This window comes from Ornatilinea apprima, assembly GCF_001306115.1.
GTDB lineage: Bacteria > Chloroflexota > Anaerolineae > Anaerolineales > Anaerolineaceae > Ornatilinea > Ornatilinea apprima.
The window spans coordinates 1-57,671 of the sequence record NZ_LGCL01000034.1; the positions used below are offsets into that span (position 1 = coordinate 1).

General features: G+C 55.4%; 45 protein-coding genes, 1 tRNA gene and 1 CRISPR repeat array (1 of these 47 running past the window's edge). Of the genes, 22 read left to right on the top strand and 24 right to left on the bottom strand.

Translation table 11 applies throughout. The features are described from left to right. Positions 1–116 precede the first annotated feature (116 nt). Positions 117–4,100: a CRISPR direct-repeat array (repeat unit 36 nt; unit sequence GTCTTAATACCCTGTCGGGTATTGGGGGATTTGGAC). A 255-nt stretch (positions 4,101–4,355) separates the two neighbouring features. The 18 genes from cas2 to ADN00_RS14455 all read right to left on the bottom strand — a co-directional run bounded on the left by cas2 (position 4,356) and on the right by ADN00_RS14455 (position 25,367). Continuing rightward, entirely contained in the window at positions 4,356–4,649 is a 294-nt protein-coding gene (cas2, locus tag ADN00_RS14365) for a CRISPR-associated endonuclease Cas2 (protein WP_075063694.1), read from the bottom strand. Further along, on the bottom strand, positions 4,646–5,668 hold the full coding sequence (cas1, locus tag ADN00_RS14370; RefSeq protein WP_075063695.1) for a CRISPR-associated endonuclease Cas1: 1,023 nt from the start codon (positions 5,666–5,668) through the stop codon (positions 4,646–4,648). The genes cas2 and cas1 overlap by 4 nt, the downstream gene beginning before the upstream one ends. A 15-nt stretch (positions 5,669–5,683) precedes the next feature. Next, positions 5,684–5,956, bottom strand: coding sequence for a hypothetical protein (locus ADN00_RS14375; protein WP_075063696.1), 273 nt, complete (start codon positions 5,954–5,956; stop codon positions 5,684–5,686). A 173-nt stretch (positions 5,957–6,129) separates the two neighbouring features. Then, positions 6,130–6,993, bottom strand: coding sequence for a CRISPR system precrRNA processing endoribonuclease RAMP protein Cas6 (gene cas6 / locus ADN00_RS14380; protein WP_075063697.1), 864 nt, complete (start codon positions 6,991–6,993; stop codon positions 6,130–6,132). Beyond that, positions 6,986–7,372 carry a CRISPR-associated protein Csx15 gene (csx15, locus tag ADN00_RS14385; RefSeq protein ID WP_075063698.1) on the bottom strand — a complete coding sequence of 129 codons (387 nt, stop codon included), beginning with the start codon at positions 7,370–7,372 and terminating at the stop codon, positions 6,986–6,988. Before csx15 ends, cas6 begins: the two co-directional genes overlap by 8 nt. 17 nt (positions 7,373–7,389) lie before the next feature. Beyond that, positions 7,390–8,301 carry a Card1-like endonuclease domain-containing protein gene (locus ADN00_RS14390; protein WP_075063699.1) on the bottom strand — a complete coding sequence of 304 codons (912 nt, stop codon included), beginning with the start codon at positions 8,299–8,301 and terminating at the stop codon, positions 7,390–7,392. Beyond that, on the bottom strand, positions 8,298–9,551 hold the full coding sequence (gene csx2 / locus ADN00_RS14395; protein WP_075063700.1) for a TIGR02221 family CRISPR-associated protein: 1,254 nt from the start codon (positions 9,549–9,551) through the stop codon (positions 8,298–8,300). Before csx2 ends, ADN00_RS14390 begins: the two co-directional genes overlap by 4 nt. 2 nt (positions 9,552–9,553) lie before the next feature. Then, positions 9,554–10,669, bottom strand: a complete 1,116-nt coding sequence (gene csm5, locus ADN00_RS14400; RefSeq protein WP_075063701.1) for a type III-A CRISPR-associated RAMP protein Csm5 — start codon at positions 10,667–10,669, stop codon at positions 9,554–9,556. 7 nt (positions 10,670–10,676) lie between these two features. Next, positions 10,677–11,723 carry a type III-A CRISPR-associated RAMP protein Csm4 gene (csm4, locus tag ADN00_RS14405; RefSeq protein ID WP_075063702.1) on the bottom strand — a complete coding sequence of 349 codons (1,047 nt, stop codon included), beginning with the start codon at positions 11,721–11,723 and terminating at the stop codon, positions 10,677–10,679. A 4-nt stretch (positions 11,724–11,727) separates the two neighbouring features. Further along, entirely contained in the window at positions 11,728–12,519 is a 792-nt protein-coding gene (gene csm3, locus ADN00_RS14410; protein WP_075063703.1) for a type III-A CRISPR-associated RAMP protein Csm3, read from the bottom strand. A gap of 14 nt (positions 12,520–12,533) precedes the next feature. Continuing rightward, entirely contained in the window at positions 12,534–12,917 is a 384-nt protein-coding gene (gene csm2, locus ADN00_RS14415) for a type III-A CRISPR-associated protein Csm2 (RefSeq protein WP_075063704.1), read from the bottom strand. 3 nt (positions 12,918–12,920) lie between these two features. Then, a complete protein-coding gene (locus ADN00_RS14420; RefSeq protein WP_075063705.1) occupies positions 12,921–15,110 on the bottom strand; it encodes an RNA-binding domain-containing protein in 2,190 nt (729 codons plus the stop codon). A 2-nt stretch (positions 15,111–15,112) separates the two neighbouring features. After that, positions 15,113–17,575, bottom strand: coding sequence for a type III-A CRISPR-associated protein Cas10/Csm1 (gene cas10 / locus ADN00_RS14425; RefSeq protein WP_075063706.1), 2,463 nt, complete (start codon positions 17,573–17,575; stop codon positions 15,113–15,115). Between the two features lie 87 nt (positions 17,576–17,662). Further along, entirely contained in the window at positions 17,663–18,574 is a 912-nt protein-coding gene (locus ADN00_RS14430) for a CRISPR-associated ring nuclease (RefSeq protein ID WP_082390161.1), read from the bottom strand. A gap of 129 nt (positions 18,575–18,703) precedes the next feature. After that, a complete protein-coding gene (locus tag ADN00_RS14435; protein WP_075063708.1) occupies positions 18,704–20,722 on the bottom strand; it encodes a UvrD-helicase domain-containing protein in 2,019 nt (672 codons plus the stop codon). 3 nt (positions 20,723–20,725) lie between these two features. Continuing rightward, positions 20,726–22,471 (bottom strand): DEAD/DEAH box helicase, encoded by a 1,746-nt coding sequence (locus tag ADN00_RS14440; RefSeq protein ID WP_075063709.1) that lies wholly within the window; start codon positions 22,469–22,471, stop codon positions 20,726–20,728. A gap of 344 nt (positions 22,472–22,815) precedes the next feature. Beyond that, positions 22,816–23,802: a hypothetical protein gene (locus ADN00_RS14445; RefSeq protein WP_152966370.1), complete on the bottom strand. Its 987-nt coding sequence runs from the start codon at positions 23,800–23,802 to the stop codon at positions 22,816–22,818. 272 nt (positions 23,803–24,074) lie between these two features. After that, positions 24,075–25,367: a TolB family protein gene (locus ADN00_RS14455; protein ID WP_160317535.1), complete on the bottom strand. Its 1,293-nt coding sequence runs from the start codon at positions 25,365–25,367 to the stop codon at positions 24,075–24,077. Positions 25,368–25,621: 254 nt separating this feature from the next. Here ADN00_RS14455 and ADN00_RS14460 point away from each other — a divergent pair. Beyond that, a tRNA-Lys gene (locus ADN00_RS14460) sits at positions 25,622–25,697 on the top strand. An 81-nt stretch (positions 25,698–25,778) separates the two neighbouring features. On the opposite strand, the gene ADN00_RS14465 is transcribed toward ADN00_RS14460, so the two are convergent. From ADN00_RS14465 to ADN00_RS14490, 6 genes are all read right to left on the bottom strand, one after another. Further along, the gene (locus ADN00_RS14465) at positions 25,779–27,326 is read right to left on the bottom strand and encodes a tetratricopeptide repeat protein (protein WP_075063713.1); all 1,548 of its coding nucleotides are present in this window, start codon (positions 27,324–27,326) and stop codon (positions 25,779–25,781) included. Next, complete coding sequence (locus ADN00_RS14470) at positions 27,304–28,815, bottom strand: NB-ARC domain-containing protein (protein ID WP_075063714.1); 1,512 nt, start codon at positions 28,813–28,815, stop codon at positions 27,304–27,306. Before ADN00_RS14470 ends, ADN00_RS14465 begins: the two co-directional genes overlap by 23 nt. A gap of 176 nt (positions 28,816–28,991) precedes the next feature. Then, on the bottom strand, positions 28,992–32,540 hold the full coding sequence (gene nifJ, locus ADN00_RS14475; protein ID WP_075063715.1) for a pyruvate:ferredoxin (flavodoxin) oxidoreductase: 3,549 nt from the start codon (positions 32,538–32,540) through the stop codon (positions 28,992–28,994). A gap of 103 nt (positions 32,541–32,643) precedes the next feature. Next, a complete protein-coding gene (locus ADN00_RS14480; protein WP_082390162.1) occupies positions 32,644–33,063 on the bottom strand; it encodes a cupin domain-containing protein in 420 nt (139 codons plus the stop codon). 29 nt (positions 33,064–33,092) lie between these two features. Next, positions 33,093–34,067, bottom strand: a complete 975-nt coding sequence (locus ADN00_RS14485) for a sugar-binding transcriptional regulator (protein ID WP_075063716.1) — start codon at positions 34,065–34,067, stop codon at positions 33,093–33,095. Beyond that, positions 34,064–35,152 (bottom strand): alcohol dehydrogenase catalytic domain-containing protein, encoded by a 1,089-nt coding sequence (locus ADN00_RS14490; RefSeq protein WP_082390163.1) that lies wholly within the window; start codon positions 35,150–35,152, stop codon positions 34,064–34,066. Before ADN00_RS14490 ends, ADN00_RS14485 begins: the two co-directional genes overlap by 4 nt. Before the next feature lie 390 nt (positions 35,153–35,542). On the opposite strand from ADN00_RS14490, the gene ADN00_RS14495 reads away from it, so the two are divergent. The 21 genes from ADN00_RS14495 to ADN00_RS14595 form a co-directional block, all read left to right on the top strand. Next, positions 35,543–36,487 (top strand): sugar-binding transcriptional regulator, encoded by a 945-nt coding sequence (locus tag ADN00_RS14495; RefSeq protein WP_075063717.1) that lies wholly within the window; start codon positions 35,543–35,545, stop codon positions 36,485–36,487. Between the two features lie 117 nt (positions 36,488–36,604). Next, on the top strand, positions 36,605–37,762 hold the full coding sequence (locus ADN00_RS14500) for an ABC transporter substrate-binding protein (RefSeq protein ID WP_075063718.1): 1,158 nt from the start codon (positions 36,605–36,607) through the stop codon (positions 37,760–37,762). 76 nt (positions 37,763–37,838) lie between these two features. Next, complete coding sequence (locus ADN00_RS14505) at positions 37,839–38,711, top strand: branched-chain amino acid ABC transporter permease (protein WP_075063719.1); 873 nt, start codon at positions 37,839–37,841, stop codon at positions 38,709–38,711. A 34-nt stretch (positions 38,712–38,745) separates the two neighbouring features. After that, the gene (locus ADN00_RS14510; protein WP_075063720.1) at positions 38,746–39,639 is read left to right on the top strand and encodes a branched-chain amino acid ABC transporter permease; all 894 of its coding nucleotides are present in this window, start codon (positions 38,746–38,748) and stop codon (positions 39,637–39,639) included. Continuing rightward, positions 39,636–40,406, top strand: a complete 771-nt coding sequence (locus ADN00_RS14515) for an ABC transporter ATP-binding protein (protein ID WP_075063721.1) — start codon at positions 39,636–39,638, stop codon at positions 40,404–40,406. Before ADN00_RS14510 ends, ADN00_RS14515 begins: the two co-directional genes overlap by 4 nt. 8 nt (positions 40,407–40,414) lie before the next feature. After that, positions 40,415–41,137 carry an ABC transporter ATP-binding protein gene (locus ADN00_RS14520; protein ID WP_075063747.1) on the top strand — a complete coding sequence of 241 codons (723 nt, stop codon included), beginning with the start codon at positions 40,415–40,417 and terminating at the stop codon, positions 41,135–41,137. 27 nt (positions 41,138–41,164) lie between these two features. Next, the gene (locus tag ADN00_RS14525) at positions 41,165–42,139 is read left to right on the top strand and encodes a sugar phosphate isomerase/epimerase family protein (protein WP_075063722.1); all 975 of its coding nucleotides are present in this window, start codon (positions 41,165–41,167) and stop codon (positions 42,137–42,139) included. 13 nt (positions 42,140–42,152) lie between these two features. Continuing rightward, positions 42,153–43,214: a 2,3-butanediol dehydrogenase gene (locus ADN00_RS14530; protein WP_075063723.1), complete on the top strand. Its 1,062-nt coding sequence runs from the start codon at positions 42,153–42,155 to the stop codon at positions 43,212–43,214. 29 nt (positions 43,215–43,243) lie between these two features. After that, the gene (locus ADN00_RS14535) at positions 43,244–44,431 is read left to right on the top strand and encodes a trans-sulfuration enzyme family protein (RefSeq protein ID WP_075063724.1); all 1,188 of its coding nucleotides are present in this window, start codon (positions 43,244–43,246) and stop codon (positions 44,429–44,431) included. Positions 44,432–44,441: 10 nt separating this feature from the next. Beyond that, entirely contained in the window at positions 44,442–45,941 is a 1,500-nt protein-coding gene (locus tag ADN00_RS14540) for an FGGY-family carbohydrate kinase (protein WP_075063725.1), read from the top strand. A gap of 126 nt (positions 45,942–46,067) precedes the next feature. Beyond that, complete coding sequence (locus ADN00_RS14545; RefSeq protein WP_075063748.1) at positions 46,068–46,712, top strand: L-ribulose-5-phosphate 4-epimerase; 645 nt, start codon at positions 46,068–46,070, stop codon at positions 46,710–46,712. 157 nt (positions 46,713–46,869) lie between these two features. Next, complete coding sequence (locus ADN00_RS14550; protein WP_075063726.1) at positions 46,870–47,886, top strand: 2-hydroxyacid dehydrogenase; 1,017 nt, start codon at positions 46,870–46,872, stop codon at positions 47,884–47,886. A 280-nt stretch (positions 47,887–48,166) separates the two neighbouring features. After that, entirely contained in the window at positions 48,167–49,423 is a 1,257-nt protein-coding gene (locus ADN00_RS14555; protein ID WP_075063727.1) for an argininosuccinate synthase, read from the top strand. Positions 49,424–49,431: 8 nt separating this feature from the next. Beyond that, positions 49,432–50,817, top strand: a complete 1,386-nt coding sequence (gene argH, locus ADN00_RS14560) for an argininosuccinate lyase (protein ID WP_201781202.1) — start codon at positions 49,432–49,434, stop codon at positions 50,815–50,817. 249 nt (positions 50,818–51,066) lie between these two features. Next, the gene (locus tag ADN00_RS14565) at positions 51,067–52,059 is read left to right on the top strand and encodes a hypothetical protein (RefSeq protein WP_075063728.1); all 993 of its coding nucleotides are present in this window, start codon (positions 51,067–51,069) and stop codon (positions 52,057–52,059) included. 10 nt (positions 52,060–52,069) lie between these two features. Further along, a complete protein-coding gene (locus tag ADN00_RS14570) occupies positions 52,070–53,029 on the top strand; it encodes a lysylphosphatidylglycerol synthase transmembrane domain-containing protein (protein WP_075063729.1) in 960 nt (319 codons plus the stop codon). A gap of 10 nt (positions 53,030–53,039) precedes the next feature. Beyond that, the gene (locus tag ADN00_RS14575) at positions 53,040–53,804 is read left to right on the top strand and encodes a 4'-phosphopantetheinyl transferase family protein (RefSeq protein ID WP_075063730.1); all 765 of its coding nucleotides are present in this window, start codon (positions 53,040–53,042) and stop codon (positions 53,802–53,804) included. 156 nt (positions 53,805–53,960) lie between these two features. Beyond that, positions 53,961–56,171, top strand: a complete 2,211-nt coding sequence (locus tag ADN00_RS14580; protein ID WP_075063731.1) for a methyl-accepting chemotaxis protein — start codon at positions 53,961–53,963, stop codon at positions 56,169–56,171. Positions 56,172–56,504: 333 nt separating this feature from the next. After that, positions 56,505–56,972, top strand: a complete 468-nt coding sequence (locus tag ADN00_RS14585; RefSeq protein WP_075063732.1) for a TrmO family methyltransferase domain-containing protein — start codon at positions 56,505–56,507, stop codon at positions 56,970–56,972. 76 nt (positions 56,973–57,048) lie between these two features. Continuing rightward, positions 57,049–57,567, top strand: a complete 519-nt coding sequence (locus ADN00_RS14590) for a GyrI-like domain-containing protein (protein ID WP_075063733.1) — start codon at positions 57,049–57,051, stop codon at positions 57,565–57,567. 2 nt (positions 57,568–57,569) lie between these two features. Further along, a protein-coding gene (locus tag ADN00_RS14595) for a helix-turn-helix transcriptional regulator (protein ID WP_075063734.1) crosses the window boundary here: on the top strand, positions 57,570–57,671 show its start. 726 nt of this gene lie beyond the right edge of the window; the window shows 102 of its 828 coding nt (coding positions 1–102); it begins with the start codon at positions 57,570–57,572; the stop codon falls past the right edge of the window.

A 57,671-nucleotide genomic window follows, 5' to 3' on the forward strand; every position in this document is an offset into this window, starting at 1 on the left:
TTCCAGCGCGTTCATTTTGAACTCTGGTGGGTATTCTCGGTAATTTCTCTTTTCCATGCCTGATCTCCATTTCTTTAGTTTTACCCGATCAGGACATTTTTTGTGTCCACTTTTTTGCACCATTCCACTGTCGGGTATTGGGGGATTTGGACGAATTGCGCGTTGCGCGTGCCATAGGGCACTATCTGGGTCTTAATACCCTGTCGGGTATTGGGGGATTTGGACCCTACGGGCATTGTGGCGCTCGGCGGATTCGATTGCCGTCTTAATACCCTGTCGGGTATTGGGGGATTTGGACGATTCTCGGATTCCCCAAGTCTATACCACGTATTAATTTGTCTTAATACCCTGTCGGGTATTGGGGGATTTGGACAAACTGCAAGTGCGGGCGATGAACCACTACGGCCGAGAGTCTTAATACCCTGTCGGGTATTGGGGGATTTGGACCTTTCAGAATCTATGGCAGAGCCTTATAGCCCTCTTGTCTTAATACCCTGTCGGGTATTGGGGGATTTGGACGAAACAATATCATATATGATACCGTCATATAAGACCGTCTTAATACCCTGTCGGGTATTGGGGGATTTGGACGTCATTCGAGCTGGATTAGTTATCTTTATTGCATTAAGTCTTAATACCCTGTCGGGTATTGGGGGATTTGGACGATCCAGATTACACCAGTTTTAAGATAGGCGACGCAAAGATTGATCTTAATACCCTGTCGGGTATTGGGGGATTTGGACGTAACAGTCGGTAAATTTGGTCTATGGTACACTGGTACATCTTAATACCCTGTCGGGTATTGGGGGATTTGGACGCGGTGTCTCTCGCTAATTTGGGAAAACATCGGCCTGAAATCTTAATACCCTGTCGGGTATTGGGGGATTTGGACCGGAACCGTTTTCGGGTTGGGAATCCCGGCGATTGAGTCTTAATACCCTGTCGGGTATTGGGGGATTTGGACATTGGGTCGTTTGGGAATACAAAACCCCCGATTGGTCTTAATACCCTGTCGGGTATTGGGGGATTTGGACGTACCTTGTCATCAAATTTACGCCGAGAAATAAACCGGGTCTTAATACCCTGTCGGGTATTGGGGGATTTGGACAAAGAAGCGTTTGATTTCGACATGGAAAACCGGCGACTGTCTTAATACCCTGTCGGGTATTGGGGGATTTGGACCTGTCTTTTGGGTTCACCGAGTCATCCATTCCTTACGAGGTCTTAATACCCTGTCGGGTATTGGGGGATTTGGACAAATGAACACGCTGGACAAATTTGACATCGGGGACAAGTCTTAATACCCTATCGGGTATTGGGGGATTTGGACCTTTCTATTGAGTGGTACGAACCGATCCATTTAATATGTCATAATACCCTGTCGGGTATTGGGGGATTTGGACTTCCTACTGTTCGTCATTCTAATCTTTAGTATGTTAGTTGGTCTTAATACCCTGTCGGGTATTGGGGGATTTGGACGGTCTTTCACTGAAAATCAGAGAAGGGCGGCTTATGAGTCTTAATACCCTGTCGGGTATTGGGGGATTTGGACTCAACTCGTTCAATACAGTCGTCATCAACGATGACGGTCTTAATACCCTGTCGGGTATTGGGGGATTTGGACTCACCGGGAAGCTGATCAGCGCGCATATCAAATACGTCTTAATACCCTGTCGGGTATTGGGGGATTTGGACTGTCCAGTTTGCGGCGCGCGCGTGATAGAGCCAGAGTTGTCTTAATACCCTGTCGGGTATTGGGGGATTTGGACGTATCATTTTTTTTCGATCTTTGTTGGGCACACAGGGGTCTTAATACCCTGTCGGGTATTGGGGGATTTGGACGTACGAATTGGAAAGCACGTTTGAACTCAAGGCTGAGGTCTTAATACCCTGTCGGGTATTGGGGGATTTGGACGGACTAAAAAGATTTATCTAACAGAGTAATAAAAATAATTGGTCTTAATACCCTGTCGGGTATTGGGGAATTTGGACGGATTTCTTATGTGCCGCTGCACCCAAGACGGCCTGCCAGGAACGTCTTAATACCCTGTCGGGTATTGGGGGATTTGGACTAACTGTAAGACGATAACAAATAAATAATAAATAAATAGTCTTAATACCCTGTCGGGTATTGGGGGATTTGGACTCACGGCGGGTGTATTCTATGTCCCGCCTGAGGAGGTCCGTCTTAATACCCTGTCGGGTATTGGGGGATTTGGACCTTAACAGCGGCATACCGTGTCGGTACATTTTATCGTCTTAATACCCTGTCGGGTATTGGGGGATTTGGACTACGAACAAGCGCCGGCGAATGAGGCGCAAGTCTGTCTTAATACCCTGTCGGGTATTGGGGGATTTGGACCATATTCAGTGGCGTTGGAAATCACATCACCGGGAGTCTTAATACCCTGTCGGGTATTGGGGGATTTGGACCAAGAATACCCCGGTAACAGAACTGGTCGATGAGATGTCTTAATACCCTGTCGGGTATTGGGGGATTTGGACCCGAAAACCAGGCCAGAATCGAGCGAGAATCGGCGTCTTAATACCCTGTCGGGTATTGGGGGATTTGGACGTAGGTTTTCAGCAAGCGTCCAACCTCGCGAGAGGGTCTTAATACCCTGTCGGGTATTGGGGGATTTGGACGCAGATGATGAGAGCAAAGAGGCTGATTTCGTAGAAGGTCTTAATACCCTGTCGGGTATTGGGGGATTTGGACTGAAATGTTGTTCTAACCGAGTATAATATTTTTTAGTCTTAATACCCTGTCGGGTATTGGGGGATTTGGACAGAAATCAAAAATGATTAGTGCCTATTTAGAAAGAAACGTCTTAATACCCTGTCGGGTATTGGGGGATTTGGACGAAGGTCATCGAGGATAGGCACGGCGGGCAGACGCTGTGTCTTAATACCCTGTCGGGTATTGGGGGATTTGGACACTATAAAATTGTTGATAAAGCGGCGATTGACCGCATAAGTCTTAATACCCTGTCGGGTATTGGGGGATTTGGACTGATAGAATCGCCAAGGCGGCACAAAATGATGAGTCTTAATACCCTGTCGGGTATTGGGGGATTTGGACCCATATCCTGTACCACCTATTCTGTGGCCTTGGTCAGTCTTAATACCCTGTCGGGTATTGGGGGATTTGGACTTTTTCGTGGTAGTATGTACGCGAAGGTCGGATATGAGTCTTAATACCCTGTCGGGTATTGGGGGATTTGGACAAGTATTGGAGAATCGCAAGATTAGAACCTTAATAACGTCTTAATACCCTGTCGGGTATTGGGGGATTTGGACCGGATGATGTTATGTGCCACGTCCATGGCGGGTTGAGTCTTAATACCCTGTCGGGTATTGGGGGATTTGGACTCTTGCGGGGTCGTGTGATCCCAAGCCTACTCGATAGGTCTTAATACCCTGTCGGGTATTGGGGGATTTGGACAGTTCAGATCGCTCTTGCGTAGTTTGAGTAGTTTCCGTCTTAATACCCTGTCGGGTATTGGGGGATTTGGACCCCTCTTCATAAAGCGCCCGTTGTACATGACGGCTTAAGTCTTAATACCCTGTCGGGTATTGGGGGATTTGGACCGCGAAGGGAGGTGAAGCGTTTCAAGTAGATTTTAGGTCTTAATACCCTGTCGGGTATTGGGGGATTTGGACAGCCCTATCAGGATTTTATCCACAATCCGCCCCCGCGTCTTAATACCCTGTCGGGTATTGGGGGATTTGGACGTTATCGTATCGCAAGGCAAAACCCGAAGATTACGAAAGTCTTAATACCCTGTCGGGTATTGGGGGATTTGGACAAATCTAACTCAAAGGGAACCAGGGGCGTATTTATTTGTCTTAATACCCTGTCGGGTATTGGGGGATTTGGACCCATCGAGACTGACGCCAAAAACGAAAACGTGATTATGTCTTAATACCCTGTCGGGTATTGGGGGATTTGGACACAAGCTGCTGATACCATTGGCGCCGGGCAACATGGATTTTGTCTTAATACCCTGTCGGGTATTGGGGGATTTGGACGTAAACGGTGCAAATAGCGGCGCGTTGTATGCGTCTTAATACCCTGTCGGGTATTGGGGGATTTGGACTGCTCTTTTGGCTCTCCCACCTGAGGGGTGTTTTTTGGCGCTTTGGGGCATTCTTACGCCAAAAACGCCTGAAAAATGCAAGTGTGGGCTGCTGTATACCCTGCTTTTCGCGTTTTTCTCCCACCCGGTTTGTTTTTGCGCGGCCCCCCTCGAAAATCGGTTCTTTTTCCTGTTTTTAAGAGGGGGGCCGCGCAGAGGGTCCAATTGTGAATGTACGGGTTGTTTTCTATTATATCCGAAAAGCCCGTGGCTCGGCTAAACAATCATCAAATCGGGCGGCGGGGTGGTTTTGGCTTTGCCCTGGGTTTGAATTTTGGCGCGGCAGGCTTCGCAGATCACATAGTAGCGCAGGCTGTCCTCATCTGCTTTGAGCACTTTGGCGGCGCGGGTGGTGAGCTTCTTCAGTTCGGCCGGGGTGAGCCAGGCCTCGAACACGCTGCCCTGCACGCGCGCGCCCAGGGCTTCCATCTCGCGGGCGATTTTGGCGCGGCGTTTGTTATCGGCGATGTCGTAGGCGATGACGTAGAAAGCGCGGCCGTCGTTTTTCATCGGAAGCCCATGCCCTGGTAGCCGGGGCGCTCTTCCACCACGCGCGCGGCGATCTGGCGCGCCTGTTCCAGCATACACTGGCGCAGCGGCAGGCGCAACTGGCGGATGGGGTGCAGAAATTCGCGGTTCATGCGCTCTTCAAAGGCTTTGATGAAGCGTTTTTTGGCGTCGTCGCTCATCACCACCGGGCGTTCGGGCGGGCCGGGGGTGAAGTCGGCCGGGGTGAGCACTTCGGAACGGCAGGCCCACAGCACCACGCCGTCGACCACCGGGCGAAATTCTTCCATCAAATCCAGGCCGAGGGCCGGGCGGTTGTAGACCACCTCGTGGAAGAAGCCGGCGTAGGGGTCCAGTCCGGCGGCTTGCGCCGCTCCGCTGGCGGCGTGCGCCAGCAGGGTGTAACCAAACGAGAGCAGCACGTTCACCGGGTCGCCGGGCGGGCGGCGCTGGCGGGTGTTGAAGTTCCAGGCCGGGTCAAACAGGCGGCGAAAGCCGCTGAAGTAGGCGGCCGAGGCTGCGCCTTCCAGCCCGCGCAGGCTGCTTAAGGAAGTTTTGCGTTCCACCGTTTGCATGGATTCACTTAACCGTTCGGCGGCAGAGGTGATTTCGGGGTTGTTCAGCTCGCGCCCGCGGCGCTGCAGCAGGGCGCGCTGGTGCTGCAGTTTGGCGCTGACGATGCCCTGCGCGGTGTGCAGGCTGAACTGCGGGTCGGCCAGAGATTTGTATTGGGCGCGGCGGATGGGCACGTGCGGGGTAAGCCCGCCGCTCAACTGGCCGCGGTACTCCCCGTTTTGGGTGAGGAAGATCACGTCGATGCCTGATTCTAAAAAGGTGGCGATGGCCGGGGTGGTGAGGCCGATGTTGCCAAAGAGGATGACCTGTGAGACCTGGCCAATGGGCACCTGCAGCAGCAGTTCGGGCTGGCTGCCATCGGCTTCAGACGGGTCCATTTCCACGCGCACGCGGCGGTTGTTGATGCGGATTTTGGCGCCTTGCTGCACCAGGTAAAGCGGCGGCATGTCTTTCCCCTTTCTTTAGAAGAACAAATCGTCCAGAAAATCATCAAAGCCTTCTTCGTCCGACGGGAACATGATCCGGTCAATGAGGGCGAAGCCAAACAGGCTGGCCAGGCAGCCGGGGCTGCTTTGGGGCGGCGGGGCGGACGGCTTTCGCGTCGTGGGGTTGTTGTCGAAGGCCTTTGACGGTGGGTGGTAAGGCGGTTGATTGTCCCAGCCGGGAGGGTAGTCGTTTGACTGATCATCGTACAGCGGTTCATCATCCCAGCCAGGGTCGTTGATGTAGTCCATCAGACGTCTCCGTTGAAGAAAGGTTGGCAGGCAGGCGGGGAATCTCACTTCCGAGATTCCCCGCCTGTTTGTGATTAAAAAATAACTTCTCGTCCGTCTGCTTGGGTTAGGGAAGGTGTGTTACTTTTTGCGTATGCGGTTGTTAAGGTGCGCTTCGGCCGGGCGGGGAGGGGTCAGTCCTCGCGGCCAGGGGTGGGCAGGCGGCGCGCCTGTCCCATGCCTTGTGATACGGCCGCGCCCACGCCGGCAAAGCGGGCAAATTCGCCCAGGGCGTGGATGAGGCTCATCCAGTAGCGGTCGTAGTTGAGGGTGGCGTAGGTGATCTCACCGGCGGCGCCCACGCGCAGGCCGTTGTCTTTGGCGCCCACGCCGTGGCTGCGCAGGTGAAAACGCGAGATGGCCAGGCATTCGCTGGCGTAGCGGCGCAGCTCCGCGGGCAGGGACAGGGGGGCGAAGGCGTTCCACTTCTGCAGCAGGCTGCCGAAGACCAGGTCGGGCAGGGGCAGGGGCATGGTGCGGTCTTTGGACTTGAAGGCCACCGGGCTGGTGAAACTGAGGGTGATGCGCCGCTCGGGGGCGCTGCCGGCCAGCAGGCGGCGCGCGCCCAGGTCTTGATAGGTGGTGGCGCCGGGCCAGCCGGTTTCGTCTTCGGCGCTGGCGGCGGCCAGGATTTCAAAGGGCAGGTAGTCCAGTTCCACGCGCGCGCCGGGGGCCAGCGGTCCGCTGTGGACGGCGGCCAGCAGGGCGGCGCTCAACTCGGCGGTGAGGGCGGTGAAGCGCAGGCGGTAGGTCTGGTCGGGCAGGGGTTGGCCGCGCAGAAAGCGCCCCATGAGGGTGGACGCGGTAAAGGGTTTAAGGCCTTCGTCATCGTGCAGGCGGGCGGCCAGAGCGGGGTCGGCGGCGCTGACGGTGGCGAGCAGCAAGGTATGCGCCGCGCGCCCCCACCAGTTGGGCAGCGGCCGGTCGGGCTGGGGCGCGGCCAGGGGGCGCAGGGTGAGCACCAGCGAAAGCAGTTCGGGGGTGGGGGTCTCATTCATAGCGGGTCTCGCGGGCGCGCTCGCGCACTTTTTGCAGGTTGAGGATTTCGGCGATCTCGAAGCGCGGGGGCAGGCTGTCGGGCACCGGGCGGGTGCGCAAAATGGGTGGGAAGTATCCCATGCGGCCGTGCAGGCTGGCCAGCAGCAGCCCGGCGATGAAGTTGAGCGAGGGCAGGTTGACCAGGATGGCGGCAGTTTGCCATTCTTGCGCGTTGAGCGGGATGGCGGCCAGCAGCGCGTCCAGTTGGGGCTGGAAGGGCTGGTTGTTGTCGAACTGGGTGGGCAGGTCAAGCACGCGCTCGAGGGGCTGCCCGCTGAGGCCTTCAACCTGGCGAATCTGCTCGGCAGAGATGGGGTGAGAGAAGTTGAGTAAGATCATAAGGCAATTTCCTGTTTTCAGCGCAGAACCCGCAGCAGCACGTCGGCAATTTGCTGGATGTGTTCGCCGTACACCAGATGCACATTCTGGTTGCGGGCGCGGTCGCGGATGGCCTGGGGCAGTTCTTCTTGCGCGCAAACCAGCACTTTGGCGCAGTAGATGCCGGTGTCTTCGCGGCTGAAGATCGAGTCTAATTCGTAGATCATTTCTTTGGTAATTTTAACGCCAGATTTGCAGGAACAGACTGCCAGGCGGCCGTTGCGAGTAACCAGCAGGTCCAATTCGTTGCGCGATTCCTGCTTTTTGGCACGCTTGCGAATGAATAATCCGCGCTGAACATCGTCAAAGTAACCGGAATCACGGGCCAGGCGCTCCACCTGATTTTCGAGGGGGTCGCCCTCCTTGGGTGGAGCAAAAGACCGCAATTGGGGAAGGTGAAAATTGGGGTTGAGGCTGGTCTCAAAGCCGTGCGCGCCGAGGTACTGGCTGACGCTGACGCGCACGCGAATCGGCTCGCGGCGCGCCTGCGAGCCGTCGAGGTCCAGATGGATAATTTCGCCGCTCTGGGTGCTGACGTACAGCATGGGGGCAAGTGTGTCTTGCGCGGCCTGCAGGGCGGCCAGGCTCATCAACTTGGTGCCGCCCGTCAGGTTGACGCACACCTCTTCCCCGCGCTCCTGCAGCGTTTGAATGGCCTGCACCAGCGCGCGCCGGTCGCCGTCAATATCGTAGGCGTCCAGCAGCAGCGGGTCGAGAACCGCCAGGTGTTTGAGGGCGGCGTCTCGCGCCAGGGCCTCGCGCAACGATTGGGCGACACGCATGGTCTGTTGAGTGACGGCGAAGCGCGTGCCGGTGTACACCGCGCCGGACTGCCAGAGCGGCAGCAGGTTGGGGATGGGTTGTTCGCCGATCAAGGAAAGCAGAATCATGCGCCGTGCTCCAGGGGCAAGCGGTTGATGCGTTCGATGATTTTTTGAAGCTGTTTGATCAGATCGTCGGGCGCGCCTGGGTCGCGGCGCATGCCGGCATGGTTGATGTCGTTGCGCGTGTCGGCCAGAATATTCCACAATTCCAGGGCTTCTTCCACCTGGGGCACCTGGCGCAGGAACAGCGAGCGGAAGGGTTCTTTCTTCTGGCAGGCGGTTTTATATTGGTGCGATTCACTGTTGATGACTTCTTCGATGCGGCGGCGGTCATCCCGTTCGCAAATGTCGAAGAGCTGCATCTGGAACATGATCCAATTGACCATCCATTCGCGCGCCAGGGTGGCGGCCTGCACCCACTGCTCGCGCTCGGCGTACCACTGGATGATCTCGCGCTGCTTGCCAATCGACTGCTGCGCCTGGGCCGGATCGAGCGGATCGGACATGCCCAGCGGGGTGTAAGTGTTCTGAATGCTCTCCAGCAGCATTAAGAATGGCTGCGAGGCGGCGCTGCCCTGCAGGGCGGGCATGGCAGCCTGAACCCGTTCGGACAGCCCACTGGTGGAGCGCATGGTCTGAAACGGGCGGATGAGGCGCAGCGAATGGGAAACGTCTTCCAATGCACCGGCCAGGTTGCCTAATCTTCCGGCTTCATTCTTTCGCTGCGGGTCATTTTTGGCGGCGATACCCAAAGCTCTGCGCTGCTGGCGGATGAGCGAGGCCAGGTAGCGGGCGTCTCCGGTGCGGTTGAAGCGGTCGGCAGCCGAAGACCATTCCAGCAGGGTGAGCATGGGGGTCAGGTCGATCATGGGCGTCTCGTCGGGTGAGACCAGGCGGCTGGCGTCAAACGCGCCATACAGCACCGCGCGCAGGTTCACGTTGAATCCGGAGCGTAAAAAGGCGGCCGCCAGCAGGCCCAGCAGGGGGAAGGAGCGGAATCCGTTGGTGATGTCGAAGGCCACTTCTTCGCCGGGAGAGACACTGCCCGCCAGCGCGTCAAAGATTTGCCAGAGCTGCTGCTCGTCCGCGCCGATGGGAATCTCGCGGGTTATCACTTCGGTGCCTGCCGGAACTTCTTTGAGAAATTCCGGCAGGGTTTTGGTTTTGACTTCATCGGTCACAAACACGATGACCTGAGTGGGACGAAGGAAAGCGCAGGACGCGATGGGTGAAAAACTGGTCAGGCAATCCTGGCCCTGATAGATATATCGAGTGGGCTGGTACTTCCCCGCGCCCAAAAAGGTCAGCAACTTCATGATTAATCTTCCTCCAGTTCTATGATCATCCAGCCAAAGGGCGCAGAAAGCCGGCTTACCTGGCGGCCTTGCGCATCGGTCTTGGTTGACATGGCTGTGCGCCGCGATTTGGGGAAAGCGTCGCCGCGCTGGCGGCGGCTGTTTCCGGCGCGGTTGAGGCGATATTGGCTGACGATGGCTTCAAAGAAACCTTCATCCCTTTTGAGATGGGTCCAGAAAGTTTTTCCGTCCCAGCCGCTGCCCCAGCCCACCTGCACCAGGGCCTGGTTGGCGCCCAGGTTGGCGTTTTGCAGCTGGCGGTAGAAGGCGGCAATTTTATCGGCGCCTTCCAAATCCACATGGGTAAACCATTCCTGCAGCTCCGCGATGCGTGCCAGGCTGTGTTTTTGCGCGCGGGGGAGCAGTTCTTCCAGCCAGCGTTTGCGGTTGTTGAAGCCCAAAACGCGGTTGGCCGCTTCGCTGAAGAGGGTATCATCCACGCGCAGGCTGCCAGTGAACACCTGGTTGGGGCGAATGGCTTCCAATTCGATGGGCGATCCGCTGGCTCGCGGGGTAACCACCTGGGCGTTGACCACAATCAGGCAGTCGTCCGGGCGCGCTTCGGTAAAGCTGTCGCTGACCTGCAGGGCGCGCAGCAGGTCTTTGTTGGGGTTGGGCCCAAACAGGTTGTGCTCCAGGTTTTGCCCGGCCCACTGGCGGGAATTGTTGAGCGCAGAGCGGTCGAGGCGCGGTTTAACCTCGTCCCAGCCGGTCCAGGCCAGGGCGGTGCGCAGGGCGCCTTTGAGCGAGGAACCGGGAATGAAAGGCCGGTCGAAGGGGTCTTTGATGCAGGCTTGCAGGCGGGCATCGGTTTTGCTGGAGCGCGGCGTGCCGCGCAGAACGTAACGGAAGAAGCGCGGGTTGTCAAAATCGGCTTCGTTCAGCATCTGACCGGGCAAAGGGTAGCGTCCGTCGCGCACCACTTGCAGTTGTTTTTCCTTGGCGGCCAGGATGGCGTCTTCGTTCAACCGCCAGGTGAGTTTTTCGTAGAGCATGAAGTCGAAGCCCATGCGCAGTTCCTGGCCTGCGCCGATATGCACCGGCGAGAGGGTGGAAAGTTTTAATCGGTAGTTAGCCATATTCGCATTATCTCCCTTCGCCGTTCAGGCTGACGGCCAGGGCCAGCCCGCTGCGCCACACGGGGTGGCCAAGCGGCTGGCTGCCGTTGTAATCGGGCTGGGTGTCGACAACGCGGCCGGGCGCCAGGCGCGGCAGCCCGCCAAAGACGGAGCCTTCGGCCAGCAGGTTGACCGCGCGGCGGCGTTCGGCTTTTTTGCCGGGAGACTGCGCCCAGCCGCCCACGTTCTCAAGGGTATAGGCGGCCTGCTCAGACTGCAGGGCGCTGATCTCGTCTGCGCGGGGCAGGTAGCGGCTGAGGGTTACCCACGGCTGGCCGGGGGTGTGGGGCAGCTCCACCTGCCCGGCAGGCTGGATGCTGGCGGCGCCAAACCCGCTGCTGCGCTCGCCGCCCAGGCCGGAATCGCCCAGGTCGGCCAGCAGCGCGGCCAAGTCGGCGCGCAGGGCGGGGTCTTCGCTTAACCAGCGCAGGCCAAACCACAGGCCGCAGCCTTCAGCGAAGAGCGTCTGGCCGGTGAAATACAGGGTCGACTGGTTGGTGTCGCGCTGGATGGTGACGCGCGGGCGCTGCTCCACGGTCCATAATTCCGCGCCGTCTTTGCGCAGGGCGGCGGGCAGGCGCGGGGCGTCTTCCGCGGCGCACAGCAGGCGGCCTTCGTTTAATTTGAGGCAGTTCTCATAGAGCGTTTGGCTGAGCGCCTCGCCGTTTATCACGCGGCGAAACAGCGCTTCGGAGAGGAAACGCACTTTTTTGATGGATTTAACATCCACCCTGTCCGGTTTCGCGGCGCTGTTCTTGAGCGAGAGCGGCGCGGGGTAAAAGCGCACTTCTCCCGCGCGCGGAAAGGCCGAAGACAGGGCGAAGGACGGCTGCTCCCCCAGGAAGGGCCGCACCCAGGCGTCCACGGCCGCGCCGCCGCGCAAGGCAGCCAGGCGCGAGACCAGCGCGGCGAAGAGGCTGTCGGAGGTTAAGGTTTCGGCGGATTCTTCCTGTCCCATGCCGTGGCGGCCAAAATGGAAGCTCCTGCCGGAAATGTTCCAGAGTTCAATTTGCATGCCATCACTCCTGGATGGTTTCGCGGATCCACCCTTGCAGATCGTCGAATTGGTCGGCCAGCTCCTGCACAGAAGCGACCGTTTTGTATTCCTTCTTCAGGCTGTAATTGCGGCTGCCGCGCGCCGAGACTTTGACGTTTTTGAATTTGACTTTGCCGCTGCCACGCGAGCCGGAACCGCCCAGATAATCGTCTTCGACCAGCAGCAAGCCGTCCAGCACGGTTTTGAGGCGCTGCACATCGGCGTCTTCGTAGATGCTGAAGACCAGTTCGGCCGGGCCAAATTCCGCGCCGGCGGGCACGCGCTCAATGTTGCGCGGTGAGGCGGCGCTGGTTACGCGGTCGATGGCGACTTCGGTTTTAAGTTCACTGTAGGCCGCGTCTGTGTGGGCTTTTTCCAGCTTTTCGGCGGAGTCCTCGGACAGGAAGGTGTCGCGCACAACCAGCAGGGTAGGGCCTGTGGCTTCGACTTCGCCCGGCACACCAAAGATGTGGCAGACCAAGCAACCACCATCTTTGTTATATTCTTGAGCGGTTTTACAAGTGTGAATGCTCACCTGGCCAATGCGGTTATTCTGCTGCAGGCCGAGCGATTTTTCAAGCTGGGAGCGCATCTTACCGCGCAGGCTGGAGCCGGGAATGTAAGGCTTTTGGGTCAACACATCGCGGATGACCGGGTTATCCACGCCGCCAATCTCCATCCCTTCCGAAGAACCGCCAATATGCAAACCGGTTACCGCTTCAATGGTTGCTTCAATGAAAACACGTCCGCAGAGTTGTACTTTTTTATCCGACATAGTTTCCTCCCAGTTTAGTTACGTCCGCCCTTGGCGCGGTGGTAAGCGAGAATGGCTTCAAACAGGTCCATGAAGCGCTCAAAACGCTGGTCCTTTTCTTCATCGCTGGCAGCGTTGGAGACCAGGGTTATGGCCTCGGAAAGCACAGATTGTAAATCCTTCATTTGTGGGGTGCGCGCGGTCTGGTAAGCCAGCTTGGGTTTCAGCATATTCAGGCGGCGCAGCGCATCGGCGCGGTTCATTCCCCACAGCGATTCGATCTGGCGCACTTCGGTGAAGATGTTGCGAATCTGCGCGCGGGTCAAGCTGGCTTTGACCAGCTTGTCGGCGGTCTCGCTGGCAAACTGGACCAGTTTTTCTCCGGTTTCATCGGCTGTCATGATTTGTTGTACGCTCATTGGTTACCCTCCAAAGTTTATGTTTAATTTCTCTCTACCATTGGCGTTCAATAGCCCATTGAGTATCGAGATCAGTTTATGGATTACCGTCTCATTTTTGATTCTGCTTTTTTGATTACCAACCATTGATATGATGTCCTCGTTATTCAATCTGCTTTCAAATGCGTACTCGGCTGCAAAGTAAATCCTTATCAATGAATCAATGAATTTGTAGAAAATATAATTGGGGTTGTGTTGTATATAGCCAACATTCTCTCCCCAATACAATTGGTCATCATCAATCCATTTCTCCTTTACTTTGTATGTTTCACAGTTAAATTCGATATTATCCCAGTTGTCATTCCAAGCTATTCTGCATAATGAGTTTCGTGTGTTTCTGGCGAATTGTGGCGTGTTTGTATTAATTCCTTGCATCCTATGGATCTCATCTTTTTCTAATGAGTCTATGATTCTTTTTAATACAATGGAAATATCTTGAATCACGAATTCATCTCTCGGATCTTCAACTTCATTGTTTTCAGTTTCTACAGATTCTGCATCAAGGCCTATTTTCTGTTCATCTAATGAGATTTGATTCTCATACGTAAGTTCACTGATATTAAAGGATAAGCCGTTGATAGCTGGTTCAATAATCTCAACCACCTTTTCTTTGGCATTGCTTATTTCTTCACTCTTAATGTTGACGACTGGTAACATATCGTCCATATCGGGTTTGGCTTGATTGTTTGATGGAATAATTTGTTCTATAAAATACTCCAGTGCTCGGAAATTTGTTAATAGATTTTGTATATCAGGGTTAGAAATAATCCAATCCTTTATAGTTTGAAATGGATTGGAATCAGCAAATTTATAGACATCAAAAAAGACGCTATTTTCATTTATTCTTGTTTGCAAAAGTTGATCTATCTGTGTTGTCGTGAGAGGTTTAATTATCATTGGATAATACTCATCGATACCAGTTACGGATAATGGTCTGGATGTCATTATTACATTTACGTTTTCGGGAAGATATCTTAGCCATTTTTGTAATTCTTGCCCAGCAACGTCTTTATTCCTTAATTCATCAACACCATCCAATAATATTAGCCAGCGAGTACCAGGCATATCGGTAAATGCAGAAAGATTTGTAAATGTGTTTTTACTTTTAGCGAGAAATGAATTTATCAAACCGCAGATCTGATTTTCGAAATCCGAAATAGAAGAAAAACTTGTTCTCAAGCTAAAGTAAATTGGAATAGGGCTCTTTGCTTCTATCTCTATTTCCTTTTCAATAGATTTAACGATGTAATCATCATTTTCCTTATTTTTATCAATGCTTTGTCCGTATTCATTTACTTGTGTAATCCAATTTGATGCTTGCTCAGCTAATTTATATGCGATTCGATGGAGCAAGATCGATTTTCCTTCTCCCCTTCCACCAATTATTACCTGGACTTTATGCCTTTTTATGTTATCCAAAATAGCTTGAATCGAATCAACTTTTTCTTCATGCTTTTCAAATCCCGGATTAATATATGGCTGAATATCCATGAACCTTTGGAAGTCTCCAGTAAGATGATGCTTGACGATTTTCCCCCAATCGTCTTTTGAAAAATATTCAATTTTTGATCTCGATAGTAAATACCTTTCTTGATCTTTTGCTACCAAGACGGTTGAAGAATTTTTGCGAATAAAGGAATCACCGACTTTGTATTTTCCGGATTGAGGACTCTTCTTTAAGCAGAAATGAGTTTCGGTAGGAGTAGGTTCTATAGTCAGATAACTAACAAATTTTCTATTATTGTCCTTTGGATCGATTACATACCCATACTCGAATGTAAAATCTGGAATATCGGGAGATATCCAAGTAGTAAAGCAATTTCGAAATTCATCTTCAAAGCCTTGAGTCATCATTGATCCAAAATCCACCTTTGGATTATTCCAACCCTTTGGTTGCTTGCTTGGAAATTTATCCCGAATATCCAATATTTCCTTTGTGTCATCTTTGACACCAAATAATATCCAACATACTTTGCCGATTCTTCTCGCAACATTTGAAAATGCAATGACATGCTTAATGAACTTAGCAAGTTGTTCCTCGTCTTTAAGGTTGTAATAAACTTCCTTGAAATCCAGACGTGGTCCTTCCGTCCATCTGTTTACCTTGTCCAGGAAGAAATTTGAGTCAAAATTGCGAGAAGAATCTTCAGGCATTTTTACTCCTTTGTTTTTCTTAATTCTAATTGCGCCCAACGGGCGGCTTTGCCCCATTGCAAGATATTGGCATACAGGTCGCTGCTGGCTTGCTGGTGGATGTGCTTCAGTTTCTCCTCCAGCTCGCCGGAAGACCGTTCGATCATGCGGGTAAGCTGGTAATCGCCGATCCACATCCAGGGTCCCCAGACGCGTTTGTCGTTGGGCCGTTCCTGGCGCCGCTTTTGCTCCTGGCTGGCCAATCCCTGCAAGACCTGCAGCAAGGCCCGGGGAGCCTGCTGGTTGTTTTGGGGGTCAGAGACTTCGACCAGCAGCTTTTGTTTGGCGGCCAGTTCTTTGAACTGCGGCCACTTCCAGTTTTCGCCGAGGAAGTGGAAGGCGTTTTTGCCATCCACGCGCTTGGCGCCGTCGTCCAGAGCGCGGCCGGCGTCCTGCGCGGCCTGGTGAATAGGGTATTTGCCGTGGATGAAGGCCATGCCGCCGGAGATGTGCAGGTCGGGGTTGCCGCCGGTGTACTTGCCAAAATCTTCGACAATGCGCAGGGCCAGACCCGGCACCTGGTCCCAGGGCGCGATGAGGAACACGTCGTCGCCGCCAGCGTAAACGGCGTAAATATCATCGGACTCTTGCTCGCAAATTTGCTTAATCCAGCCTTCAAAGAAGAGCGAGAGCTGGAACGACAGGGTGGAGACGCGCGCCAGGCTGGCGATGCTCTGACCGCCTTCGCCAAAGCCATTTTTGAAAATATTGCCGAGACCATCCACGTCCATGCGCAGCACGCCCAGGCGTTTAATTCCATTGGATCGCTTCTGTAATTCATCGAAGGCGACGGCGTCTCCCTGCTGGTCCACCGGCACACGGTTGACGGTGTAGCGCAGTCCGCGCGCCGCCGGCAGGTTCTGAAGGCGCGGCCAGGGTTGGGCGGGCTGCGGATCGTTGAGCGCCCAGATCATGGCGTAATCGGCGTCTTTGAGGCGCTGCATATTCCCGTTGGGAAATGCCAGACTGAGGCCGAAGGCGGCCAGGGCGTCCAGCGCGGACCCGCTGCGGGTGTCTTTGGGCTGGCCGATTCCCAGGATCACGTATGGGGCGTTGGGCAGCTTTTTGCCCAATTCATCGTAGAAGGAGGCGCACAATTTGCAAATGCGGTTGGATGAATTCGGTTCCACCTCATCTGTAATCGGTTGTAGATCGTTGCGCTCCACGCCACATACACTGCAGGTGTCTTCTTGATTGCCGCCGTGCGCCTGTGGCTCAAAGATTTTGTGGTAGAAATCCTCGCCCAGTTCGCTGTAGCGCCGCTGCTTGGCAGATGCCAGCTTGCGGTGCATCGCGTCCCAATGCTGGGGGAACTGCCCCACCTTGAAGCCGGTGAAAGGTACGCTCACTGCTTCCAGGGCCAGATATAAGGATGTGCCGTGATGCTCCAGCAGGCGGGTGGTCACGTCGCGGCGTAGCTCGGACAGCTTCTCCAGCGCAGAAACGGGGGCCAGCAGATAGAAATGCCCGCCGCCGGAGTAAATCACGTTGGTGTAAGGCATGCCCAGCGCGTTCAACACGTAGCGCAGCACCGCTTCGGTGAGCAGCTGCAGGTAAAAAGACCGTCCGCGCAGGGTTTTGGCGGCGCGCTGCGCTGAGAGGGTGTAGATGAAGTCTTGAATCCCGGAGATGTCTCCGCCTACCAGCAGCGCGGCCGGTTGCTCGAGCAGGGGATTGTCCTTTTTATCGCGGAAATTGCGTGTGACCGCGTCCAATTGCTGGTTGATGAGGGCGGGTTCCCAATCGGCCAGGCAGGCGGCCAGGGCGGCCGTCATGCGCGAATGGTCATACAGCGACACGTCTGGCAGTGAATAGTAATACGCAGACGGAACGCTCCAGGCGCAGCGCTGCAGGCTGGAAAGCAGATGCTCGAGGTACGCCCACCTGGAGCCGGAAAGGGATTCCTGCGCGTATTTAACTTCTTCCTTAATCAAATCCGCCAGCTGCTTGTACCCATTGCGCTGCAGGCTCTCGGCCTGGGGCGCAGCGGCGAAGAGCGTATTTTCTTCCAGGGCCAACGCTTTGAGTGGAAGGAAATGTGCAGCCTGTTTTTTCCGATTTTTGTCGAGGGAGACACGGTCGAAAATGGAAACCAGCTGCATGGGGTATTTCTTCTGTGCTTCCTCATCAATGTCGCTGCGCTCACCAGCAGAGAGCTTATCCGCCAGGGCAATGAGCTGGCTCAACGCCTGGTCTGCTTGCGCGGCTTGGGGATTATGGTGATAGGCGGCAGGTAAGACTGCCTCACGCCAGTTTTCGGGCAGGTTTTCCCAGATAAAATCCGCGGAGAAGGCGGCGTGCGTCTTCAGAGCATCGGTTCTAAAACGCTCCGGTTTCTTCCAGGGATCTGGTTGAGAGCGCTGAATCAGTTTGCCGATATCATGCAGCAAACCACCCAGCGCGGCAAAAAAGACTCTATCTTGCATGAACCCTCCTGTTCGATAAAAATGGCTGGCAGCCGGCGCACCCCCTTCAGTCCCCCTGGCTGTGCCCCGACGGCCAGCAGTTTCAGTTTACAATGACCGCATGGGTTTGTCATGCGGGTTTTCCCCTATTTGCGTGGAGAAAAAGTATTGCAATAACGCGATCAGTTGTGTGCGGGTGATCTTCTCCACCTGCCAGTGCTCTTCGGCTTTGGCATACGCGGCGCGAAGCTGCTGTTCCACAGTGCGTGGAGAAACCACCAGGCGCTCAGCGATTTCCTGATCGCTTAACCCTTCCAAAGCCAGCAGGCGCACTACACGCTGCTCCGCGGGGGTGAGCAGGCTGAGCACAAAGATACGCGCTTCGTCGTAGCGCTCGCGCAAGCGCAGGTGGGCGACCTGGTCGAGGGCGGCGTAAGGATCTTGTATGCCGGATAAGTTAGTTAAAACGGGTGAAAGGCTGCTCCAAGGGATCACGGGAATGGGCACCAGACGCACGTCGTCACCCGGTTGAGGGTGCAGGCGTTTGCTTTCTAAGAACTTACCCGCTGAAAAGAGGTGCCACAGTCGGTCGCGCTCGTCGAAAAGCAATTGGGCGGCAGACATGCCATACACGGCCATGGTTTTGCGCCCACCAGCGATGCAGACATGCACGATATGGTTGGCTTGCTTTTCCTGCCAGATGAGCAGGTAGAGCAGACGGAAGAAAGCTTCCACTGATTCGGATGAGTCGATGTCCGGATAGGGATGCCCCTGCAGGTTAGCAATTGCGTGAAAATGGATTTTGTAGATGCTTGAAGAATTGGCGAATTCTTCCCTGAGCGTTTCTGTGGCCTGATCGATGCGCTTATCCCCGCCAATGGTGTGAAGGATATGGAGGGAATCGATAGAAATTCCCTGGCGGGTGATCAGGTCTACAAAAGCCGTAACGACTTGCGGCTCAGTCCCTAAGGTGGAGAAAAGTGTGGCGTTGCTCTGGTGCATCCCCCTGAGATTAGGCATTTGTTCTCTCCCTTTTTTTTCTACGCCAAGTAATTATAGCGTTCTGGGGAAAGAATTGTAAATATTTTCAGATCGATTCATCTGAAATTAATGAATTTTTTATAGTTTAGTTCATCTTTTGGAATTGATCTACGGATGATTGGCCTGCTCCCCAAATAGCGGACGGAGCATCTCCGGAAGATCGCCAACGTAGGTGAAAACCAGGCGCTGACCGGCGCGGGTGACGGCCATGTAGATTTTGCGGGTATTTTCCCGGATGAGGGATTCGCGTTCTTCATCGGACAGTCGCAGGGATTGCTCTTCTTCAAAAAGATCGCGCAACCCTACCAGAAATACAATTGGGCTTTCGAGGCCCGCACCGGCATTGAGGGTGGTAACGCGCACGTAATTTCCGGGGTAAGTTTGCTTTGCGTCCATGGCGGCGTCTTTTCCTACACGGCGGTTGATAGCCTCAATGAGCGATTTGGCTCCCTGCCCGTTGGCGTGCAGCAAGAGCAGGTGCTGGCGCTGACAACCATTTTTCAACAGCGCATGCACTTCATTGACTACCCTGGCGATTTCATCCTGGGCACTTTGAAGGGGAATGATGATCGGTGTGGCGCCGTTGGGCATATTCAGCAGGTCGGGGGTGAGAATGTCTTCATCATGGTCATCCGGCAGGCGCGTTCGGTAGAACAGGGTGGCAAAGCGCATGATCTCGTAGGTGGTGCGGTAGCTGCGCTGTAAAGCATGGGTATGCCCACGTGCTTGCAGGCCCAAGGATCGCCACGAGGCTTTGCGCCCCAGAAACCCTTGGGTGGGGTCGGCGACCAGGAAAAGGTGTGGGTTTTGCGGATGGAGTGATTTTTGGATGAGGCGCATCCATAAGGGAGCAAAGAATTGGGTCTCATCCACCAGAACAACATCGTATTGAGGCAGTGTAACCTTCCCTTCTTCACTCCATTTCCATAATAATTGGGGAACATCACCCCAGTCCAGCTTGTCTTCACGCGAAAGCATTTGCTGGTAGGTTTCCATAGCAGACCACACGCGCTGGCGCATTTCAACAGACAGGCCAAATCCGCGCCCGCGGCGATCAGCAGCGAGGAATTCTTCGCGGCTCATGGGCAACTGATCTTTGAGCCAGTCGATCTCGCTTTGCAGCATGGCAACGCTCACACTGGTGTTTTTCAAATGAGTCTCTTGCGCCTGCGCGATTATTCTTTTGCGTGTTTGCATGGAGATGGGAGTATTCCATTCCAAGTCTTTTGGCCAGTAACGGCGGCACCAGGCTAGAAATGTGCTCCATTCAATTCTGTGGTTGGTAGCGCCTTCCAGACGGGTGAAGCGGCTTTCCAAATCATTGGCCAGCGGGCGGTTGTGGGTCAGCACCAGGTAGCGCTTCTCCGGGTAGAGATGGTAGAGTAGGCGCAGGCGGTAAAGCAGGATTAACGTTTTGCCGCTGCCCGCCACACCGTTTATGATGTTGAGGCGTAAATCTTTACTCAGTTCCTGTCCGCCAGACTCGATTTCCAAATCCATTTTCACCGCAGTTTCCTGGCTGTAATCCAGCAGGTAATCGGTGAGACCAGCTTCCAGGCGGCGCTGGTCGAGAGTCCGTACGGTGCTGGCGGCAGGCACGACAATCTCTGGGGAGAACTGCTGGCGGATTTTCTCCAGGCAGGTTCTATCCAGTGGTTGAGGAGGCAAAAAGCTCTCCCATTTTAGCCCGCTATCGGCTTGCAGAATCTCTCGTCCAGCCCACTGCGGCTCGCCTGGCAGGCGTTTTAGGCGGCTTTCCAGGACCAGCTTGCGAGGAATGTTGGGGAAAACCACCAGGGTTTCAATCGGCGAATTTTCTGGAAGACCGATGGGACGAAGAAACTGTTCGAGAACCTGCGCTTCAACGGCGCCCAAAGCCGGACGGTCTTCGTCTGCCAGCAGGAGCATTTGAGCGGCATTGCTGGTTTGCGCCGCGGAAGCGGAGCTGACCTTGACGAGCAAGGCGCGGTCTGCATTGAGGATGAAAAAATCGGGCGCTTCGGGCTGCCAGGGAGCCAAATGGGACCAGATGGTGTAATCATCGGGTAGCGATTCTAACGCACGAAAGGTTTTTACCACCACATAAGGCAGCGTATTGGAAATATTATTGGGCAGGATGTAGGCCATACCTTAAACCAACGAACCTTCCGGCAAAGAGATTTGCAGGCAGCTATCGATCAGACTTCGCATCAAGGCCAGGGTCTCGGCCTGCTGCGGATCGTATTGATCGGCTGCGAGCATGTGGTGGCTGCCCACCAGAATCAGCTTGGTGCGTGGGCGGGTGGCAGCCACGTTCAGGCGTTGTGGTTGGAAAAGAAAGTCGGCCATTTGGGCGGCAAACACCGGGCTGGCCGTTGTAAAGGAAACCAGCACCACCTCCCGTTCCTGCCCCTGCATGCGTTCAACCGTATCCACGGCAAGGCGCTTCCAGGGCCTGGATTCCTGACCCATGATGCGCCGTAGGATACTGCGGATTAAGCGGCTCTGCGCGCGGTAGGGCACCACAACGCCAATCTCGTCTGCAGAAACACCGTGTTCCAGCAAGGCGAGGATCAATTCCACCACGACCTCGGCCTCTTGCCGGCTGCGGGTGGTGGTATTTTTGTGGCCCAGGTCGAGAAAAACGGCAGGAGCGGAGGGATCGAGGACAAAGTCCCAACGGGATGCCTGGCTGGAAAGCCGCAAGCGCCGTTTGGCCGCCTCCGCGCTGGGTTGGAGCTGCGCGCTGTAAAACGTGCGACTGGGCCATTCGGTTAGCACATCATTGAGACGGTAGGTGATATTGAGCATGCTGTCGTTGCCCCTGCCGGAAAGGTAGGCAAAGATGGAGGTTTGCTGTGCTTCTTTGACGGAGAAAATATTGACCGGAGGGAGCTGGTTTTCATCACCGATAAAGATGTACTTATCCCCCGCCAGCATGCCCATGATGGCCAGCGGCAGAGTAACTTGAGAAGCTTCATCGAACAAAACGACATCAAATTCAACATTGGAAAGCCGGTTGGTTCGCAGCGCGAAGGGGGTGGCGCCGATGACGTAGCCGCCAGTCAGATCACCGAAATGAGACTGGTCAAAGTTTTTGAAGTTGGGGACATCGAGATCGCCCGCGACGGTTTCCTGACCGATTTTGCACACCGGGATGGAATCGTCCACTTGGGGAATTTTGTTCAGCGCATTGTGAATGGCGCGGTGGGTGAGGGCGGTGACCAACACACGCTGGCCGTCGGCGACCAGCAGCCTGGCCAGGTGCGCCAGCATGAGGGTTTTGCCAGTTCCGGGCGGTCCTTGAATGAGATGCAGTAAATCAGTGGCATAGGCCTGCGCGACCGCGTCTACCTGACTATCGTTTAACCCGGCCTGGGCGGCTTCTTGCATGGCACGCTCGTAGCGGGCGTAATCAATTTTGGGCATCAGCGATCCCTTAAGCAGGGCGAGAATGACGCTGCGGCCGCGGTTGGAATCGGAAACCGTGTCCAGCGCCTCGAGATAGAAGTGGCTGGCGTCGAACCAATCCTGGTCGGCGATCCAATTGTAGGGATTGGCGGAGAGGAAGTAATGATTGCCATGAATAATGCTGACATCCAGTTCAGTCTCATCGTCGTACTGCAATTCAACGTGCAGGGCGTTTGGGTCTTTGGGGTTACCCTGGTGCAAGACCAACAGATCTCCCTCGCGGAAGCGCGAATCGTTGGTGACACAGCTCAGGCGCACCATATTTCCTTCGATGCGCTCGATGTTCAGGCCTTCAATGGCCCACCCTTTGGCTACCCGTTCTGAAAGCGGGTGTGACCACTGCTGGTCGAGGGCGGCAAACTGCTTTTGCGCTTCGGCCTGCACAAGGGATCGTAATCGAAAGATCAGGTCTTCGGTGGAGGGCATTGGGTTCCTAAAAAATGATCACTTTCTGCTGTAATCCACGAGATTTTTATCTCAGGAGGATGTACCCCATTTCAGAATAGGTGTTTCGTGTGAGTTATTGAATAACCTGTTTTCAGCGAACTGAATAAGACCAGCGGATGGACAATGGCCATATATTGTTGATGCCATTTTGAAAAGGCCTTTGGCGGAAGAGTTCTTGATGCGTTGGGGTGTGAACAAAATAGTTTCATATTCTTACAATAATCAGAGCAAAAATTATTCAGAAAATAAAACGGTCATTGACTGGTTTATCTGACGAAAAAGTGGTCAACAAGGATGCTGCTGGTTATAGAAAAAGAAACTGATTAAGAGAGTTTGAATTTCAAAGCCTTTTTGGGGATTACGGAATAATGATAAATCTTGTCTCTTTGATAGCTTAGTGACTTTACCACATTCGGAAAGGTTTCATAAAAATCTCGTTTACTCATCGCAAAAGAACCTTCTGGAGTAATAACGCAAAATTCATCATCCCAATTCAGCGGCTCAATTATCTCGGCTTTAAAACATAATCTATAATACGGGTAAATTTCTTTGTATCCAAAAGAACTTCTAGATTCTTGGTTGGGTCTATTTTGCATGGTGTCCGATTTCTTTACCTGTCGGCTATATGCAGTTTCCTTTATATCTTTTGGGAATGAATAGTGAAAGGTTTGCGGATTGCGGCTTTGTTTTAATGGTTGACCATTAACTAGATTTAGAAATTCATCCCAAATTGGTTCGTATAATTGTTGAAATATCTCGTAAAAAAAAGCAATTACGGTTGGATCACCGCCGTACGACTGCCAATCAATTTTTGGAATATAGAAGTAGTTACATGGGTGGATATTGCGTGCTGTTCGCCAGAGCAGTTCTTTACGATCCCAATATTCATAATCCGTTCGTCGGTCTTTTACGTCAAAGATATGGGCTACATGCCACCCAGACTGGCTGATGTTCGTTGGTAATTGAACTTGAAACATATGACAGGGAATTCTATTGATGAGGGCTGAGAATGATGGGTTCTCATGGAGTTTATTTGTAAATAATTGATAATGTATCCACCATGCGGGCGCATTGTCTGTGGCGCGAAGTTGATACCCTTTACTGTTTTGGACAGTAACTCCACGTTCCAAGCCCCGGACCATTCGAATAAGAAAGACTGGATTTTCAGAGCCAAGATAATAATCACAAAAGGCACGATGAAAATCTTTAATTGCTTGATAATTTATATGAACCTGTTGAGCCCATTGCTCATAGAATTCTTGCAATGAGCCATTGAAGCGTGTTGGAGCCTGGAGTATTGATTTTGTCATTGAAAAATTTACCCCTCTTATTGCTATAGGAAAAATCTGCGTTAAACGAAGTTGTAACTATTGCTTTTGATATAGTGAACTTCTGCTTGGCCGAAGTGGTAACTTTTTTTTGAGATACGGCCTCCTCAGTTTTTCATCACCAATTCTGTCTACGCTTTTATTATACTGATCAAATCACGTTTTCCTCACAAACGTGGGGGTGAACCTTTATTCATTAAAATAATCGCTGCTCAATTCGACGACTACTCCGTTTATTTGAATGAAAAGAGCAATCATGGATTTTCTACCCATCCAACAGGAGACAGGTTCTTCGCAATAATAAAAGCCGATTTCTCTGCAAGATTAACCAGAACCACATCATTTCCAGGTGGATCTTTCTGGTAATTAGCCGCTATAACGAGACTCTTTCCATCTTTTGACCAGATGGGGTAAGGGAAGGTTGTGTAATAATCCGGTTCAAAGCCCGCGAGGATGCAGGTATTCGTGATCATACCTGTTTTTGTATCAAGAAACGCAAGCGAGAACTCTTCTGTTTCATATGATAGCAACCGGAAAGCAACGGTTTTATTATCTGGTGACCACGAATAAAATTCAGCAGTGTAATTCCTTTTTCCTTCGAGCGGATTCATCTGCGTAATGACTTCCGGTATTCCGTCCGGACTTACGATATAAAACTCTCGATTGACCAAGAGCAACAAGTGTGAGCCATCTAACGACCAGTATGGCCCCTCGCCACTCCAATATGGATTGTCAAACTCGGCTAACACTGCTTTTTCTGGAATTCCATAAAGGATAAACCCTTGATAACCCCCTGATGGTGAATTTTCCAGGCTACCAGGATATACCACCCGTGATAGCGATGGATTATATACAGTGGTACCCATATAAGGCCAGTTCACGTTGGTGTTACCAATATCAATGTTCGGGTAATTGGGTTCTAAAATTTTCTCTTTATTTTCAAGTGGGTTTAAGATAGTAATCGCTCTTGGGTACTTTACAAATCCAGGCACATCGATCACCGCCATCACAATTATGAGATGCTGGTTATCGATCCAACCGTCGATTGATCCCCAATTCTGTTTCCATGGCAGTTTTCTAATTATTTTCCCGTCGGACCCATAAACCTCTAATTGGTTTTCATCCCAATTTTTGTAAGCATACATGCTTCGATCTGGGGATACAGATAGATACGAGTAATTTCTTCCAGGAATTTCTGTTGCCTTTCCAGATGAAAGGTCAAAGAAAGAGTAAACCCTCTCGTCTTGGGGCGGAAGCGTTTCAAACACAATTTTTCCTGTGTATGGATGTTGTTTTGGAAGCTCGGGCTTCACGCTGATGCAGTTTTGAATAACACCAGTATTGAAGTCAGGTGTAAGAGTTGGAGATAAGTAAGGTGTTATTGCGGTTGATCTTGTTTCTGAAAAAGAGCCTGAATTTTCACTTGATTTTGGTATCTCGGTTGGCAGATTGGTTGGTCTGGGCGCTGGCGTGTTTTGTGGAGCGAGTGGAACGCATCCGCTGACGAGGAGAAGGATAATGGTGATGAGGGTGAATTTGCGATTCATGTTGAGATTTACTGAACATTCCCCCATAAATGATGATATGAATTAATAATATAGCAAAATTATAAATAGATGGCTCACAGATGAGATTAGCCTTACATTGCCCTTCAGGGATTCTTGCATCCCTGTCACGTGCGCACGGCGATGAGGGGCTGAGCTTCTTGACCATTGTATCCGGGCTGTTTACGGCCAGATTTTTCACGCCTTTATTGACATCCCCTCAATGTGGGGTATAATTATTTCCGCTACGATGGCGTGGCTCACTAGCTCAACTGGCAGAGCAACTGACTCTTAATCAGTGGGTTCAGGGTTCGAGTCCCTGGTGAGTCACCATTTTTATTTAATGGGTTCAGGGTCCCCTGCGGGGATGATATCCGAGTCCCTGGTGAGTCACCATTTTCTTTTAACTTCCCATCACACAAACATCGGTATAAACGGCGGGTTATCCATCCCGCGACCGTGCAGCCAGCGTTCTGCGCCGATTTCGCACAAGATCTGGCATCCTTGCTGCCAGTGTTGCTCATCCCCTGTCGCGTTGGCCAGGGCGAGCAGGACGGCGGCTTTTTCCAGTTTGCGCTCGCTGTGATTGACCAGGTCCAGGCTTTGGCGCAGCAGGGTTTCTTTTTCTCCGGGGGGAGATAAGAAGGCCAGGCAGCGCAGGTTGAGCTGCAGGAGCAGTTGGGTGTCCATTTGTTGGCACCAGGCGATCATGCCTTTGGCCATGTCCAGCGCTTTATCGTGATCTCCGAGGGCGTGATGGCACAGCGCCAGCCACAGAAAGTCCAGGCCGTAGCCGTCGCGCGAGCCGTGGTTTTCGTAGTAAATGTTGCTGGAGGTCAGCGCTTCAATGGCTTGTTGGTATTCCCCAAAATAATACAAAATGGTACCCAGGTTTCTACGGCCGCGGTGGCCCTCTGAGATGAAGTTAATTTTTTGGGCGTGGGTGATGTGCTGGCGGGTGAGACGCAGGGCTTCGTCCAGGCTGCCGCGGGCGAAATGCACCAGTCCCAGGTTGCCGATATCGTAGGTGATGAGCTGCTGGGAGCCCGTTTTTTTGTAGTAGTCAATGGTGGCTTGCAGGGTTTCTTCGGCCAAGGGCAGCTCGCCCATGCTCCAATACACCAGTCCCAGGTTGCTTTTTAAGGATTCGGCGTTGAAGTGGTCTTCGGCTTCTCGGTAAAGCTGCATGGCCTGCTTCAGGTCGGCGACAGCGGCGGGGTAGCGCGCTTTGGCCCACAGTAAGGTGGAGCGATGGGTCACCAGATCGGCGGTTAGGGTTTTATCGCGGCTGCCTTCTTGCTGGTCGAGCCAGACCATATCTTCCAACAGGCTTAGGGCCTGGTCCCATTTCCCGCGCTCGCGCAGGCGGTCTATCTGGCATTGGTTCATCAGCAGCCAGGCCTGGGTCATGTGGGGGGGAATGGATACGGCAGGATCGCCGGCCAGGTAAGCGGAGCTTGCGTGTTCAAAGTGTTCATCCGCTTTGTCTGGTTGGCCAGTGGAGCGCAAGCAGTAAAAAAATACCCGGCTGGCGCGCGCTGAGAGCCTGGGCGGCGCGGCGGGTGTGGCCAGGACTTCCTGGCAGAGGGCGATTGCCGGTTCAAAATGACCGCTGAAAAATTCAACATCCGCGAGGGCGCATTGGTACTCACAGCGCTGTTCGGTGTGTCCGGCGGGGGTGTTTTTGAGGGCAAAGCGCAGGTGGGGTTCCCACAGGTAGCCCATTCCCCAGCGCAGCGGCAGGGGGTGCAGCGTTGAGATGAATTCCAGGGCGCGCTGGGTGAGGGCGGGGTAGCGGTGCGTCTCTTTGAGGAGGGTCAGAAAGCTGGCCAGGTGGGCGCGCACATCGGCCAGCGGCGCGCTTTGAAGGTACTGGATCGACCGTTCCAATCGCTGCGCCAGCAAGTTTGGGTAATTGGCCTGCCAGTATTGGGATTCGCTAGCCGGATTGCGTGCGCTCATCGGTGCTATCCCCCGACCACAGGTTAAGGATGTCGGTTTGCAGGAAGGTGACGGTCAGGCGGTGCAGGCGGTAGAGCGTAGGCTCGTGATCGGTGTTGGTTTCCAGCAGCGAGAAGGCATCCAGTTCTTGCATGGCGGTGTAGAAGTCCTGCTGGCTTTGCCCGCTCATGATCGATAGGAATTCCAGGTCTTCCCCTTCGGGGTTGGCGGCTAAAAAAGAGAGCAAGAGCTGTTTGGCAGGTTCGCGCAGCGACTGCCAGGTTTTCCAGTAGAGGAAACGGTACAGGCCGTCGGTGCCAGCCTGGGCGCTGCGAAAGCCGGCCAATATTTCATTAAGGGAGTGCAGTTTGAGCTGCGCAGCGACCAGTTTGATCGCCAGCGGCAGGCCGCCGATCACCCGGTAGAGTTCCGCAAAGTCGCGGCTGGCCAGGCTGCCCGGCTGGCCGCGGCGGGTCATTTCCGCGCTGATCAGTTCATACGCCGATTGCACCGGAAGCTCTTGAATGGGCAGGGTGTGAACGAAGGGATATTGGCGCAGGGTCTGGCGAGTGGTGATGAGAAAGCGGCTGCTGCCGGCCATGCGGGCCAGGGCGGGGATGAGCTGCTGGTATTCTTCGATGGTTTCCAGGTTGTCCACCACCACCAGGCAGCGATTCTGGAAGAGGGCGGCGCGTAGTCCTTCCAGGCGCTCTTGCACGGGCTTGCCGGCCAGGGCTGCCAGGCCCATCTGCTCGGCCAGGCGTGCGCTGATATCTTCCAGTGTGGCGCTGGCATCCGGCGAGCGGGTGAGCTGCCCGTCTTCAGCCAGCAGCGTCTGGCGCGCGCTGACCCACAACACTTTTTGCCATAAGGCGACATTTTCGGGCAGGGACACAAAGGCGCGCGCCACGGCAGTTTTTCCGATGCCGCCCATGCCCTCCAGGCTGACCATGCGCGGGCCTTCCGGGTCTTTGAACAGGCGCAGCAGCAGGCTGGTGTAACTTTGCACGCCCACCAGTTGGGTGTATTCCGGGGTGGGCAGGTGTTGGGTAACGGCAGCTACCTGGCTGTGGTTTTGCAGGGCGCGGCGGCGCAGGGTTTGGGTGAGCAGGGCCAGGCCCTGGTTGATACGCCGGCGCAGATGCTGGGGAACCACGCAGGCTGCCTGTGAGATCTCTTCCACGCTCAGGTCAATGGGGCTGAGGTAACGGTAATACAGGCAGCACCAGGCCTGCAGGTCGGAATTTTTGGTTGAAAAATCTTCAAAAATTTGTGCCAGTGTCTGCTGGCGGTTGGCGGGCAGGGCGCTTTTCAGACCTTCCACTTTTCGCATTTGAAGGTAGGTATCGGTGATGGTGTTGATGAGCAGATCTTCAATCACCAGGCGTTTTTCCTCTGGCGAGCGGATCCCTTCGACCAGCGCAAACAGCCCGCCGTGAGGCGGGTTTCCGCTGCGCAGGGCTTTGAGACTGGCTTCAATACTGGATGGCGATATCTCTGCGAGATCCATGTGTGATTTCTGTTCAGTTCCGCTTGAATTTTGGATATTTTATCCTCATTCATTATAGCTGAAAAGTGATGAAAAGCATGCAGCGCGGGCGCACTATGGCCAGTGATAACAGTGACAGAAAAGAACCGCCCAAAACGGGCGGCTCTTTTAAGAGTGTGCTTCAGGAAAGGCGCGGCTTATTCAACGCCGGCCGAGCGTTTGAGCAGCTTCCACTTCTCTTCCACCTGATGCTGCGCCGATTGCATCAGCATCTGGGCGCGTTCTTCGTCGCGGTTGACCAGCATGCGGTAGCGGGTCTCGTTGTAGGCGTATTCCGATACGGGGATGGACGGCTCTTTTGAGTCGATCTGCAGCGGATTCTTGCCTTCGGCGGCCAGGCGCGGATCAAAGCGGTACAGCGGCCATACGCCCGATTCGACGGCCAGTTTTTGTTGTTCGAGGCCTTTGTGCATGGGAATGCCGTGGGCGATACAGTGGCTGTAGGCGATGATCAGCGAGGGGCCGTTGTAGGATTCGGCTTCCTGGAAGACCTTGAGGGTGTGGCGGTCGTTGGCGCCCAGGGCGACGCGCGCCACATACACATAACCGTAGGTCATGGCGATCATGGCCAAGTCTTTCTTGGAGATCGGCTTGCCGTTGGCGGCGAACTTGGCCACCGCGCCGGTGGGGGTGGCTTTGGAGGACTGACCGCCGGTGTTGGAGTAGACTTCCGTATCCAGTACCAGCACGTTGACGTTGCGGCCAGAGGCGAGCACATGGTCGAGACCGCCGTAGCCGATGTCGTACGCCCAGCCGTCACCGCCCATGATCCATACCGATTTCTTGATCAGGTAGTCGGCGATAGAACCGAGCAGCGTCAGGCGGCGATTTCCGTCGGCAGCGCAGAGGGCTTTCAACTCGGCCACGCGGGCGCGCTGGGCCTGAATGCCGCTCTCACTGCTCTGGTCGGCGTCCAGAATGGCGTCGGCCAGCTGCGCGCCGATGGTCTCGCGCAGTTCTTTCACCAGCTCGCGGGCCTGTTCGGCCTGTTTTTCGGCGGTGAGCATAAAGCCAAAGCCAAATTCGGCGTTATCTTCAAACAGGGAGTTGGACCAGGCCGGGCCACGGCCGTCGGCGTTGATCGCCCACGGGGTGGTGGGCAGTGAGCCGCCGTAGACCGAGGAGCAGCCGGTGGCGTTGGCGATAAGGGCGCGGTCGCCAAAGAGCTGAGAGAGTAGCTTGACGTAGGGCGTCTCGCCGCAGCCGGCGCAGGCACCGGAGAACTCGAACAGCGGGCGCATGAACTGCGAGTCGCGCACCAGATTCAGGTTGAGCTTGCCGCGGTCGATCTCAGGCAGGCTGAGGAAGAAGTTCCAGTTGGCGGCTTCCTGCTCGCGAATTTCGGGCTGCGACACCATCTCCAGGGCTTTGCGCGCCGGGTTGGTTTTGTCTTTGGCCGGGCAGGCTTCCACGCACAGGCCGCAGCCGGTGCAGTCTTCGGGGGCGACCTGGATGGTGAACTCGCCACCCTCGATCAGCTTGAATTTGGCCGGGGTGTGCTTGAAGGTCACCGGGGCGTTTTGCAGGGCATCAGCGGCGTAGACCTTCTGGCGGATGGCGGCGTGCGGGCAAACCAGCGAGCATTTGCCGCACTGGATGCACAGGTCGCTGTCCCAGGCGGGGATGGTGAGGGCGATGTTGCGTTTTTCGTACTGGCTGGTGGCCGAGGGGTAAGTGCCGTCCACGCTCATGGCCGAGACGGGCAGGTCGTCGCCCTGGCGGGCGGCAATTTTGCCCAGCACGTCGGTTACATAGGCGGGGGCGTTGGCGCTCATCGCCGGGCGCAGGTGAATCTGACTGGTGACCTGGGCGGGAACCTTGACCTCGTACAGGTTTTCCAGGGCGCGGTCAACGGCGTTGAAGTTCTGTTCCACCACGGCGCGCCCGCGCTTGCCGTAAGTCTTTTCGATGCTGGTTTTAATGCGTTGGATGGCCTCTTCACGCGGCAGCACGTTGCTGATGCCGAAGAAACAGGTTTGCAGGATGGTGTTCATGCGCTGGCCCATGCCGGTTTCCTGAGCCACTTTGTAAGCGTCAATCACATAAAACTTGAGACGCTTGTCGATGATGGTCTGCTGCACTTCCTGGGGCAGGTGATCCCACACTTCTTCCGGGCCGTAGTAACTGTTGAGCAGGAAGGTGGCGCCGGGTTGGGCGTATTTGAGCACGTCATAGGTCTCAAGGAAGAAGAACTGGTGGCAGGCCACAAAGTCGGCAGTGTTCTTTTCGATCAGGTAGGGCGCGCGGATGGGGTCGGGACCAAAGCGCAGGTGCGAAACGGTGATCGAGCCGGATTTCTTGGAGTCGTACTCAAAGTAGCCCTGGGCGTAGTTGTCGGTGCCTTCACCGATGATCTTAATTGAGTTTTTGTTGGCGCCCACGGTGCCGTCGGCACCCAGGCCAAAGAAGATGCAGCGATGTGTTTTCTCGGATTGGATGTTGAAGGTTGGGTCGTAGGGCAGGCTGGTGAAGGTAACGTCGTCTTCAATGCCGATGGTGAAAGAGTTTTTGAGGGTTTCAGCGTTGAGGGCATCCAGCACGCCTTTGACCATGGCGGGGGTGAACTCTTTGCTGGAGAGGCCGAAGCGCCCGCCAACCACCAGCGGCATGCTGTCGATTTCGCCGTTGGTGAGGGCGTTGGTCAGGCCGGCGACCACATCCTGGTAGAGCGGTTCGCCCATCGCGCCGGATTCTTTGGTGCGGTCGAGGACAGCGATGCGCTGCACGCTGGCAGGCAGCACGGCCAGCAGGTGTTTCATGGAGAAGGGACGGTAAAGGGTAACCTGCACCGCGCCGACCTTTTCGCCGCGCGCTGCCAGGTATTTCACCGTCTCGGCGGCCGTTTCAGCGCCGCTGCCCATTAAAATTACCACACGCTCGGCGTCGGGGGCGCCGAAATAAGTGAAGGGCTGGTAAACGCGGCCGGTGAGTTGGGCAAATTCAGCCATCACCTCGGCTACCACGCCCGGGCAGGCAGCGTAATAGCGATTGGCGGCTTCGCGCCCCTGGAAGTAAACGTCGTAGTTTTGCAGGGTGCCGCGGATGAAAGGTTTTTCGGGGTTCAGGCCGCGCGCACGGTGGGCGATTACGTCTTCATCGCGGATCAGGGCGCGCAGGGTGTCATCGTCCAGGTATTCGATCTTGTTGACTTCATGCGAGGTGCGGAAGCCGTCAAAGAAATGCACAAAGGGAATGCGGCTGCGCAGCGCCGCGGCGGTGGAGATGAGCGCCAGGTCGTGAGACTCTTGCACCGAACTGGAAGCCATCAGGCCAAAGCCGGTAGCGCGGGTGGCCATCACGTCTGAATGGTCGCCGTAAATGGAAATAGCCTGATAAGAGAGCGCGCGCGCCGAAACGTGCATAACCATTGAAGAAAGCTCGGCGGCAATTTTGTACATATTGGGGATCATCAATAGCAGACCCTGCGAAGCGGTGAAGGTGGTGGTGAGCGCGCCGGTTTGCACCGCGCCATGCACCGCGCCAGCCGCGCCGCCTTCGGCCTGCATTTCGGCTACCGAGGGCACCGTGCCGTAGATGTTCTTACGGCCTTCTGCCGACCAGGCATCTGAAAGCTCGCCCATGCCTGAGGAGGGAGTGATAGGGTAGATGGCGATGACCTCGCTGATGCGGTACGCGGTATGGGCAGTCGCCTCGTTGGCATCCATTACTTTAATCGTCTTAGCCATTAAATTGCTCCTGAGAGGGGGGTTGGGTACAGCCAGATGGAGCGATGCGGGGGAACGCGCTCGCTCCATCTGGAAAGAAATGTCGGTGGATGAGAAGCTGCGCTTAAGCTGATTTTCCGGTCAGTTTAAGGTATTCTTGCAGGCGCTCTTTGGCGGGAATAACGCAGATGAATCCCAGGGGTTCGTCGCCGGTGTTGATAATGCCGTGCACGTCATTGGGGGCGATGTAAACCATATCGCGCGCCTGCACCGGGTATACCACGCCATTGAGGGTTACTTCGCCTTTCCCGTGCAGGAAGTAAATGCCGTGGTCGTGAACGTGCTGGTCGGGCATGGTGGAATTGCCGCCCGGCTGCACGCAGAAATAGCGGAAGACAAAGTTTTCGGCGCCGTCTTGCCCGCCAATCACTACCTTGCCGGTGGCATATTTGGCGGTATCATCGGCGGGAATTTGTTTGGGAACCGCGCCTTCCCAATTGAACTCGGTGTCGGTGCCATTAAAGTGGTGGACTGCTGAACTCATTTTCACTCTCCTTATGCGAGATAAGATGATTAACTCTGTGCGAGTAATTTCTGTGCGGTGGTTACATCGGTGATTAATACGTTGACATAATTGCCCAACAGGGCGGCTTTCATCGCCTGAATCTTGTTTTGCCCGCCGGAGACCAGTACGCTGTACGGGATGCGTTTCAGATCTTCCAGTTGCACGGCCATCAGGCGGCCATCCAAAGGGCTGGGTACGGGGCGGCCTTTCTGGTCGATGAAGTGCCCTAACAGGTCTCCGACCGCTTTTTGTTTTTGGAGCTGTTGGAGAATTTCTTCGGAAATATAGCCAATCTGGTGCAGCAGGGCGTCTTCATCCACGGTGCCCACGCTGGTCATGAGAATGTCGCAGGAGCGCGCAATCTCAAAGCGTTCGGCAATTTGTTTTTCGCCCATGAGCAGGTCACGGATAGATTGATTGGAGACGAAGGTGGGCACATCCAGCAGGCGCGCCTGGCCGCCGTAGAGCTGGGCCATGCGGCTGATGACGGCATACGAGCTGAATCCGCTGTTGACCGAATCGGACGCGCCCATGACTTCGATGAAGGTGGTGCCGGTTTTTTGGCCAGGCTCAATCATCTCGGGGAAGTGGGCCAGGGTGCGGCCCATTGAAATTCCCACCACGCGCTCGCCGTTCAAGTTGGGGGTTAGCCATTCCACCGCGGCGCGCGCCAGCGCGCGACGCAGCGGCTCGCCGTTGGGCACATCCAGGGTTACTACCGCGTCGCGCAGATTGTACTGAGAAATTAACTGGTGCTCCAGGTCTACAAAGAAACCGGGGGGCTGGTTGATGCGAATGTCGACAATGCCCAGACTTTTGGCGCGCGAAATGAGCCGGGTTACCTTGATGCGCGAGCAGTTCAGCTCGTCGGCAACTTCGGTCTGCGTCAGGCCTTGGATGTAATACAGCCAGGCCGCGCGGGTAATGAGGCGCAATTCTTCGAGGGGAATGTTCCCGGTTGAAGAATTCTTCGGCAGGTTCATGAATCAGTCCCTATTTTTTTGGAGACGGGTTGAATTTCCTGGTCAATACCGTGCGGGTAGACAACAGTCTTCAGCGATTCGCCGGCATCCAACATCATGCGGAAGGCGGAGAAGGTGTCGTCCAGTTCGCAGCGGTGGGTGATGGCTGCCTTGGCATCGATGCGCCCGGCGGCCAGCCACTTCATGATCTGGCTGGTGTCGTTGTGGTCGGCGGAGTATTTGGCCGAGACTTTCATCTCGGTGAAGTACTGGCGCTGCGGGTTGATCGTCCAGAGCGGTTCGGGCATGGTGGGCGCGCCGAGGTGCAAAAAGCCGCCGCGTTCCACCAGGTTGTGGCCCTGCGAATAGAGCTGCACGGTGGGAACGGTGACGATGACCACATCGGCCAGGTAGCCGCCGTTGATGTCGCGCAGTTTCTCTTCGGGGTTTTCGGTTTTGGGGTTGATGGTGTGGGTGGCGCCCATGCTGAGCGACTTGTTCAACCGCCAATCGGAGAGATCCATTGAAATCACTTTGCCCGCGCCGAAGAGGGGAGCCATGTGCAGGAAACCCATGCCCATAAAGCCCGCGCCGATGACAAGCACGGTGTCGCCGGGCAGGATTTCGGTTACTTTCAGGCCGCCCAGCACGCAGCCCCACGGCTCGCAGACGGTGGCTTCGGCAAAAGTAACGTTATCGGGAATGATCAGGGTGTCGCGATTGAGCTGGCGGCTGGGCACGCGGAAGTACTCGCAGGTGGTGCCGGGGAACAGTTTGGATTCTTTGAGGTGCTCGCAGAGGGTGAATCGTCCGCGCAGACACTGGCGGCAGGTGCCGCATGAAACATAGTGGTTGACGAATACGCGGTCACCAACGTTAAAGTTCTTCACCTGCGAACCCTTGTCAACAATAATTCCAGCGGGTTCGTGGCCCATCACTTTGGGGGCGCGGGGAGCGTGATACCACTCCATCAATTCGCCGCCGCAAATGCCACTGGCGATGGTTTTGACCAGCACTTCGTCGGGGCCAATCTCAGGGATCGGCATTTCTTCGATCCGAATATCTGAGTTGTTATAATATACTGCCGCTCGCATCATCTCTTTCATCAGCTCTTGTCCTGTTTGGTTATTGATAAGGTGTGATCAATTGTTCATTATTCTGTACAATTGTTCTTTTCAAAAAACATTATAAATCGATGTTAACAGTTTGTCAATTTTCTTTAAGTTTTCAATTTTGAGCAGGCAGGGGTAACGATCGGGTTGAATGGTGAAAAAAACCACGAAATCCTGGGTGATTTGAGCATTATTGTGGGTATAATGAGATAATAAAGGTAAAAATTATGTAAAAAATCCACATCTGAACAAAATTGCGGATTTCGTTAAAAGGATATGAGAATCAGAAATTGTTATTGACTGGTTAACAACTTGTTGCTATAATGTTATAAATGTGCAGTACTGAACAACTGTTCACGCCCTGTTTGTGAGTCATTGAGGTTTATGAACGCCATCCTTCTCGAAAAAGTTGCCAAACTCTATTATGAAGACGGAATGACGCAAGAAAAAATTGCGCAAAAAATGCGCATTTCGCGTCCGAAAGTTTCGCGTTTATTAACTGAAGCGCGGGCCGAAGGTGTGGTGCAGATCATTGTCAGCTCGCTGCCCAATGGCTTTGAAGACCTGGAGCGCGAACTGGAGATGAAAGCCGGCTTGCTGGACAGCGTGGTTGTGCGGGTGAGCCGCCCGGATGATTCCATGATGGTCAGCCAGGAGTTGGGCGCGGCGGCAGCGCAGTATTTTGAGCGGATTGTTCAGGACGGCGATATTGTGGGCTTTACCTGGGGAAACACCCTCTCGGTAATGGCTGACCAGATTTCTCCGATTAAACTGCGGCAGATGTTGATTGTACAAATGGTGGGTGGGATGGGCGATCCGTTTTCGGACGCGCATGCCGGCGATATTGCCCGCCGCGTAGCGCAGACCTTAAATGCCAAGCTGGCGGTGATGCCCGCGCCCGGCATTGTGGACACCGTGGAAATGTGCGAGGCCATGCGCAAGAACAAGCATGTCAGCTCCGCGCTTTCACTGGGCGCCGAGGTAAAGGTGGCCTTTGTGGGGATCGGTTCTTTCCGCAAAGACGCGCTGCTGATGCGCAATGAAGATATCATTTCCTGGCAGGAGGTTGATCCGTTGATTAAACGGGGCGCGGTGGGCGATATTGGCCTGCGCTTCTTCGATATTCAAGGACGCCGCCTTCTGTCAGAAATTGACCAGCGGATTATTGGTGTAGAACTGGATGTCATCCGCAAGCTGGAGCGGGTGGTAGGCGTAGCAGGGGGTACACAGAAGTATGATGCCATCTTGGGGGCTGTGCGCGGAAAATATATCAATTCTCTTGTAACCGATGAAGAAACCGCGCGCCGGTTAGTATTGGACCTAGCATGATCCATTCCTCGAAGCGACCTGTGAAAGGAGGCGCAGAATTATCTGAGGCGATTGAAAATTAGCTGATTGCAAGTTTCATTCAGAAACCCAATGTGTACCCATGATTAGAGGAGAAATATGAAAAAGACTAAGCTTGTTTCCGTGTTGTTTGTTGTGATGTTGGTGTCTTCCATGTTGTTGGGCGCCTGCGCCCCCAAGGCCGATGAAGACGTGATCAAAATCGGTTATGTCGGCGCCCTGTCTGGCGAGACCGCTGTGTGGGGTCAGGCTGGCTTGAATGGTATGCTGCTGACCGCTAAAGAAATCAACGAAGCTGGCGGCATCCTGGGCAAGAAAGTGGAAGTTGTTGGTTTGGACGGCCGCGGCGACCCCACCGACTCGGTGAACGCTTTCCGCCGCCTGGTAACCGAAGAGAAGGTGTTGGCTGTGATCGGCACCAACTTCTCGAGCTGCAACATTGCCATGGCCCCCATTGCCGATGAACTGAAAGTTCCGCTCATCGCCACCGCTGCTTCGAACCCCAAAGTAACCGTTGATGAGAACGGCAACCTGCATCCTTACAGCTTCCGCATCGGCTTCATCGATCCCTTCCAGGGTCAGGTTCTGGCCAATCTGGCTTCCAATGAACTGGGCGCCAAGACCGCTGGCGTGATCTATGACATCGGATCGGACTACTCGACCGGTCTTGCTCAATACTTTGAAGAACAATTTGTGAAGAATGGCGGCACCGTGGTCGCGAAAGTGGAAGCCCACTCTGGTGACAATGACTTCCGCTCACAGCTCTCTGTGATTGCCGAAGCCAAACCCGACGTGATCATGGTCCCGTGGATCTACAAAGACGTGGCTCTGATTGCCAACCAGGCTCGCGAATTGGGCATCACCGCCCCGATGCTGGGTGGCGACGGCTGGGACTCTCCTGAGCTGATCACCATGGCCGGCCCCGCGATCGAAGGCAGCTTCTACACCTCGCAGCCTTCCTTTGCCAACCCCGTAACCAAACCCTACTACGATGCCTACATGGCTGAGTACGACAACCTGGTTCCTGAGACCGAAGCTCTGTTCGGCCACGACGGTCTGTACTGGATCAAAGACGCTCTGGAGCGCGCTGGTGAAGTTTCCCCCGAAGCGCTGCGAGCCGCTCTGGAAAACACCACCCAGTTCGACGGCCTGATGGGCTCGATGGCTGTGGATCCGGCGACCCACAACCCCGCCAAACCCGCCTCTGTGTACACCTTCACGAACGGCGAGCGCGTCTGGTACGGCGACTTCAAATAGCCAACGATTGTTAAGCTAATCGGTTCGGGGGGGCTGTGCTGCCCCCCCGACCTAATTTCCACGGAGTAACCAACTTATGATCTGGCAACAAATAGTCAATGGCATCTCAGTCGGCAGTATTTATGCGCTGATGGCGACCGGCTACGCGCTGATTTACTCCCTGCTCGGCTTTTCCAACTGGGCGCATGGCGATATCGCCATGGTCGGCGCATACCTGGGTTTTTTCTTCGTCGCTTCTCTGCACCTGCCGTGGTGGGCCGCATTAATTCTGGCGTTGCTTGGGGCTGGTCTGCTCTCGGTGATTAGCGAGCGGGTAGCGTACCGGAAAATTCGCAAGAATAATTCGCCAACCATGTTCCTGATGATCGCGGCCATGGGTCTTTCGGTGGCGTTACAGAATTTTGTTTTGGTGACGATTGGTTCTAAATTCAAGACGTATCCGCAAATTTTACCGGTCAAAGCAATTGAAATTGGCGGCGTGTATGTTGGACTGTTGGACTTGATCTCATTCTTGGGCGCGGTTATCGTCATTATCATTCTGTATTATTTGATTGAACGGACCAAGTTCGGTTTGGCAGTCAAAGCGGCCGCGGCTAATATGCAGGTGGCCTCCTTGTTGGGTATTAATGTAGACAAATACATCAGCCTGGTATTCCTGCTGGCCGGTTCGCTGGCGGGTCTTTCGGGCGTGTTTCTGGGCATGAAATATACGGTTTACCCCCAGTTGGGTAACTTTGCTTTGAAAGCCTTTATTGCCTCGGTGTTCGGCGGTTTGGGGAGCGTCCCCGGCGCAATTGTTGGCGCTTTGTTTATTGGTCTGATGGAAGTGTTTGTGGCAGGGTATGTGAGCGCTGGTTTGAGAGACCTGTTCACCTTTACGCTGCTGGTTGCTGTGCTTGTCATTCGCCCGACCGGGTTGTTTGGCAAAGATATTCAGGATAAGGCCTAAGCAGGCCAATACCACGGAAGAATGGGGTTCTGTTATGGCTGGATATTATGAAGGATTGATCATTTTAGTTGGGATCAACATTATCGCCGTAATTGGTGTGTCGATCCTGACTGGTTTCACGCGGCTGTTCTCGTTTGGGAACGGCGGCTTTATGGCGATTGGCGCTTATACCGGCGCGATCCTTTCCACCAAGCTGCACACACCGCTGGTTGTCTCCATTTTAGGCGGCATGCTGGTGGCGGGGTTCATCGCCTTTTTATTGGGAAAGATCACCTTGGGGTTGAAAGGCGACTACTTCTTGATTGCCACTCTGGGGTTCGGTGAAAGCGTGCGCGTAATTATTGAAAACTTGCAGAGCGTTACCGGCGGCGCGCGTGGTTATTCGGGCATTCCGTATAAAACCGACCTGTTGGTGATTTTGGTTTCGGTCGCAGTGGCCATTTTCATCGCCTGGAACCTGCTGCACTCGAAAATGGGACGCAATTTTATGGCCATCCGCGAGCAGGAAATCGCGGCAGACGCGATTGGAATTGACACGGCCAAGTACAAGAACATGGCCTTTGTGATCAGCGCCATGTTCGCGGCCTGGGCGGGTGTACTCTTCGCGCATTACTTCACCTTTATCGTGCCGGTAATGTTCAACATGGTCAAGTCCACAGAGATGACCATCACGGTGGTGATCGGTGGCCTGGGCTCGCTGACGGGTTCCATCGTTGCGACCACGCTGCTGACCCTGCTGCCCGAGCTGGCGCGCGCCGCGGCAGAATACCGCATGCTGGCCTACGGTCTGGCGGTAGTGCTGATCATCACCCTGCGGCCGAGCGGCCTGATGGGTTACAAAGAATTTTCCGCGCGCGGCATCTATTACTGGCTGAAAGACCGCTTTACCCGTAAGGCGGTTCATTCCAGCGAGGAGGCTTCCTCATGACAGAAACGATTTTGAAAATCACAGACCTTCAGAAGAATTTCGGTGGTGTGGTTGCCACGCGCGATTTCAGTCTGGATATTGAGAAAAATAAAATTGTGGGCCTGATTGGCCCCAACGGCGCCGGAAAGACCACCATCTTCAATATCATTACCGGTATTTACCAGCCCTCTGGCGGGTCGGTGGAGTTTATGGGAAACAATATTGTGGGTAAAAAACCCTACCAGATTGCCCTGGCCGGAATTGCCCGCACATTCCAGAATATCCGCCTGTTTACCAACCTGTCTGTGTTGGATAATGTGATCATTGCCAGCCACCAAGACTGCAACTACTCGATTTTCAGCGAGATGACCCACCTGGGCAGCTTCAAAAAGACGGAAAAAGCGGTGCGCGAGCATGCCATGCAGCTTTTGGAGATGGTAGGCCTGCAGGATATTACCAACCGCATCGCGGGTGGGTTGCCTTACGGGCACCAGCGCCGTCTGGAGATTGCGCGCGCTTTGGCCATCCACCCTAAACTGTTGCTGTTGGATGAACCGGCTGCTGGTATGAACGCGGACGAGTCGGAAGATTTGTGCAATTTTATTTTTGATCTGCACCGCAAATTTGACCTGACCATCTTCTTGATTGAACATCACATGGATGTGGTGGTAAAGCTGTGCGACTCGATCACTGTGCTTAATTTTGGACAAACCATTTGCCAGGGAACGCCAGAACAGGTGATCGCTGAACCGTGCGTGATCGAAGCCTACCTGGGCGAGGAGGAATAAGCATGAGCATGCTCACGATCAATCAACTCGAGGCCAGTTACGGTGGTATTCGCGCTTTGCGCGGCGTTTCTCTGCGTGTGGAGCAGGGCGAAATTGTGGCCGTGCTGGGGTCTAACGGCGCAGGTAAATCGACATTACTTAAGGCTATTTCGGCGGTGGTGAAACCTACAGCCGGAGAAATTTTGCTGGAAGGCGTGCCCACCCCGCGCGTGCCGTACCGCGTGGTGGAAGCCGGGATTGTGCATGTGCCCGAAGGCCGGCAGATCATTCCCAACCTGACGGTGTATGAAAACCTGATGATTGGCTGTTTCTTACGCAACGATCATCAGCAAATTCAAAAAGATCTCGAAATGGTATATCACTATTTCCCACGTCTGGAAGAGCGCAAGAAGCAGTATGGCGGTTTGCTCTCGGGCGGCGAACAGCAGATGCTGGCGCTGGGGCGCGGCCTGATGGCCAAGCCGAAAATTATGATGCTGGATGAGCCTTCTCTGGGCCTGGCGCCGATCATTGTCAACCAGATTTTTGAGATCTTAACCACCATCAACCGCGAGCAGGGCGCAACAATTTTAATTGTGGAGCAAAACGCTTACAAAGCCCTTTCGATTGCCCACCGCGGTTATATGATGACCACCGGCCTGGTTGAGGCGGAAGGCAACGCCCAAGAACTGCTGGAACGCGAAAACCTGGAAGAAATTTATCTGGGACAGGCGGGCGGAAATCGCAATTAAGGGTTGGTTAGCATAAAAAGGAGATTTATGATGAAGGGTTTGGGAGTTGGTGTTTGGACGTTTGGAATGGGCAGCGAGCGCTATGTGAGCGATGGTTATAAACCGTATTTAACCCTGGAAGAGCGCATTGCAAAAGTTTCGACCCTGAAAGGGATTTCGGGGATCGAAGTTACCTTTCCGAATGATGTGAATGCAGACACAGCGCACAAATTTCGAGCATTGATCAACCAATACGGTCTGTCGCTGTGCGGCATGGGTGTGGAGCTGGTATGCGACAAAGAGTGGCAGAGCGGCTCATTTGCCTCACCCGATCCGCGGCGGCGCGAAAAGGCCATCAGCCTGACGCGCGCGGCGATGGATATGGCGGCAGAGTTTGGGGTATCCAACGTGAGCCTGTGGTTGGGGCAAGATGGTTTTGATTATGTGTTTCAAGATGATTACGCGGCCGCCTGGCAGCGGCTGGTGGAAGGCGTGCGCGAGGCTGCCAATCACCGCTCCGATGTAACCCTGGGCCTGGAATATAAAACCAGCGAACCGAAGATGGCTTGCTACATCAACTCGGGCGGTAAGGCCCTGGCGCTGGCGCAGGCGACCGGCAAGGCCAATGTGGGTATTACTCTGGACGTGGGCCACGCCATCAACGCGCGCGAGAATCCGGCGGAAATTGCTGCCGTGCTGCTGGCCGAAAAGCGCCTCTTCCACATCCATCTTAACGACAATTACTCCTGGTCGGATGATGATATGCCGGTGGGCAGCGTGCACTTTTTGCAGTATGTGGAACTGCTTTACTGGTTGAAGAAACTGAACTATGCCGGGTGGCTGTCGCTGGACCTTTACCCGTACCGTGATGATCCCATTGAAGCCTGCCAGACGTCCATTCATTTTGTTTCCAAAATGCAAAATCTGGTCAACCAGCCGAATTTTGACCGCCTGATTGAAGAGAACCGCGCTTCTGGCAGCCGTTCGGTGCGGGCAGTGTACGAGCTCTTATTGGGTGAATGAGGAGTAAACAGCGATGAAAGCAGCGCGTTATTACGGATTTAAGGATGTTCGCGTGGAAGAGATTCCCGTGCCAGAGGTGCCCGCCGGTTTTGTGCGCGTGCGGGTGGCCTGGGCGGGCATTTGCGGCACCGACCGGCACGAATACACCGGCCCGGTGTGGATTCCGATGGAAAAGCCGCACCGCATCACCGGGCAGATGGCGCCGATTACCCTGGGGCATGAGCTTTCGGGTGTGATTGTGGCCCTGGGCGAAGGCGTTAGCGGCTGGCAGGTGGGTGACCGCATCACGGCCAGCGGTAATATCTACTGCGGGGAGTGCGATCTGTGCAAGAGCGGGCGCGTGAACCTGTGCGAGAATCTGGCGTTCAACGGTATTGGCCGCGATGGTGCGTTTGCCGAGTACATGGTGCTGCCGGCTTACCAACTTTTCCGCGTGCCGGATAGTGTGAGCCTGGAGCAGGCCGTTTTGGCCGAGCCGTTGGCCTGCGGCTGGCACGCCACGCGCTTGCTGGGCGATGTTAAAGGAAAGAATGTGGCTGTGGTTGGCCCGGGCATTATTGGGCTGGCCTGCGTTTTTGCCGCCAAACAGGCCGGCGCGGAGCAGATTATGGTGGTTGGCCTGGGGCGAGACAATGAAGAGCTTGCCCGCCTGGTGGGGGCCACCCATTACGTTGACAGCCGCGACATGAACCCTGTGGAAGAAGGCCGCAAGCTGACCGGCAAACCCGGTTTTGATGTGGTGTATGAATGCGTGGGCGTGCAGTCTTCTTTGAATACGGCTTCCGAGTTGCTGCGCAAATCGGCCAAGCTGATGGTGATGGGTGTGTTTGAGAAGATGCCACAATTCAACATGAATATTTTCCAGGAAGGCGAGCGGGTTTTGTATACCTCGCAGGCCTATACGGATGAACTTCGTGACATATTGGAAGTGATGGAGAAGCAAACCATTCCGGTTGAAAAACTGATCACCGCCCGCATTCCTCTGGAGCGGATCGTGGAAGATGGTTTTGAGGAGCTGCTGCGCAACCCCTCCAAGCATGTCAAAATCGCCGTGCAAATCAAAGCGGTCGATTAATACTTTATATTATTAAATGAAGGAATCTCATGGAAACGAAAGATAAGAAGTTCGCAACCCGCGTGGTGCATGCTGGTCAGCACCCCGATCACGAAACCGGCGCGCTGGTTTCTCCTATGTATTTGACCAGTACGTTTGTGTTCACCCCCGAAAAAATGGAACGCTACATGGCCGGCGACAAAGAAGGTATTTACACCTACGGCCGCTCGCGCAACCCAACCCAGAACATGTTCCAGGAAAAAATTGCCTCTCTGGAAGGCGGAGAAATGGCGCTGGCCACCGCTTCGGGTATGGCGGCGATCTCCACCGCGTTGCTGGGCACCGTTCATGCTGGCGATCATATTATCGCCTGCAAAACCGTCTACGGCGGCACGCACGCGCTCTTCACCAGCATTTTCCCTGAGCTGAATATTGAAGTTACCTTCCTGCCTGAAATGACCCCGGCGGCATTGGACGCGGCCAAACGCCCCAACACCAAAGCGGTCTATGTGGAAACCGTGCTTAACCCCACTCTTGAGGTGCTGGATCTGCAGCCGGTCTTCGATTGGGCGCGCGCCAACAAGGTTCGCTCCTTTGTGGATAACACCTTCACCACCCCGTACCTGTACCGCCCGATTGAGCACGGCGCGGATGTGGTGCTGCACTCGACTACCAAGTACATCAACGGCCACGGCGACCATATTGGCGGTGCGATTGTCTGCGATGCGGTTTACCACGAAAAACTGCGCAGCTCAGTCTACCAGGAGTTCGGCCCGGTTCCCAGCCCGTTTGCCTGCTGGCTGGGCCTGCGTGGTCTGAAGACCCTGCACCTGCGCATGCGCGCGCACTGCGAAAACGCCATGAAGCTGGCCGAGTGGTTGGAACAGCACCCCAAAGTGGTCTCGGTTTCGTACCCCGGCCTCAAGAGCCACCCGCAGCACGATGTGGCCGCCCGCCAGTTTGAGAACGGCTTCGGCGGTATGGTGGGCTTCTGCGTGGAGGGCGGCATCCGCGAGGCGCAGAAGGTGATCAACGCCATGCAAATGGCCTACTACGCGGTTTCCCTGGGCGACCTGGATACCCTGGTTGAGCAGCCTGCCACCATGACACACGGCAAGATGGGCCCTGAGGCGCGCAAGGCCATGGGCATTGAAGATTCCTACATTCGCCTCTCGGTGGGTGTGGAAGACGTGGACGATATCATCGCCGATATCGATAACGCGCTGAAACAGATCTAACCATCACGATATGACACCCAGGACCATTCTGACGGTTGACGCGGGCACATCCCGGTTGAAAGCCGCGTTGTACAGCACAAGCGGTGAGATGCTGGCGTTTGCCGGCCGGCCGATGACGGTTCTGCATCCCTTTGACGGCGCGTGTGAAATGGACATGCGCGCCGTCTGGGATGGATTGGTGGAAGTTTGCCAGGAGCTGTCCGAACGCGCCCCGCGCGAATGGCAGGCGCTGGCAGGTGTGGCGATCACCGGCCAGGGTGACGGAATGTGGCCGCTGGACGAGAACGGTGAACCGGTGGGCAACGCCATTTTGTGGAATGACAGCCGCTGCAAGCGGCTGGAACTGCAGAATGAGGCCGAAATCACTGCCTATGGTGTGGCACACTCGCTGTCGCCGCTGTTTGTGGGCGCGGTCCCCTCGATTTTGCGATGGCTGATGGAGCTTGAGCCGCAGCGCTTCGCAAAAATCCGCCATGCCCTGCACTGCAAAGACTGGCTGGTTTACCGCCTGACCGGGCGGATAATGACCGACCGCAGCGACGCCTCCACCGCGCTGATGAATATTCTGCAAGACCGCTATGAGTTCGATCAATTGGAGCTGATGGGCCTGCCGCGCGAAACCCGCCAGGTTTTCCCTGAGATTGTGGACTCGCTGGAAATTGTGGGCCAAACCAGCCCGGCCGCCGAGGCGGCCTGCCGCCTGCCCGCCGGTCTGCCGGTGATGGCCGGGTCGCTGGATGTGGCCGCCACCACCTTTGGCGCGGGCGCGCGCCAGCCCGGAGACGCGGTTACCATTCTGGGAACCACCTTTTCCAATCAGGTGATTCTGGATGCCAGCCAGGTTTCGCACACGGATGTGGCCGGCAGCACACTGTGTTACCTGTACCCCGGAACATTCATGCGCGTGATGGCTACCACCAACGGCGCGTCCGCGATTGAATGGGCGCGCCGCACGCTGCTGCCACAGGCTTCGCTGGAGGAGATGGAGCAGGGCATCGCTGCCGCCCCCGAAGGCTGCGAAGGGGTGTTCTTCCAGCCGTATTTGAATGGAGAGCGCGCGCCGTTTCGCGAGTCGCGGGCGGCCGGGGCGTTTCATGGCATTACCCCGCGCCACACGCCGCAGCACCTGATGCGCGCTGTGTTTGAAGGCCTGGCCTACAGCCTGCGCCACTGCTATGATCACCTGCCCAAAGGCGATCCACCGGTGATTCTGGCGGGTGGCGCTTCGGCCAGCCGCGCGATGTGCCAGATCTGCGCCAATGTGTTGAACCGCCCCATGCTGCGCGTACCCGACCAGGAGTTTGGCCTGTATGGCATGGCCTCTGCCCTGCTGGAAAAACTGGGTTACGTCTCCGCGCGGGGCGCGGCGGTGCAGGAAGGTGAATTTTTCAGCCCGCAGGCCGCCAGCGTGCGGCGGTACGCAGACGGCTTTGGCATCTACCGTCAGCTGCGTGATTCGGAACTTGAATTTTGGAAGGCACGTGATCGCTTTTTAGAGCGGGCCGTTTGACAGAGAATGAAGAAATGCGCTCGCAGCCGGGCTTCGCGGTAAATTTTTCCCGCTTTCTGGCTGGGCGCTGACAGAACTTCTTATTGGTTTCAGGCCGATGAGGCTTGAATTGGGAGATGCAAAATGATGTTACAGGCTTTACGCGAAGAAGTATACAAATGCAATATGCTGCTGCCCGAAAATGACCTGGTGAAAATGACCAGCGGCAACGTCAGCGGGCGCGACCCGCAGACCAACCTGGTGGTGATCAAACCCAGCGGTGTGGCGTATGAAAAGCTCAGCCCGGAGAATATGGTGATTGTCGACCTGGATGGCAACGTGGTGGAAGGCGACCTGACCCCCTCGATTGACACGGAGACCCACCTGGTGGTTTACCGCGCCCGCCCGGATGTTTTTGGCATGGTGCACACCCATTCCACTTACGCCACCAGCTTTGCAGTTTTGGGCCAGCCCATCCCGCCGGTAACCACCACCTGCGGACTAATCGGCGGCGGCGTGCCGCTGGGCCGCTTTGCCTGCTTTGGCGGCGAAACGATTGGTCATGAAGTTGTCAATGTGATTGGCGACTCGTATGCCGTGATTATGCAGAGCCACGGCGTCTTCACCATTGGGCACAGCGCCTCGCATGCCACCCGTGTGGCCGTGGAAGTGGAAGAAATGGCCAAAATTGCCCATTTAGCCATGCTGCGCGGGAAGCCGATCATTTTAACCCCTGAGCAGATTCGTGAAGTCTCCAGCGGGTATGTGAATGATTACGGGCAGAAGAAATAAATCCCTCCTCCTTTTATGGTTCCCCATATTATCTGGTAGGTTTGGTGAGTAAAGAACATTAGCGGTAAAAGAGGATGCGGGGCTGCCCAGACCATAGTTTGGGCAGCCCCTGTCCATTAGAGCGGATGGCATAGATTGTTTCGATGAGGATAAAAACATGAAAGCATTCATAGGAGCGCGCATTACCGACCGGTGGCTGCATGAATTGAAAGAACGTTACAACGTGGAGCAGTCGTTTCACTTCAGCCAGGGCAACCTGAACCCGGCTCAATTGATTGAGAAGATGCACGAATGCCATGTGGCCGTGATTGAGAATGACGATGTGCCTGCTGAAGTATTGAAAGCCTGCCCCGACCTGTTCGCTGTAGTGGACTTTCGCGGCACGCCATCCAATGTGGATATGGAAGAAGCCACCCGCCAGGGTGTGGTGGTGTTCAACACACCGGGACGCAACGCAGACGCGGTGGCCGATTTCGCGGTGGGGATGATGATCGCCTGCGCGCGCCAGGTGCTGCCCGGCGTGGATACCATTCGCAAGAACTGGTGGGTGGAAAAAGGCACGCGCTGGGCGTATGTTACTCACCAGGGCTACGACCTGCCAGGCAAAACCATCGGCCTGGTGGGGTTGGGCGCGATTGGCCGCTTGGTGGCCAAACGCCTTTCCGGTTTTGATGTGCGCCTGGTGGGTTATGACCCGTTTGTAACCGCCGAGGCAGCCGCCGCCTTTGGCGTGGAACGGCTGGCGCTGGAAGACGTGCTAGCCCAGGCGGATATCGTCTCGCTGCACGTGCCGCTCAATGACGCCACGCGCGGTATGATCGGCGCGCGGGAGCTGGCCTGCATGAAGCCTGGCGCTTACCTGGTGAACACCGCCCGCGCCGATGTGGTGGACGGGACCGCGCTGCTGGAGGTTTTACGTGCCGGGAGAATTGGCGGCGCGGCGCTGGATGTGTTCAGTGAAGAGCCAATTGGCCCGGATGACCCGCTGGCGCAGCTGCCCAATGTGGTTTGCACACCTCATTTGGGCGGGGCCACCCGCGACGTGGTAGAGAATCAATCGCGCATTGGGGTGAGCGCCCTGCTGGCGTTTATGAACGGTGAAAGCCCGGCCGTGTGTGTCAATCCACAGGCGCTGCCGGCCGCGCGAGAAAAAATGGCGCGCGCCCGTGGGTAGCGCAAAAATTTGTTAATCAAACGATAATCTTAACCCTATTGACATCCATTTTTTCCTTGCTATGATAGTACCAATGAATATGATTCTGGACGTAACGCAGCGCATGCGAGCTCGACGAAGCTTGTATCCCCACCCGCTCATGGAGGTGGGCTTTTCGCGATGAGTTGAGTCCCTCGATCATTGGTTAAAAGCCTGTAAGCAGTATTTGAAACCCTCCCGAGCGGAGGGTTTTTTATTTTTCTGGTCTTAAACACCCATCTATTTTCAGGAGAAAAAGGAAATGGCAGCAGATAAGAAAGCAAATAAAGTGGTTTTGGCGTATTCGGGCGGGTTGGATACTTCGGTGATTATTCCGTGGTTGATTGAAAACTATGGCTGCGAGGTGATTTGCTTCGCCGCCGACGTGGGGCAGGCCGAAGAGCTGGATAACCTGGAAGCGCGCGCCCTGCAAAGCGGGGCCAGCAAGCTGATTATTGGCGATTTGAAAGAAGAGTTCGCCAAAGATTATCTCTTCCCGATGATTCATTCCGGCGCGCTCTATGAACGCAAGTACTTCCTGGGCACCTCCATTGCCCGCCCGGTGATTGCCAAGCACCTGGTACAGGTGGCCGAGCAGGAAGGCGCGGACGCGATTGCCCACGGCTGCACCGGCAAGGGCAACGACCAGGTGCGTTTTGAGCTGGCGATTATGGCGCTCAACCCCACCCTGAAGGTGATTGCCCCCTGGCGCGAATGGGACATCACCTCGCGGGAAGACGCCCTGGCATACCTGGAAGCGCACAATATTCCCTTCCCCAACAATAACCCCGGCCTTTACAGCCGCGACCGCAACTTGTGGCATATCTCGCATGAGGGCGGAAAACTGGAAAATCTGGCTAACGCGCCGGATGATTCGATGTTTATGCTCAGCAATTCCCCCAAGTCCGCGCCCGATGAGCCGGAAACGGTGGAGATTGCCTTTGAAAACGGCAACCCGGTGGCGATTGACGGCGTTTCTTATTCCCCGGCGCAGATCGTGATGAAGCTCAACGCGCTGGGCGGCAAGCACGGCATTGGGCGGGTGGATATGGTGGAAAACCGCCTGGTGGGCATGAAGTCGCGCGGGGTGTACGAGACTCCCGGCGGCACCATTCTCTACGCGGCGCACCAGGAGCTGGAGTCGATCACCCTTGACCGCGAAACAATGCACATGAAAGACACCCTGTCGCTGCAGTACGCCAAACTGGTTTATTTTGGCCAGTGGTTTACCCCCCTGCGCGAGGCCTTTGACGCATTTTTCAGTGTTACACAGAAAGCCGTTACCGGCAAGATTACCCTGCAGCTTTACAAGGGCAACGTCATCGTCATCAAGCGCAGCAGCCCCTACAGCCTCTACCGCGAAGAGTATGCCACGTTTGGGCCGTCGCCGGTCTATGACCAGTCGGACGCGGCCGGCTTTATCCGCCTGTTTGGGCTTTCGTCCAAGGTGCAGGCCTTGATCCAGATGGATGATGTGAAAGTGCCACAGGTTCCAATTGAAGAAATTGTGCGCGATTAAGAGGCCCTATGAAATTGTGGAAAGGGAGACTGAGCGGATCGCTGAACGCGGCCGCGGCGGCGCTGAACAGTTCGCTGGCCGTGGACGTAAACATGGCCCAGCAGGATGTGCGCGGCAGCCAGGCCTGGGCGCGCGCCCTGGCGCGCAGCGGGTTGATCACGAAAGAGGATTTGTACGCCATTTTGGGCGGGCTGGAGACCATCTCGAAAGAGCTGGCCAGCGAGACCTTTTTGTTTGCCGAAAGCGATGAGGATATTCACACCGCGGTGGAACGCCGTCTGACCGAATTGATCGGCGCGCCAGCTGGCAAGCTGCACACGGGCCGCAGCCGCAACGATCAGGTGGTAACCGACTTCCGGTTGTGGATGCTGGATGCCATTCAGGCGGCCGACTCTGGGCTGGCGGGTGTGCAGTCCGCGCTGCTGGAACGCGCCGAAGCGGATTGGGGCGTGATTCTGCCGGGTTACACCCACTTTCAGCAGGCTCAGCCGCTGCTGTTGAGTCACTGGTGGATGGCGCATTTCTGGGCGCTGCAGCGCGACCGCGAGCGGCTGGTTGATTTGAAGCAAGAAACGGGCGTGCTGCCGCTGGGCTGCGGCGCGCTGGCCGGCAGTGGATTTGTGATCGACCGTTTCGCGCTGGCCGCCGACCTGGGCTTTGCCGCGCCCGCGCCCAACAGCGTGGACGCCGTCTCTGACCGCGATTTCGCCCTGGACTTTTTACACTGCGCGTCAATGATCGGGCTGCACCTCAGCCGCCTGGCCGAAGCGCTGATTTTATACTCCACACGGGAGTTCGGGTTTATCACTTTCGCGGATGAATATTCCACCGGCTCCAGCCTGATGCCGCAGAAAAAGAACCCCGACCCGATGGAACTGGTGCGCGGCAAAAGCGGCGTGCTGATTGGTTTGCAAACCGGGCTGATGGCGGTAGTTAAAGCCACTCCCTCGGCCTACGATAAGGACTTGCAGGAAGACAAGGCCCCGGTGATGGAAGCCGCCAGTCTGCTGGAAATGCTGCTTCCGGTAACGGCCGGAGCTCTGCGCACGCTGCAAGTGAACCGCGAGAAGATCGCCGCCGCGCTGGACCCGGCCATGCTGGCAACCGACCTGGCCGACTACCTGGTAGAGAAAGGCGTGCCCTTCCGCGAGGCTTACCAGGCGGTGGGGGCAGCGGTGCGCTGGAGCGTGGAGCAGGGCGTGTCGGTTTGCGATCTTCCGCTGGAGACCTGGCGCGGACTGCACCCGGCCTTCGCCGCGGATGTGAAAGAAGTTTTTCAGTTTCCACGCGCGGTTGCCCGCCGGGCGAGCTGGGGCGGCACCGCCCCTGAGGCCGTGCGCCTGCAAATGGAGCGCGCCCGAAAGATGTTGGCATTGGGGGGCGGCCAGCCGTAACCCTGCCGCCCCAAAAAGATGGAAACATCCGTTGGCGTCCAAACAACGGTTTCGTTTCAGACATGGTTTCCGTAAGGCACGGCGCCTCCCCGCGCCGTGCCGCCCTTTAACAACACGGTTACCTTTAAATTTTTTCCTGATTTGGCTGGAATGTGATAAGATCATTTTTGCTGCGAGGCGTGCTAACGCGGCTATTTTGCTGAGTGGAGCAAGACCCTGGATCCGTTAATTTTTAATTTCTATCAGCTGGTGCGCCTGGAAGTATGGAGCGCGGATGAACGCGCGCTTGGCTTTTACCGCGCGGAATACAGCCATCATTTGCAGCAAGGCGAGCAGCCTTACCAGGTGGTGGTGCGCCTGCGGATCAACCTGCCAGAACAGACGGCCCGGCTTATATTTCATACCCACAAGCTGCTGGCGCGCTGGCGTTATTCGATTGAGTTTGGCACGGATGAAATCAACATCGAGGCGCGCGGAAATTATTTCTCCATTCCCATGATCCATCACATGCTGGTGCACCCGGCCCTGCGCTTCCTGGCTTCGACCAGGGGCGTTTTGATGCTGCATGCCGGCGGCGTGAGCCGTGACGGGAAGAGCGTGCTCTTCAGCGGTAAGGGGGGCACTGGAAAAACAACTACCACGGCCATCCTGCTCTCTGACCGGCAGACCGGCTGGCAGGTGCACGCCGATGATTATGTTTTTCTCACTCCGCAGCCCAAAAGCTTGGCTTATATGACCCGCCAGCACATTTACCTGCCGCTGCTCAAATGGGCTCCGCAGGTGGGTGCGGTGATGAACACCTGGGAACGATCGGGTCTGTTTGTGTTTGGGCATCTGCGCCGCTGGAGCCATGAAGGGCTGAAGTGGCCAGTGCGGATTGAGCCGGAACGCGCCTGGCCTAAAAATGACCTGTGCTTTGAGGCCAGCCCGGCGGGGTTGGTGCTGCTGCGCCGTGATCAGCGCGAAAAAGCCGAGCTGCGTCCCCTGGCAGACCGCGCGGCGGCGCTGGATGAACTGCTGGAGATGAATTTTGAAGAGGGGCGCCATTTCATCGATCTGGCCTCAGCTGTTCACCCCGATTTTGATCAGCGGTTGGCGGCCTGGCGGCACCGCGAGCGCGAGCTGCTGGCAGCGGTGATTGAAAAAGTGCCCCTTTACGAACTGGTGCTGCCCTATACCACCCAAGATTTTCGATCAGCGCAAATGCGCATTTCCGCTTTGTTGCTGTCGATTATGGAATAACGTTGATCTAATGGAAGAAAACCGACACCGTACTGGAAACCAATGGCTGCGCATCACCGGCACGCTGCTGTCTTTGGCGCTGCTGGCTTATTTATTGTGGCAGCAAGACTGGCAGGAATTGTGGCGACAGGTGCGCGGGGTAAGCCTGTGGGTTTGGTTGGGTTGTTTTGGCCTGTACTTCAGCGGGCAGGTCTTCAACGCTTTGCGCTGGTACATCCTGCTGCGCTCCAAGCAGGTGGAAATCACCTTTCTGGAATGTCTTAAATTGATTCTTTCCGGGGCGTTCGCGTCCAACTTTCTGCCGTCAACGGTGGGGGGAGACGTCTTGCGGGTGGTGGGCTCGCAGCCTTTCACCGGCAGCTACACGCTCAGCCTGGCTTCCGTGCTGCTCGACCGTGGGTTGAATGTGTTCGCCATGCTGGCCACCCTGCCGTTTTCCTTTTTTACCTTCACCGCCCCGAATGTCCACCTCGATTTGAAGCAGCAGCTTTCTTCCGCGCTCGCCCTGGGGCTGCCCGCCCTGCGCCAAAAGCTGGGGAAGGCGTTGAAGAAATTCAAAGACGCGCTGCTGTTGTGGTTTAACCAACCGCGCGTATTGGCGGCGGCGCTGATCATCTCGTGGCTTTCGGTGCTGGTCATTTTCGTGGGCAACATCATTCTGGCCCATCACCTGGGAATGCCGGTTAAGTTTTATCAGGTGGTTGGTGTGAATGCCATCACGTATCTCTTAACCCTGCTGCCAATCACTTTGAACGGCTACGGTGTGCGCGAGGTGCTGATCACCACCCTGTATGTGGCTCTGGGCGGAAGCCTGGAGCAGGCCGCCTCGCTGGCGGTGATTACCCGCTTTTTCATGCTGCTGGAAACCCTGCCCGGCTCGCTGTGGATAGGGAGCTACCTTTCCCTTATTCGCCTGTCAAAAGAGGATAAGGCCAGCGAGCCGCGTTTGGATGGGGAAAACGGGAACTGAAAATAAACGAATGTACGATTCGCCCCCCATTATCTATTGGACCCTGTATGAAGCCGGAGATTATCGCTCTGGTCTGGTTCCGATGACGCCAGCCTCCTTTTTGCACCCGCTGGAACTACAACGCATGGAAGAGGTTCGCCTGCGCCTGCGCCGCGACGCGTTTTTGATTGGGCGGTGGGCGGCCAAGGCTTTGCTGAAACGTACCCAGCCGGCCATGCAACATCTACCGCTCTGCCGTGTTTTTCTGGGTGGAGATGTGAACGGCCTTATGGATCTGACGACGGACCGCCAGACGGTGTCGGGCTGTTTGGCGATCAGCACCAGCGGCCGGCAGGCGTTTTGCGCGGTAACTTACCGGGATGACCTGCCACTGGGCGCGTCGCTGGAGCATATCCACCCGCGCGCCGACAGCTTTCTGGTGGATTATTTTACTCGCCTGGAAATTCAGGAACTGCGCGGCTACCCGGCCGCCGTCCAGAATGCCTGGATGGCGCTTGGCTGGAGTGTGAAAGCCGCCGTTCTCACCGCGTTGGGCACGGAACTGCGCGTAGAAGCGCGCGAGATTGTGGTGAGCATCCCTAACCTGCTGGCGGCCAAAAATCCCATGCAGGCCTGGCTGCCTGTTGAACTCATCTCTGCGCCGGGCGGAGGCGACGGCTGGAAAGTGATGTGGCAGCTGCGCGGCGAATATATATTTACGATTGCGGTCTGGATGGGAAAATCGGCTATCTTTCAGCCGGTGATTAAAGAAGTAACACTGCCCGAAGAAGCTTGAGCTGGCAAGAGCTGCGTTTGTCGATCTGAGTGAATCCCCCATTTTTATGACAATTTTATAGTAATTTGGTCAGAATCGGACTATTCTCGAAGCGGAGGCGAAAGCCTTGGCAATTTCTACATCTCAGTTTCATCCTGGCGGGGACAAGGGGACTCAATGGAAAAAGATTTGCTCTTTCTTTCAGGCGTTATTGTTCTTGTGTGTGGAGTGAGTTTTGGAGTTGCTCTAAAGATATTCCGAAAAGAAGTAGCCATACCGATCAGCCTATTACTTTTGGTTTGGTCGCTGCTGGCGATTGGCGGGGGTTATGCGATTGCCAAATTGGGCGTGAACGTGCTTAACGGGGTGGTTTTGGGGGCCATCCTGTTTTTGTTGTCTGGCGCGGCGTTGTATGCCATTCGTTCTTTCTTGCAGCCTTTGAAAGCGCTGACCGAGGCCTTGCAGCGCATGTCGACTGGCGACATTCAATTCGTCTCGGAGATGGAAGGCGGCCGTCTGGGGGAACTGCTGGAGAGTTTGCAGGGTGTGATGCGCTATTACCAGGAATACGCCCAAAAAATTGAAACGATTGCCACCGGTAATTTGACCGATGAGATTGTTCTGAAAGGCGATAAAGACGAGTTTGGCCGTTCTTTGGGTAAGATGACCGGCGGTTTGCGTACCATTGTCAGCCAGGTAACGGCCTCGGCAGATACCATGAGCCAGACCGCGCACCAGGTTTCCAACGCGGCGCAGCGCGCGCAGGGCGCGGTCAACCAGATTGGCGAAACCATCGAGATTGTCGCAGGCGGCACGCATCACCAGCTTGAGCAGGTAACCCAGACCACCGCGGCAGTAGAAACCCTGGACCAGACCGTTTCAGAAATTTCACGCGGCGCGGATGAGCAAACCCAGGCCATTCAGCAGGCCAACCAGTTCACCGAGCAAATGAAAACCGCTATCGACCAGGTGGCTGAGCGCGCGCACACCGGCGCGCAAGGCTCCGCCCAGGCGGCGCGCGCGGCGCAAACCGCCGCCTCGGTGATTCACCAGAGCCTGGACGGCATGGCACAAATCAACCAGTCGGCGATGAAGGTCAACCAGAGTGTGAGTCTGATGGGCAAGCACTCTGAGAAAATTGGCAGTATTGTGGAAGTGATCAACGAAATCTCGTCGCAGACCAATCTGCTGGCGCTGAACGCGGCCATCGAAGCGGCACGGGCAGGCGAGCACGGCAAGGGGTTTGCCGTAGTGGCGGATGAAGTGCGCAAACTGGCCGAAAAATCGGCATTGGCCACCAAGGAAATCTCCACATTGGTTAAGGACATTCAAAGTACAGTGGCGGATACGGAACAGGCGATTGAGGACGAAGCCCACCTGGTGGAAGAAGGTGTGCGCTTCAGCCATGAAGCCGAGCAGGCGTTGAACAATATTTTAGAGGTGGTGAGTTCCATCGAACTGCAGGTGGGAGAAATTGCCGCCGCATCCGATGAGATCAGCGCCACCTCCAATTCGCTGGTCGAAGTGATGGATTCGGTTTCGGTGGTGGCCGAGCAGAACCGCCAGGCCACACACCAGATCGCCAGGCAGTCGGGCGCGGTGCGCGGCACGGTGGAAGCGATTATGGAATTGAGCCGCGAGAACGACCGCGCGGTGAAGAATATGAAGACTGCCGCTGAGGAAATGCAAACCCAGGTAACGGCTGTTACCGACTCGATGCTGGCGCTTGACCAGGTATCGGTGGATTTACAGCAGCATGTGTTGAAGTTCACCACCCAGAAGATCTCCGGCAAGGTGTCGCGCGGCTCGGCTTTGCTTGGGCGGCTGGATTTTGTGCGTGAAGTCCACGGCAAAGACGCGCTGGAGAAGGTGCTGTGGAGCATGAGCGCTGACGATCAGCGCGTGCTGCGCAAGAAGATCGATCCGCAGTCCGAATATCCCTCGGAGCTGCTGGGGTCGCTGACGCAGGCGATCAAGAACGTGCTGGCGGGCGGCAAGGACGATATTCTGCGCGAGATGACGGCCTACCGCGCCAAATTTGATATTCTACCCGGCGGGGCGCTGGAGCAGCACTTCAAAGCTGGCGATCCCGGTTTCACCATTCGCCGCATGGATTTGTGCCTGCGCCACAATTGGGGTGATGGGGTGGTGGTGATCAATGAGGAGCTGGGTGAGAATCACATTTTGCAGAAGGTGGATATGGGCAGGAAGCAGCCCAGAGAGCGCTGCACCTTTAACCATGTGGGTTGGATGGAAGGCGTGATCCGCGAGGCAGGTGGTATTCCGCACATTCGCAAGACGCGCTGCATGTACGATGGCCACCCCTACTGTGAATATGATATTCGTTGGGAAATGAACAAGAACGGCCACGAGAGCTTGAAAAAATAGCCCTGGCCCTTGTTTCCATTGATTTCATCCCCCATGTCCAACCCCGGATATTGGGGGATGGATGATTTAACCCGAAAAGCAGGCACCCAAAAAGCGGGTGAGGCGTCCCCATCCCCGCGCCTGCGGCGCGACCCTTTCCCGACACGTCAGGGAAGGGTTGAAGCCCCGGAGGGGTGGTGTTTCGCAATTTCGATCAGGGTCTGTGAAAAAATGCTCCTATCGCCGGGGAAGGGCCGCAATGCGGGTCAGGCGATAAGCCGGAATCTGGCCTATACTGAGACTGCGCGAACCAACAGGGCCCTGACTGATCCGATATGGTAAGGAGAAATGAAAATGGAAACCTTTGAATTGAAGTCCATTGGCCGCATCCGACGCGAGGGTGAGGATGTAGCGGTGTTGATTGACGAAGCCTACCGCCCGGCGCTGCGCGACCTGGGGCACTTCAGCCATGTGATGGTTTTTTTCTGGCCCAACCGCTTTGACGAGCCGCAAATGCGCGAGGTGCTGGTGGTTGATCTGCCCTATGCGGAGGGACACCAATCGGGTGTCTTTGCCACCCGCTCGCCCATGCGCCCCAACCCGGTGCTGATGACCACCTGCAAGATTCTGGGCGTGGATGAAGAGCAAGGCGTGGTGCGCCTGGCGGATATGGACGCCTTCGACGGCACGCCGGTGCTGGATTTGAAAGCGTACTTCCCGGTTTGTGACCGGGTGAAACAGGCGCACATTCCGGAGTGGCTGCAGGGCTGGCCGGAATGGATGCCCGAAGAAGGCATTGGCCTGGAAGAGTACGAGCGTTGAGCGCGCGCTTCTGGTAGAATCGATTCAGCCCGCCCCAAAGGCTTGCGGGGCGGGCTGACCCCCTGGGAGGATAAATATGCTGAAACCAACGCGCCTGATCGAACGCCCGGAGATGTGGCTGGCCGGGTTTGCTTTCTACGGAGACCCGTTCCAACTGCGCGGTGGGTGGGATGAAGAAAACGAAATTGGCCGCCTGTGGCAGCGATTTGGTCGCTTCTGCGCCGAGCAGCCCGGCAGCCTGCCGTCTGCGCTGGAGCCTGGCACGGGCTACGAGGTGCATATTCAGCACCTCGAAACCGGCGAGCGCGGCGAGTATGAGGTCTTTGTTGGTTTTCAAGTAGAGCCAGAGGCTGGCATTCCCATTCAATTTTCTCTCAAGCGCCTGCCGCCCGCCCAATACGCGGTGTTCACGTTGCGCGGCGCGGAAATTTCCGCCGATTGGGACGCGCAGATTAGTGCCTGGCTGGCGGAGGCCGGTTGGGTGAGTGATTTTGGCTTTAACCTGCAATGTTATGACGCGCGCTTTAAGGGCATGCAAGACCTGGCAGACTCGGAAGTGGACGTTTGGGTGCCGGTGCGCCGGTCGGGGGAATAGGCATGCAGCCGCTCGATTGTGTGCTGCGCGCTATTGATCTGTTGGAAGAGCGCCTGCGTGCGCCTGTTCAGGTGATGGAGGCGGCCCAGGCAGCGGGCTACTCG

Coding starts and splice junctions, on each gene's coding strand:
- cas6 (WP_075063697.1), bottom strand. CDS start 6,993: ATGAATGAGACCCCCACCCCCGAACTGCTTTCGCTGGTGCTCACCCTG.
- ADN00_RS14550 (WP_075063726.1), top strand. CDS start 46,870: ATGAAAGCATTCATAGGAGCGCGCATTACCGACCGGTGGCTGCATGAA.
- ADN00_RS14525 (WP_075063722.1), top strand. CDS start 41,165: ATGATGAAGGGTTTGGGAGTTGGTGTTTGGACGTTTGGAATGGGCAGC.
- ADN00_RS14530 (WP_075063723.1), top strand. CDS start 42,153: ATGAAAGCAGCGCGTTATTACGGATTTAAGGATGTTCGCGTGGAAGAG.
- ADN00_RS14505 (WP_075063719.1), top strand. CDS start 37,839: ATGATCTGGCAACAAATAGTCAATGGCATCTCAGTCGGCAGTATTTAT.
- csm3 (WP_075063703.1), bottom strand. CDS start 12,519: ATGTCGGATAAAAAAGTACAACTCTGCGGACGTGTTTTCATTGAAGCA.
- ADN00_RS14515 (WP_075063721.1), top strand. CDS start 39,636: ATGACAGAAACGATTTTGAAAATCACAGACCTTCAGAAGAATTTCGGT.
- csm5 (WP_075063701.1), bottom strand. CDS start 10,669: ATGGCTAACTACCGATTAAAACTTTCCACCCTCTCGCCGGTGCATATC.
- ADN00_RS14520 (WP_075063747.1), top strand. CDS start 40,415: ATGCTCACGATCAATCAACTCGAGGCCAGTTACGGTGGTATTCGCGCT.
- csm2 (WP_075063704.1), bottom strand. CDS start 12,917: ATGAGCGTACAACAAATCATGACAGCCGATGAAACCGGAGAAAAACTG.
- ADN00_RS14585 (WP_075063732.1), top strand. CDS start 56,505: ATGGAAACCTTTGAATTGAAGTCCATTGGCCGCATCCGACGCGAGGGT.
- ADN00_RS14570 (WP_075063729.1), top strand. CDS start 52,070: ATGGAAGAAAACCGACACCGTACTGGAAACCAATGGCTGCGCATCACC.
- ADN00_RS14540 (WP_075063725.1), top strand. CDS start 44,442: ATGACACCCAGGACCATTCTGACGGTTGACGCGGGCACATCCCGGTTG.
- ADN00_RS14445 (WP_152966370.1), bottom strand. CDS start 23,802: ATGACAAAATCAATACTCCAGGCTCCAACACGCTTCAATGGCTCATTG.
- ADN00_RS14470 (WP_075063714.1), bottom strand. CDS start 28,815: ATGGATCTCGCAGAGATATCGCCATCCAGTATTGAAGCCAGTCTCAAA.
- ADN00_RS14555 (WP_075063727.1), top strand. CDS start 48,167: ATGGCAGCAGATAAGAAAGCAAATAAAGTGGTTTTGGCGTATTCGGGC.
- csx15 (WP_075063698.1), bottom strand. CDS start 7,372: ATGATCTTACTCAACTTCTCTCACCCCATCTCTGCCGAGCAGATTCGC.
- ADN00_RS14480 (WP_082390162.1), bottom strand. CDS start 33,063: ATGAGTTCAGCAGTCCACCACTTTAATGGCACCGACACCGAGTTCAAT.
- csx2 (WP_075063700.1), bottom strand. CDS start 9,551: ATGAAGTTGCTGACCTTTTTGGGCGCGGGGAAGTACCAGCCCACTCGA.
- ADN00_RS14535 (WP_075063724.1), top strand. CDS start 43,244: ATGGAAACGAAAGATAAGAAGTTCGCAACCCGCGTGGTGCATGCTGGT.
- ADN00_RS14375 (WP_075063696.1), bottom strand. CDS start 5,956: ATGGACTACATCAACGACCCTGGCTGGGATGATGAACCGCTGTACGAT.
- cas2 (WP_075063694.1), bottom strand. CDS start 4,649: ATGAAAAACGACGGCCGCGCTTTCTACGTCATCGCCTACGACATCGCC.
- argH (WP_201781202.1), top strand. CDS start 49,432: ATGAAATTGTGGAAAGGGAGACTGAGCGGATCGCTGAACGCGGCCGCG.
- ADN00_RS14500 (WP_075063718.1), top strand. CDS start 36,605: ATGAAAAAGACTAAGCTTGTTTCCGTGTTGTTTGTTGTGATGTTGGTG.
- ADN00_RS14490 (WP_082390163.1), bottom strand. CDS start 35,152: ATGAAAGAGATGATGCGAGCGGCAGTATATTATAACAACTCAGATATT.
- ADN00_RS14430 (WP_082390161.1), bottom strand. CDS start 18,574: ATGCCTAATCTCAGGGGGATGCACCAGAGCAACGCCACACTTTTCTCC.
- ADN00_RS14545 (WP_075063748.1), top strand. CDS start 46,068: ATGTTACAGGCTTTACGCGAAGAAGTATACAAATGCAATATGCTGCTG.
- ADN00_RS14390 (WP_075063699.1), bottom strand. CDS start 8,301: ATGATTCTGCTTTCCTTGATCGGCGAACAACCCATCCCCAACCTGCTG.
- nifJ (WP_075063715.1), bottom strand. CDS start 32,540: ATGGCTAAGACGATTAAAGTAATGGATGCCAACGAGGCGACTGCCCAT.
- ADN00_RS14440 (WP_075063709.1), bottom strand. CDS start 22,471: ATGCCCTCCACCGAAGACCTGATCTTTCGATTACGATCCCTTGTGCAG.
- ADN00_RS14510 (WP_075063720.1), top strand. CDS start 38,746: ATGGCTGGATATTATGAAGGATTGATCATTTTAGTTGGGATCAACATT.
- csm4 (WP_075063702.1), bottom strand. CDS start 11,723: ATGCAAATTGAACTCTGGAACATTTCCGGCAGGAGCTTCCATTTTGGC.
- ADN00_RS14485 (WP_075063716.1), bottom strand. CDS start 34,067: ATGAACCTGCCGAAGAATTCTTCAACCGGGAACATTCCCCTCGAAGAA.
- ADN00_RS14420 (WP_075063705.1), bottom strand. CDS start 15,110: ATGCCTGAAGATTCTTCTCGCAATTTTGACTCAAATTTCTTCCTGGAC.
- cas10 (WP_075063706.1), bottom strand. CDS start 17,575: ATGCAAGATAGAGTCTTTTTTGCCGCGCTGGGTGGTTTGCTGCATGAT.
- ADN00_RS14575 (WP_075063730.1), top strand. CDS start 53,040: ATGTACGATTCGCCCCCCATTATCTATTGGACCCTGTATGAAGCCGGA.
- ADN00_RS14435 (WP_075063708.1), bottom strand. CDS start 20,722: ATGGCCTACATCCTGCCCAATAATATTTCCAATACGCTGCCTTATGTG.
- cas1 (WP_075063695.1), bottom strand. CDS start 5,668: ATGCCGCCGCTTTACCTGGTGCAGCAAGGCGCCAAAATCCGCATCAAC.
- ADN00_RS14465 (WP_075063713.1), bottom strand. CDS start 27,326: ATGAGCGCACGCAATCCGGCTAGCGAATCCCAATACTGGCAGGCCAAT.
- ADN00_RS14495 (WP_075063717.1), top strand. CDS start 35,543: ATGAACGCCATCCTTCTCGAAAAAGTTGCCAAACTCTATTATGAAGAC.
- ADN00_RS14455 (WP_160317535.1), bottom strand. CDS start 25,367: ATGAATCGCAAATTCACCCTCATCACCATTATCCTTCTCCTCGTCAGC.
- ADN00_RS14590 (WP_075063733.1), top strand. CDS start 57,049: ATGCTGAAACCAACGCGCCTGATCGAACGCCCGGAGATGTGGCTGGCC.
- ADN00_RS14580 (WP_075063731.1), top strand. CDS start 53,961: ATGGAAAAAGATTTGCTCTTTCTTTCAGGCGTTATTGTTCTTGTGTGT.